Genomic DNA, 55,871 nt, shown 5'->3' with positions numbered 1-55,871 from the left:
CAGACCCGCCTCGACGAGGAGATCCTCGAAGTATTGGGACGACTTCGGGCAGATCGAGGCCTGCTTCATGATGATCGCGTTGCCGACCATGAGGTTGGGCAGCACGAAGCGCGCGATCTGGTTGTAGGGGAAGTTCCACGGCATGATGCCCAGGAGCACGCCCAACGGCTGGTGGCGGACGTAGCTGCTGGCCGCACCCGCGGCGGCCAGGTGGGTGGGGGCCAGGTTGGCGGCGGCGTTGTCGGCCATCCACCGAGCGGTGCGAGCGACCTTGTCGACCTCGCCGAGGCCCTGCTTCTTGATCTTGCCCATCTCACGACCGATGATGTCGGTCATCTCTTCGGCGTTGGCATCGACGAGGTCGGCGAACTTCCGCAGGATCGCCGCGCGCTCATGCAGCGGGGTCTCCTTCCACGCAAGGTGGGCCTCATGGGCACGATCGATGTAACCGGGGATCTCTTCCTTGGGGACGGAGGCGAACTCCTCTTCCACTTCACCGGTGTTGGCGTTGGTCACTGCAAACTTGCTCATAGAACGTCCTTTCGTCCATCGTCTCTGCATCTAACACGGTAGAGGGGAGTCCCTATTCCTGGCAGGCGTGTCCATAATGGCACGTTCGGCGGCCGGCTGAGACATCGGCCGTCGCCGAGGTGGGTCGAGGGTGGGTCCTAAGCGTCCGCCTCGGCGGGGATCGGCTTGCGCTTCCGACCTCCGCGGTCGCGTCGCACCACAATCGAAAGCACGGCGGCGACCGCGCACATCACCGCTCCTCCCCACCAGGCATAGGTGTATTCGCCGAAGACGTCGCGGATGACCCCGGCGCCGAGGGCGGCCCCTGCCGCGCCGATCTGATGGGCCGCGAACACCCAGCCGAAGACGATCGTGCCCTGCTCACCGAAGACCTCGCGGCACAGGGCCGCCGTCGGCGGGACGGTGGCGACCCAGTCGAGCCCGTAGATGACGATGAACAGGACCATGCTCGGATGGACCGTGTCGGAGAGCAGCCACGGGAGCAGGAGCAGTCCGACGCCGCGGAATGTGTAATAGGCGACGAGGAGGATGCGGGGATCGAACCTGTCGGTCAGCCAGCCGGAGAAGACCGTGCCGAGGATGTCGAAGACGCCGACGACGGCGAGCAGTCCGGCCGCCGTGGTGGCGGGCATCCCATGGTCGTGGGCGGAGGGGATGAAATGGATGCCGATGAGACCGTTGGTCGTCGCCCCGCAGATGGCGAAGGCGATGGCCAGAGCCCAGAACGAACGATGCCGCGCCGCGAAGAAGAGGCCTCCGAAGGCCTGACGCGCGGCATTGGCGGGCCGACGCGGTGCGGCGGCGTCCGCCTCGGCGTCGGAGGAAGGGGCCGGGGTGGGCCCGGCCGTCGCAGCAGGCTGTGCGCCATAGGGAAGGACGCCCCGGTCCGAGGGATGGTCGCGGAGGACGAACCAGACGACGGGGACGGCGAGGAGCGCGGCAGCCGCGATGAGCAGTGAGGCCGGGCGCCAACCGGTCGACTCGGCGATCGCGGCGACGGGTGGGAGGAAGATCAGCTGACCCGTCGCCGAGCCCGCGGTGAGGATGCCCATGACGAGTCCGCGGCGGGCGACGAACCACCGGTTGGCGATCGTCGCGGCGAAGACCAGGGCCATCGAACCCGTGCCGAGGCCGATGAGCACGCCCCAGAAGATCAGCAGCTGCCACGAGGCGGTCATGACGATGCTGCCGCCGGCGCCGAGGGCGACGAGGGCGAGAGCGAGGGCGACGACCTGGCGGATGCCGAAGCGATCCATGAGTGCGGCGGCGAAGGGAGCGGTGAGACCGTAGAGGAGGAGGTTGACGCTCACGGCCAGCGACATGGAGCTCGTCGACCAGCCGAATTCGTGGTGGAGCGGGACCATGAGCGCCCCGGGGGCGGCGCGGAACCCCGAGGCGGCGAGCAGCGCGAGGAAGGCGACGGCAGCGACCCACCAGGCGGGATGGATGCGGCGGCGCCGGACGGTTTCGACAGAAGTGGTCGACATCGAAGACTCTGACTTTCTTCAAAGAAGTTATACAATAGGCAATATAAGCAGATCGTGACGAAGAAGGGAACCAGTCGTGCCGCTTCGATCAGATTGGTCCGAGGAGTTCTGCCCGATCAGACGCTCGCTGGACGTGCTCGGGGACCCCTGGGTGCTGCTCATTGTGCGCGACGTCCTGCACGGTCACGGTCGCTTCGACGAACTCCGCAGGAACCTCGGCATCTCCGAGGCCGTGCTCAGTCGCCGCCTGCAGTCGATGGTCGAGGCAGACCTGCTTGAGACGACCGACTACCGTGACGGCGGACGAGTCCGACGGGGCTATGTGGCCACCGAGGCGGCTGCCGAACTCCTGCCGATCCTGCAGCAGCTCGCCGTATGGGGAGAGAGGCACACGGCGATGCCGACCGGCGGCGAGCACATGGCGATGATCCATGAGGCCTGCGGACAGGAGACGACCCGGGGCGAATCCTGCAGCTTCTGCGGGGAACGACTGGTGCCCGAGGAGATGACCTGGGTCAAACCCTGGAAGGGGACGAGCGATCATCTGCAGGGGGCTGGGACTCTCCTCTGAGTACGCGACTTCGAGGCGCTGGCGGGCTTAATGTAGGTCCATGGAGAGAGTGAGCGGAATCGGCGGGTACTTCCTACGAGCGCAGGATCCTGAGTCCCTGTTGGCCTGGTACCGGGACGTTCTCGGCATCGACCTCGGTGCACACGGCCTGTGGAATCAGCCGGAGGGCCCCACGGTGATCGCGACCTTCGATGCCGACACCGACTACTTCGGGTCCCGTTCCGAAGGCTTCGGACAGCAGCAGACCATGCTCAACTTCCGGGTCCCCGATCTCGATAGGATGCTGGCTCAGGTCCGGGAGTCCGGCGCCGAGGTGGATCCCGAGACCCAGGAAATGGCCGGGGTCGGACGCTTCGGCTGGGTCCATGACCGCGAAGGCAATCGGATCGAACTCTGGCAGCCGCCCAGCGATGCACGTCAGGGGCAGCGATGACGGCGGATGGGCGCACGCTCACCTATTTCGTCGCAATGTCCCTCGACGGCTTCATCGCCGGACCCGATGGAGGCGATCCGAGCAGCTGGTGGCCGATCTCCGAGGACTATGTCTCCTTCCTCCGCGAGGAGTATCCGGAGACACTGCCGGGACCGGCCAGAGAAGCGATGGGACTGACTGCAGCGGGAAGACATTTCGACACCGTGGTCGAAGGGCGGCGGTCCTTCGAGGTCGGATTGGCTGCCGGCCTCTCGGACGCCTACCCGCATCTGCGACATCTCGTCGTCTCGAACTCTCTGACCGCGAAACCCGACTCCGCCGTGGAGATCGTCGGCGAGGACCCGGTGGGACGGATCCGTGAGCTCAAGGCCGAACCCGGCCTCGGGATCTGGCTCGTCGGCGGCGGTGCGGTGGCCGCGAGCCTGCGGTCCGAGATCGACGAGCTGATCATCAAGCTCGCTCCCATCAGCCTCGGCGCAGGAATTCCACTGTGGGGTTCCGATACCGGCTTCGACAGCACTCACTGGGAGCGCAGAGATGTGCGGACCTTTCCCGGCGGGATGACTCTGCTCCGCTTCGCACGCTCATCCGCACTCAGTTCAGATGCGCCAATGCGGTGATGATTCTGTTCTCGATCCCTTCGGGGCCGGGAAAGACGCGTGTGGCAGAGCGCTGATGGGCGACGCCGTGGAGGCCGAGCCAGAGCGCGATCGCATCGGCATCGGGATCCCGACTGGTCGAGACTCCCGCCTCGACGCAGCGCTGCAGGAGGGTCTTGAGCATTCCCATCGCCGTTGCGCCGAGTTCGCGCAGAGCCTCTTCGGTGATGGTCTCATCCAATTCGGGGATCCAGACGCCGCCGAACATCGCCCGGTAGGGCCCAGGATGCTCGGTGGCGAAGCGGAGATACGCGTGGCATGTGGCCAGCAGCTGATCCCGTGGTTCCTCACCCGCGGCCTCGACCGCCGAGCGCAGTTCTGACTCCAGTTCGGAGAACGCCTTCTCCACCACGGCGAACATGATCGCCGCGTGGCTGTCGAAGTGCCGGTAGATCGATGGTGCGGCGATGCCCAACGACCGGGCGATGGCACGAAGGGTGACGGCACCGGACTCGCCGCTCTGGTCGAGGAGTGCGGCTGCGCTGGCAACGATGTCTTCCCGCAGCCGGCCCCCTTCTCCTCGAGGATTGCGACGGCGCTGTGGATCGGACCCTGAACTCATGGCTGTGAGTATACAGGTGTTAGGTCTTGTGAGAGTTAAGTAACGACTGTAAGATTACAGGTGTTAGCTCACTGGGAGAGTCACCTCTCGAAAGGACTATCATGACCAGCGCAACCCCGATCTCGAACACAGAATCTCCCTCGATCCGACCGAATCGGCTCGGACGAATCCTTGCCCGCACAGCCATCATCTCTGCCTATATCGCCACGATCCTCGTTCCCACCGGCTTCGCGAAGATCGCCATCGCCCCGGTGATACTCGTCCTCGCAGCCACACTCGCAGGCCCGAGTGTGCGACGGCTCTGGTGGGCGGCAGCGGCCCTGTTCATCGTCTATGCGATCCCGTTCATCCAGTACGCCGGGAACCCGAACCGGGAGCAGAGCCTGTCGAAGGACATGGACCCGGTGTGGTGGGTGATCATCCCTCTCGTAGGCATCGTCTACATCGCTGCCTACCATGTGGGGCGGGCCCGGCGACGTCAGCGCGGACAGCACCCGGTCGGATGACTCTGCTCCGCCTCAAGAGGGCAGATGCGTGTTTCACAAGCTCAGATGCCGGTTGGGAAGACTCACGAGCCGTCGGCAGCGATGTGCACCGTGAACGGTCGAGTCGCGGAGTCGAAGGCAGCTGTCGTCCCGGTGGCCCCCATCCCACTGGTGCGGGCCGGCTCGTAGGTCCGCACTCCGCCACCTCCCTGCCACTGATTGATCCAGACGACGCCGGCAGGGATGTCGGCAGCCAGTTCGATGTGCTCGGCATTGCGGGAGTACACCGTGGCGGCCAGTCCGAAGGACGAGTCCGCGGCCCGGTCGAGCGCCTCGGCGAATGAGGACACGACCGCTACCGGCGCGATCGGACCGAAGGTCTCCTCGGTCATAGCCGACATCGAAGCGTCGACATGGGTGATGACGGTCGCCGGATAGAAGAATCCCGGACCGTCGGGGACCTCGCCTCCTGTTCGCACCGTCGCCCCTTTCGCCACAGCATCGCTCACCTGTGCAGCGACGATGCGCCGCTGTCTCTCGTCGACCAGAGGCCCCATCATCACGTTCGGCTGCATCCCGTCGCCGAAGGCGTAGGCTTCAGCGGCACTGACCAGCTCGGCGATGAAGTCCTCGGCGATCGCCTCATGCACAAAGATGCGCTCCATCGATGTGCAGATCTGTCCGGTATTGACGAACGAGCCGAAGGCCACCGCCTGCGCGGTCGCCGGGACATCGACGTCCTCGTCGACGATGACCGGATCCTTTCCGCCCGGCTCGAGAACCGCACGGTGCAGAGCCTGTCCCGATGCCGCACCGACCTGCCGCCCGGCGGACACCGAACCGGTGAAGTGAACGAGGTCGATATCGTCATGGCCGGCCAGCGGCGCACCCGCGTGGACGTCGCCGAGCACGAGGTTGAGGACGCCGTCGGGAAGGTCGAGAAGCTCGAACAGGCGCACCGTCGACAGAGGTGAGCGCTCCGAAGGCTTGACCACCACGGTGTTTCCGGCCGCAAGCAGGGGACCGAGGGCACCGAGCACCATGGTGACGGGGAAGTTCCACGGAGTCACGACGGCGGCCACGCCCACCGGCCGGCGGATGACCCGAGTCCAACCTCCGTCGGGATCGTCGGTGGAGATCTCGAACGTGTAGGACAGCGCCTCCTGCGCAGCGGCCTTGAGCCCGGCCACCCCGGCCGCGATGAAGTTGCGGCCGATGCCCACCGGTTTGCCCATCTCACGGCATTCGAGTTCAGCGAGTTCGTCCGTGTGCTCGTCGATCCGGTCTGCCCATCGGATCAGCCGGGTCACACGGTCCTCGACCGTCAGCGCTGCCCACGTGGATTGGGCTGCCATCGCCGAGGCGACTGCCAGGTCGACGTCGGCCGCCGATCCCTGCGGGAATTCGGCCACGGCCTCCTCGGTCGAGGGATTGACCACGGTCAATCGGTTCGGGTCCTGCGAGTTGGTCCAGGTGCCGTCGATGTAGTTCTGCAGTGTCTTCACGATTGTCGCGTCTCCTCAGGAGATGGGAAATGAGCAGTGCCGGGGTCAGGGCACGTGGGAGTGCCGGAGTCGGTCTGCGGCCAGGTCAGTCGAGGCGGTCGGCCATGAGCTCGCCGACCATGATCGACGCCAGATTGGTGTTCGCTCGGGGGACCGAAGGGAAGATGGATGCGTCGATGACATGGAGGCCCTCGAACCCGTGCACGCGGCAGCGGGAATCGACGACGGACGTGGGATCATCGGCGCCGCCCATACGGCAGGTGCTCGTTCCGTGCTGTGCGTCGGCGACGGTGGCCAGAAGATGCGCATCGAGCGCCTCATCATCGTCGATGACTGCGAACAGCTCCGGGTTACACTCCTCGAGCGACCCGCCGAGGATGGACTGCGTTGCGTCCTGATCGAGCAGTTCCACGAGACTTCTGACCCCGAGCCGCAGCCGAGCGCGGTCACCGTCATCGGAGAGCATCCGCTCGGCGACGACAGGTTGGGCGTGCGGGTCAGCGGAGGAGAGTTCGACGGTGCCGCGCGAGTCCGTCTGGTTGAGCCAGACTCCGAACGCACCGTACTCGGCCCCGGTGTTCGCTGTCGCCATGGAGATCACGCTCTGATTCATCGAGACGAACATCAGATCGTTGTATCTCTCCTCCGGGTCGCTCGACCAGCGGACACACACGTTCGTGTGACGGTCATGCGGAGACGAGATGCCTGAGGCGTCATTGAGCGGAAGGGTGATCGAGGCCATCGCATGATCCTGGAGACCGCGTCCCACCGGGAGATCGGCACGAGTGTCGATACTCATGGCCGTCAGGTGCTCACGAGGGCCGATGCCGGATCGCATGAGGATGGCCGGTGAATGGATGACTCCGGCGCTGAGGACGATCGCATCGCCGTAGCGGACCTCCGGGGTGCCGTCGATGAGGATGCGAACACCGATGGCACGGTTGCCCTCGAAGACGATTCTGTCTGCGCCCGCCTCACCGAGGATGGTGAGGTTCGGCAGCCCGCGTGCACCTTCGAGGTAGGCATCGTTGACGCTGACTCGGCGGGAATCACGGGAATTGATGGGGTAGGGAGAGACACCGGTTGCGTGCGGGGCGTTGACGTCGGCCGCCCAGGGGTGGCCTGCGGCCAAGGCCGAATCGGCCAGTGCCGTATCCACTGCACCCCATTTCTCGCGGGGAGCGCGGAAGATGGGTGTGGGTCCGGAGTCTCCATGCCATTCGGCGGCGCCGAACTCCTCGTCGGTCTCCAACTTGGCGAAGTAGGGCAGAACCTCCTCACCGGACCATCCCTCGCATCCGGACTTCGCCCATTCGTCGAAATCCTCCAGCGGCGGTCGAATCGCGATCTGCCCGTTGACCGAGGAGCTTCCTCCCACCCCCTTTCCACGCCAGTACGGTGCGGGCTCCTGTACGTCGGTGCGAGTTGCATTGAGATCGGGCCACATCATGCCGTCGATGGCGTCGGGCTCCATGATTGCGACCGCCGGGTTGGGCGACCGCCAGGCCTCGTGCATCTCTGCCGACCGATAGTCTCGACCTGCTTCGATGAGGAGGACGCGTCTGCCCTTCTCCGCCGAGCGGACTGCAAATGCCGCCCCGGCTGAGCCGGCGCCGACGACGATGATGTCCCAGTTGTCTTCTTCCACGTCACATCTTCCTTGAGAACGAGTACTTTGGGAGGCAACGGCGGACCGTTCTTCCGCATTTCCACTAGAATGGCGTAGATCACATTGTTCAGTCAATAGTGAATATTCAATTCTGAGTGAATTTCTACGAAGGGAATCGGGTTGGACGCGCTCGCAGACAGAGACGATCGTGAGCTGAGGCTTTCGCTGGTTGAGAGCTTCGGCTCTCAGATCGGCGACGCCATGGGCTGGCCACCGATGGCCGGTCGGGCGGCGGGCGTTCTCATGCTCAGTGATTCAACGCTGACCATGGCGCAGCTCCAAGACGCTCTCGACGCGAGCAAGGGCTCGGTGTCCGAGACCACCCGACTGCTCATCGACAACGGCGTGATCGAACGGTTCAAGGAACCCGGGCAGCGACAGTACGTCTACCGGTGGAGACACGATGCTTGGGTCGGGTGTCTGGAACATCAGCTCCGCGCGACCGCACAGCTTCTCGACTTCGCGGAATCGGTGCGGGCACAGGGACAGAAGCTCCCTCGAACCCAGCGTCAGCGAGTCGAACAGATGGGCGAGTACTACAGGTTCATGACGGACCGGCTCCAGGGGCTGCTCGAGGACTACACCCGAATAGCTGGGGCAGACGGCGAGGAGTGAACGAGGTTTCCGGAGTGATCAGGCGGGTCCGGAGCCGCAGTCGGCAGTTATCGTCTGCGTCTCCCCGCTGCCGTTGCCGGCGCGGCCACTTCCCGAGCTGTGCCAGGAACGCTCGACGCGAAGGGCCACCCAGACGAGCGCCAGGGCGGCCAGGGCGAGAACGATCGCCACGAGAACCGGGGCTCTGAAGCCCCACCCGAGGGCGATGACCGCCCCGCCGAGTGCGGGCCCCGCGGCATTGCCGACGTTGAAGGCGGAGGTGTTGACGCTCGCCGCGAGGGTCGGCGCCTGAGTGGCGATCTGGAAGACGCGGGCATTGAGCGCTCCGGCGATCGAGAAACCGCTGGCACCGACGAGGACGATCATGACGATCGTGGCCCAGCCGTTGTCGGCGACGAGCCACAGGGCGAGCAGGCTGAGAGCCAGGGCCGCGAGGCTGCCGATGATATTGCCGAAGATGCTGCGGTCGGCGAGCCTGCCGCCGACCACCACGCCGATGAACGAGCCGATCCCGAAGGCCGCGAGAACACCGGGGACCAGAGCCGGGGAGAGTCCGGCGACCTGAGTGAGCAGCGGCGAGAAGTAGGAAAATGCGGCGAACACCGAGGCCTGGAACAGTGCGGTAGTGCCCAGGGCCAACCAGATCCGCGGGCCTCTGAAGGCCACGAGCTCGGCCCTGAGCAGGGTCGGCAGGTGCAGCTCCGCCTCGGCGCGCTCTTCCTTCGTCGACCTGGTGGTCACGGCGATGAGGACCGCAGCGAGCGCGGTGACGACGGCGACGGCCCAGAAGGTCGCGCGCCACCCGTACTGCGTGCCCACCCAGGTGCCCAGCGGGACGCCGACGAGGTTCGACACCGTGAGTCCGCCGACGAGCCCGGCCAGGGCGCGACCGTGCACCTCGCGCGGGGCGATCCTGGTCGTGTGCACGGCGGCGACCGCCCAGAACCCTCCGCAGGCGATGGCCGAGAGGACGCGGCTGAGCATGAGCAGCGAGTAGCTCGGGGCGAGTGCGGCGAGGATGTGCAGGGCGGAGAAGGCGATGATCGTGATGATCATCGTGGCCTTCCGCGGAAGCTTGAGGGTGAGCAGCGCCATTGCGGGGGCACCGACGATCATGCCGACGGCGAATCCGGTGATGAGCAGCCCGGCCTGCGGGATGCTGATGTCCAGATCGGCGCTGATGGGTTCGAGGATGCCGGCGATCATGAATTCGCTGGTGCCGAGGCAGAAGATCACGGCGGCCAGCAGGTAGACCTGGGCGGGCACGCGGATCCGGGACGCTGCGCTCGTCTCAGTGGATGAGGTCGTCATGACTGGGGACTGCTTTCTGTCGGAGTGGGAGCGTCGAGGGCTGCTCGACCCGCCGGGGTGCACAGGTTTTCGACGAAGGCTCTGGCCTGGGCGAGCACCGTCTCGGCCGGGAGGACTCGAGCGCCGATTCGCAGGCCCGCAAGCACGCTTTGGACGAGTTCTCCATGGACGTTCGCGTCGATGGCCGGCCGGATGTGCCCGGCCGCCTGCCCGCGTTCGATGAGCGTCCGGTAGGCGGCCACCCAGGCATCGCGGTCGGGATCGAGGATCGAGCTGACCGCATCGACCTCGCGGCCGAGTTCGGCCGCGGTGTTCGCGGAGAGGCAGCCCGTGCGGTTCTCGTCCGCGCACTGCTTGGTCAGCTCCGCGCCGAGGCGGTGCATGAGGAGCGCGGGTGCCGGTCGGGAGCTGGTCAGCAGCTCCTCACGGGCGGGAATCCCGGTCGCGGTGTAGTCGCGCAGTGCGCGGAGGAACACCGCGTCGAGGCTGTCGAAGGTGTTGTAGAAGCTCGACCGGCCGATGTCGGCACGTTCGCAGACGAGTCCGACGTCGGTTCCGGCGTAGCCGTGTTCGCTGAACACGGCGATGGCTGCGTCGATCACCGCCTGCTCGTCGAAGGTCTTCTTCCTGCCCATGAGGCGAGCGTAATGCATTTTGGACAGAGGTGTCCAATAAAATCTTCATGGAGCTCTGCGGGCTCGGAGAAGCGGTGCTCAGGCCCTGCGAGAGGACAGGATGCAGAACTCATTGCCTTCGGGGTCGGCAAGGACGACCCAGGATTCGTCGCCCGTCTGGCCGATCTCCACGCGCTTCGCGCCGAGGGAGAGGAAACGGGCCACCTCGGCGGCCTGGTCGTCGGGACGGAAATCGAGATGCATCCGGTTCTTCACGGTCTTCGGATCATCATCGATGCCGAAGATCAGCCCGGGCAGACGCTCAGGGGTTTCGCGGATCTCGATTTCGGTCTCGTTCTCATCGACGATCACCCACCCGAGCGCCTCGGCCCACCATCGCCCGAGGGCATGCGGATCGCGGGCGTCGATGATGGACTGTTCCCACACAAGTGCCATGGACTCAGGTTAGATGGTCGCCAGCCACTTCTGAACAGCGCTGCCCCGGGCGAGGCGGTGGACGCACGGCCGCCGGAGATCACAACAGGTGTACCGTGACGGCAGGGCACCATGATGCGTACTGACCCGCAACGATGGCTGCTGACCCGCACTGATGCCTACGTACCCGCACACCGATCCCGAGGAGGCAGTCCACGATGAGTCCGACCGACAGGGAAGTCAGGAAGCAGCTGCGTGAGAACGCAGCGAACTGGAAGCTCGGCCTGTTCTACTTCTGTCCGCGTGATCCGGCGTTCCTCGTCCCGAAACGCGTCGGCATCGGATGGACGGTCAACTTCGGCAGTCCGTGGTCGCTGCTCTTCGTCGCGGCTGTCGTGGGGGCCGTGGTGTGGGGCATCTTCTCCTGAGCGGAGCCCCGAGGATCAGGCACCCACATCCTGGAGGTGGTGCTTGACCTCGTGGAGACCGTACCTGGTCAGCGAGGTGATCGTGAACTCGTGACCATCGGCCCGGTATCCCTTCCGATTCCATTCGTCGTTGGCGACGTCAGCGAGCTGCGCCGAATAGCCCTGGGCGGCAGAGCGGAGGCCGGCGAACACCTCGGCGGGGTCGGCATGGGCGTAGTCGGATTCGAGGGCGACCGAATCTCCGTCGAAGTTCGGCAGGGTGGGCCCCTCCTCGGCGATCATCAGCCGGGTGCGCTCGCGGAAGAGGTCGAGGACGTCGCGCATATGCGCCCCGTATTCGAGAGCCGACCACCGTTGAGGGTCCGAACGCTGGCCCGCATCGGCGCGACTGAGCACCGCTTCCCAAGCCTGGGCGGCGGAGAGGATCTTGTCCGGGGCGGTGCTGCCGTCCTCGACTCCGGTGAAGCCGCATTCGGCGCATCCGCCGTCGATGACCTCGGCCCAGTCACGCGTATCCGGGGTGATCTCGTCCATGGTCGTGTCCTTCCATGGTCGTGTCCTTCCTGGAAGCTCGGATTCCCACCGGCGCCGAGGTGGCTCCCACCTCGGCGCGGTGTCATCCGCCGTTGATGATCGTCGCGAGCACCCTCGCCTGGCTGATGTCATCGCGCTTCGCGGCCGTGAGCAGGGTCAGCGTGCCCCTCTTCGCGTATCCCCGCAGGCTCTCGAGCGCCTCGGCGGGTTCCTCGGCCTTGAGCTCCTCTCGGTATCGACGTGAGAATTCCTCGAACTTCTCCGGGTCGTGGGAGTACCACTTGCGCAGTTCGGTCGATGGGGCGACGGCCTTCGCCCAGTCGTCGAGCTCGGCCTTGTCCTTGCTGACTCCGCGCGGCCAGACCCGGTCGACGAGGACGCGGGTGCCGTCGGAGTTCTCCGGGCCATCGTAGATGCGGCGGACCCGGGCGCTGTTCTGTGCGGCCATCAGCGACCTCCGTTCTGTGGTCGTCTTCAGTCTATGACGCGTCTCCGGCGATGCAAGGAGCGGACAGAAGCGCAGGTCAGCACCGGTGAGAAGAAGCAAGTTCGATGGTCATTCCATGTTCGCGCTCGAAGCGTATACTGGCGAGCCAAGCGCCGTTGTGATGATGCAGGGCACGTCGACGGCGAACTCACTTCGCGAGGAGATGATGCAGTGACGGTCATGACCGAGGCTTTTCCGAACGGAAAGACGCCGCAGCATGTGCTGGGTCCGCCGGCTCCGGCCGCCGTGTTCCTCGTCCTCACCGTGAGATCCGGCGCCGAGGCGGAGGCCAAGGACTTCCTCGGCGACATTGCGGGGGTGGTCAGGTCCGTGGGCTTCCGCGCTCGCGAGGATCACCTCAGCTGTGTGACCGGAATCGGCGCCGAGCTCTGGGACCGGATGTTCGACGCCCCGCGCCCGGCCGGGCTGCACCCCTTCATCGAACAGCGCGGAGACGTCCACACCGCGCCGTCGACCCCCGGTGATCTGCTCTTCCACATCAGGGCCCGGCGCATGGACCTCTGCTTCGAACTCGCCCGCCAGCTCGTCGGCGAACTCGGTGACGCCGTGTCCGTCGTCGACGAGGTGCACGGCTTCCGCTACTTCGACGAACGCGACATCATGGGCTTCGTCGACGGCACCGAGAACCCCGAGGACCAGGAGGCCGTGGACTCGGTATTCACGCCGGCCGGCGGAGACGACCCGGCGAGCAGCACCTATGTGATCGTGCAGAAGTACACCCACGACATGGCCGCATGGGAGGCGCTGAGCGTCGAGGACCAGGAGGCGGCCTTCGGTCGGCACAAACTCTCCGATATGGAGTTCCCCGACGAGGACAAGGCGCCGAACTCCCATCTCATCCTCAACACGATCGAGGACGAAGACGGGACCGAGCACAAGATTGTGCGTGACAATATGGTCTTCGGATCGGTCGAGTCCGGCGAGTTCGGGACCTACTTCATCGGCTACGCCGCCGACGTCAGCGTGACCGAACAGATGCTCGAGAACATGTTCATCGGCAACCCCCGCGGCACCTACGATCGGATCCTCGACTTCTCGACCGCGCAGACCGGCGGCCTCTTCTTCGTCCCCTCCCAGGAATTCCTCGACGATCCCGACGGAGAGCTCGCCGCCGCCGAGCCATCCGATGCGCAGAACGACGACCCGGCCTCCGCCTCGGCGAGGGTCGAGGAAACAGACCCACCCAATCCCGCATCAGCCGACGACCCCGCACCGGCCGACGACAGCCTCGGCATCGGCAGCCTGAGAAGGAGAGACCAGTGAATAACCTCTATCGCGAGCTTGCCCCCATCCCCGGCCCGGCCTGGGCGGAGATCGAGGAGGAGGCTCGGCGAACATTCAAACGCAATATCGCCGGCCGCCGGATCGTCGATGTCGAAGGGCCCACGGGCTTCGAGACCTCCGCGGTGACCACCGGCCACATCCGGGACGTCCAGTCGGAGACGAGCGGACTGCAGGTCAAGCAGCGCATCGTGCAGGAATACATCGAGCTGCGGACTCCGTTCACCGTGACTCGGCAGGCCATCGATGACGTGGCCCGCGGGTCCGGTGACTCGGACTGGCAGCCCGTCAAGGATGCGGCCACGACGATCGCGATGGCTGAAGATCGGGCCATTCTCCACGGGCTCGATGCGGCCGGGATCGGCGGAATCGTTCCCGGCAGCTCGAATGCCGCAGTGGCCATCCCCGACGCCGTCGAGGACTTCGCGGACGCCGTCGCCCAGGCGCTGAGTGTGCTGCGCACGGTGGGAGTCGACGGGCCCTACAGCCTGTTGCTCTCCTCCGCGGAGTACACCAAGGTCTCCGAGTCCACCGACCACGGCTACCCGATCCGCGAGCACCTCTCCCGGCAGCTCGGCGCCGGAGAGATCATCTGGGCGCCCGCCCTCGAGGGAGCGCTGCTCGTCTCCACGCGCGGGGGTGACTACGAGCTCCACCTCGGCCAGGACCTGTCGATCGGGTACCACAGCCACGACAGCGAGACCGTCGAACTCTATCTGCAGGAGACCTTCGGATTCCTCGCGCTGACCGACGAATCCAGTGTGCCTTTGAGCCTCTGATGAGCGGCTGATGAGCGTCTGAGGTGGGGCGGGCAGGTCTTGCCCAATGGCAAAAGGTGCGTAAGTGACCCGGAGACGGTCGTGTGACCGCGGCCGGGCGCTCGCCCATGCCACAATGACCGCATGGGACGATTCGGACGCCGCGGATTCTTTGCCGCCTCACTCGGAGTCGCGGGCATCGCCCTCTCCGGATGCTTTCGGCAGGCCCAGACCGACCCGGCCGCGGTCGCCGATGCCCTCCGTTCCGCGGTCACAGCCATGCCGGAGCATCTGGACGGCGAGGTGCAGTTCCAGGACAGCTTCTCCGCCGGGACCACGATCGGCGGGGTGCTCACGCTCGCCGGCAGCAGCTCCTACGAGGTGGCTGACTCCCTGCATGCGGTCCTGGAGACGATCATCCGAACCTATGTGGACCAGCCCGGAACGGACACGGCGTTCGTCCGGGTCGAAGGGCATCCGAGCGGCGATGCCGCGACACGTGTCCTTGCCGCCGACATCATTCCCGCGGCGAGCGGTGCCAATGCCACCACCGACGACCTCGCCGAGTTCTACGGCATCTGAGTGCGCCGCCTCGTGGCCTCGGTCCGTCTGGCTCTCGGATCGACGGACCGCCTGGCCGGCGGCGCGAGCGGATGCACTGGGACCCGGATGCAGAGGCTGATGGCAATCAATCGCGGCAATTCCCCGTCCAGGGGGTCGAAGCGGTGTAAGAATGGAGCGTGCACGAGCGCCACACGTGTGTCGGTCAACAGGGTCGACGCGCTCACCATGACAGGACGACGATGCCCGAATCCCCCGCCACCCGACCCCGCACCGCCGAAGGAGCCGAGATCGGTGCCCTGATCGGAGGGGCATTCGGACTGCTGTTCCTCATCATCAACAGCTCATCGTTCTCCTCGCTGGGCCGGACGCTGGTCATGGCCACGGGAATCATCGCGTTCGGAACCATTGCGGTTGTCGCGGTGCGATCCCTCTTGCGTCTCCGGGCCGAACACAGGCAGACGATGTCAGCGGAGGACCGTGAGCCAGGGCGCCGTCGCGAGCCGCCGTTCGGCCGAGCGTACTGGATCATCGTCCTCATCGAGGCGATCGCACTCTTCGCCGGGGCCCGGGTGCTCTCGAGCCTCGGCCACCCCGAACTCGGCGTGGCCTGGGTGGCCTTCGTCGTCGGCACCCACTTCTATGCGCTGGGATATGTGTTCAAGCTGAACCGATTCCATGTCCTCGCGACCGTCGTCACCCTCTGCGGCATCGCCGGATTCATCGCCTTCTTCGCCTCGATCCCGGCGTTCATCCCGATCTTCAGCGGGGTCATCTCCGGCTTCGTGCTGCTGGCCTTCGGCCTGTGGGCATTGGTGCCGGTCGAGCAGAAGAGCTGAGGGCGAAGCCGGCAGCTGAAGGCGAAGCCGGCCAGGCCGGCCGCGTTCACCCTGTCGTATCGGATTGCTGTGCTGGGGATGACAAGGTTCGTCCTGCCTCGGCGATGAGGAGCTCGAGCAGTCCGGGAAAACGTTCTTCCAGATCACCGCGCCGAAGTCGGACCTTGCGGCTGTTGCCGCGATCGACCTGACATACGAGGCCTGACTCCCGCAGAATCCGAAAATGGTGTGTTCGAGTCGACTTGGAGACCCCGAGATCGAAGCTCACACACGTGCGTTCGGTGCCCTCAGGTTCGCGCAACAGGGTGGTGACGACCTGTCGGCGCAGAGGGTCAGCCAGCGCCGTGAGCACAGCGGGTAGGTTCAACTCGCCGAACTCCGGATGCCCTTCTGCATCGGCCACCATCGTCCTCCTTCGTTCCACGGCTGCGATCCCGCATTCGTATCGATCCGGGACCGGTTCCACGTGTAGGTACGCTTGACATCGTACCATTGGTGCGATCACTGTAGGTATGACATCCATCGAACCTATGGAGGATCATGTCTGCCACCACCGTTCCCGGAATCACCCGCCCTTCACGATTGGCCCTACCGTTGATCCTGGCGGCGCAGCTCGTCATTCCCCTGTCGATCGCCGGCACCGCCGTCTCCCTCCCCGCGATCGCTCACGAACTCGGCAATGCCCCCGTCGCGCTGCAGTGGGTGGTCAACGGTTTCAACGTCTCCTTCGCACTGATGACGATCGTCTGGGGCCGGCTCGCCGACAGGATCGGCCACGACCGCGTCTTCCGTACCGGAGCGAGCGTCTTCCTGCTCGCCTCGCTCGCGAGTGTGGCGGCACCGGGCCTGGTCGTCCTCGACCTCGCGCGCATCCTGGCCGGCGTCGGCGCGGCGGCCGTACTCACCTCGGCGACGGCGATGCTCTCTCTGGCATGGGAGGGCCCGGCGAGGACACGGGCGTTCGCCCTGTTCGGCACCGTCAACGGCCTGGGCCTGGCACTGGGTCCGGTGATCTGCGGGGCCATCGCCCAGCTCCTCGGGTGGAGGGCCACCTTCGGATTTCCCGCAGCCGTGCTGCTTGTTGTTCTGCTCGCCTCACGCGCCGTGCCCCGAGTCCGTGTCGACAGCATGAGCTCCGGTCCGCTGCTCGATATCTCGCTCCTGCGCAATCGCGGCTTCCTGGCGATGGTGCTCGTCCCGGTCGCCGGAGCCATCGGCTTCGTCACCTTCCTCACCTACCTGCCCGCAGCCTTCTCGGCCGTCTACGGCTGGAGCGCGGGCACCGCCGGAACCATGATGCTCATCGCCACCCTCCCGGTCATCGTCTCCCCGGGTCTCGTGGGTGCGGCGATGCGCAGAACCTCCCTGAGCGCGGGCGGTGTGGTCATGGCCGCGCTCGCCTGCCTGGTCCTGGGCGCGGTGGGGATGTTGCTGCTTTCGCCAGCGCTTTCCCCACTCGCCGTGGTCCCGGCGCTACTGTTCATCGGCTTCGGGTTCGGCCTGCCGCTCGGACTCGTCGACGGGGAGGCCCTCGCCCAGGTCTCCGCCGAGGTGAGCGGCAGTGCCGCGGGACTGCTCAACTTCGTGCGCATCGGCTCCGAGGCGGCCGCCGTGGCCATCTACTCCGCAGCATTGGCACTCGTCATCGGCCTGCGCATGGACGATGCCGATGTTGCTGACCGAGTCGCCGCCGGAGGGGCAGGCGGAGCCGAGGCCTACGCCGCCTCTCTGCATACAATCGCGCTCGTGATTGCGGGAGTCGTGGTGGTGCTGATGGTGCTCATCGCGGTCCTGCGACGTCGGCCGCGACTGGCTCGGTCATGAGCAGGGGCTCAGGTGGACGCTCTGGTCCGATTCCCGGCGGCAGGACGGGACCAAAACGTCCACCGACGGGGACTGGAGCGTCCACCTCAGCCCTCTGCCGCCTGTCAGACCCCCGGGCCGTCCGGGTCGGCTGCGTCGGGCTCTCCGAAAGCGTGCTCCTGGGTCCGCGGCGGCGCCTGCACCCGCGGGGCCGGGAACTCCGGCGGCTGTGCGGTCGGTGCCGAGGCCAGGCCGGCGAGCACCTCGGCGATGGCCCGATCGAGCTGAGGATCCTCGTCGGCGAAGAGCTGCGAGGGATCGTGCTCGACCTCGATATCGGGATCGACACCGTGGTTCTCCACATCCCAGCCCTTGCCCTCGAGCCAGAAGGCGTACCGCGGCTGGGTCACACCGGTGCCGTCGACGAGCTCATAGCGACCGTCGATGCCGACCACACCGCCCCAGGTGCGCACGCCGATGACCGGGCCGATGCCTTTGGCCTGGACGCGGGCGTTGATGATGTCGCCGTCGGAGCCGGAGAACTCATTGGCCACGAAGGCCACCGGCCCGCGCCGGGCATCCTCGGGATCAGGGACCATCGAGTCATAGCTGCGGGCGGCGTTCCAGGCGATCACCCGATCGGCGAGGCGTTCGGCGACCAGGGTGCTGGTGTGACCGCCGCGGTTGAAGCGGACATCGGCGACGATGCCCTCACAGGACATGGCCTGCCGGATATCGCGGTGGAGCTGCGCCCATCCGCCGGCCATCATGTCGGGCACGTGGACGTAGCCGATGCGACCGCCCGACTTCTTGGCCACATACTCCCGGCGGGAGCGGACCCAGTCCTGATAGCGCAGCTTCTCCTCGCCGGGCAGCGGAACGATCGTCACCACCCGATCCTTGCGACCGCGCCGCAGGGTCAGCTCGACGATCGAGTCCGCGGCCCCCTGCAGGTGGGCGGCCGGGCCCCGGGCCTCGTCGACGGCCTGTCCGTTCACGGCGGTGATGATGTCCCCGGCCTGGGCTCCGACCCCGGCCTGCCTCAGAGGTGATCTGGCTCCGGGCTCACTGCTCTCACCGGGAAGGATGCGAGCGATCGTCCAGCCCTGAGGCGTGCGTTCGAGATCGGCGCCGAGGAAGCCGAGCTTCTTCGACTTATCGCCGGGCGCCGAGGCCGGAGTCACATAGGCGTGCGAGGTGTTGAGCTCGCCCACGGTCTCCCACAGGATGTCGACGATGTCGTCGTGGGTCAGCGCCTTCGCAGCCACCCGACGCCACCGCAGGGTCACACCCTCCCAGTCGACGCCGTTCATGTCCGCGCGCCAGTAGTGATCGCGCATGATCCGGGAGTTCTCCTCGAACATCTGCAGCCACTCGGCCCGCCGATCGAGTTCGAAGCGCAGGCGGGACAGATCCACGGACACGGAATCGTCGTCGTCACCCTCGACCTTCCGGTTCGCCGGGACCACGGAGTACTCGCCGTCAGTGCCGACGACGATGAGCTTGCCGTTTCCGGAGACCGCATACTCATCGGCCTTGTCGACGATAGTGAGCACCTTGCGCTTGGCGAAGTCGAAGTACTGGATCACCTCGGCGGCCTTCTCACCGGCATCCCAGGCGTGCTTGTCCCCGATCTCACCGTCCTCGGCATCACCGGTGCGCAGCCACAGCACACCGCCCTCGCACGCTTCGAGATCCCGGAAGACACCGGAGGAGACGGGGAACGGAACGATCCTCTCCTCCGCGCCCTCAAGATCCACCTCGGCGGTGGTGACCCCGGACTTCTCGGCCTTGGCCTTCTCGCTCTTCGCCTTCTCCGAGTCCTCGGTGAGATCGCTGATCGCCCAGCCGGCGGCGCTCGGGCCGAACGGCGCGGGCTCGGTCGCGGTCAGCGGCAGCAGCCACGGACGGGTCACACCGTTGAACGAGAGATCGAAGGAATGCTGGTTGTACGAAGGGTCGAAGGTGCGGTCGGAAAGGAACACGAGGTACTTGCCGTCGCGGGTGAACGCGGGCGAGAAGTCGTTGTACTTCCCGGCCGTCAGCGCCTGCCCCTCCCGATCGGACTTCACATCGGCGATCATCAGCCGCCCCAGCTGCTCCTCGCCCTGGGTCGGCTGCGACCACACGAGATAGCGTCCGTCCGGAGAGAACCGCGCCGAGGTGGCCTCACCGAATCCCGAATGCCCGACCAACCGGGTCCGACCGTTGCCGACCTCGGTCAGCCGGATGCTGCCGTCGTGGGAGATCGTGGCCAGGGTTCTGCCGGCAGGATCCGCGCTCATGGCGAGGACCCGACCGAGGGCGCCCGCCCCGATCCGCCGAGGCGGCTTGCCCCCGGTCAGGGACGCGACCTCGATACCGTCCTCGCCCTCGACATCGGTGATGTACGCGGCCTGTCCGGTCTGCCCCAGCACCACGGGTTCGCGGGTGCGGATCGCCGAATCCGCGCACAGAGCGCGGGCCGGTCCCTCCCGGTGAGCGAGCCAGAAGGTCTTGCCGCGCCATTCGATAACCGAGGCGTTGCCCCCGTGATCGGGAGCGACGCTGCCGATGCCGGACGTGGGATCGAGCGCCAGCGGCTGCACCTGGGTGCCGGGCAGCTGCACGTCGAGGGTCCGAACGGCGGCGTCGAGGCTGTTGAGGATCTTGATCTCACCGTGGCTGTGCCAGACGATGCGGGTGCCGTCGCTCGTGGCATCGCGGACGTAGCCTTCGGCGGCGGTCTGGAAAGTCAACTGGCGAGGTTCGCCGGCGGGTTCGGCCGTCGGGGAGCCGGGCTGTGCGGCCAGGCCGTCCCAGATCCACACGTTGGCCTGCTCGTCGGCATTCTGCGGGAACGTCGCGGCCTTATCGGAGGTGAAGACCAGGGAGTCGCCGACCCACAGCGGATCGGTCAGCGAGGCCTCCTCGTCGCAGAGCAGGCGCCGCCAGTTCAAGGCTGTGCCCGCCGAGGTGGCAGTGTCCGCCGAGGTGGCAGCGGCACCGACCGGGTCAGCGCCGGCCCCGTCGGCTGCCGCGTGACCCAGCCACAGCCTCGGCGCGGTGCCTCCGCGGTAGCGCTTCCAGTGCGCGGGCGGACGGGAGAACGGGGTCGACAGGGCGGTCAGGCCCGAATGGTGACGGGCCAGCCCCGAGGCGCGGCCGAGGCGGAGTCGTTCGACGCTGCCGTCGAGGCCGATGGACTTCACGACATGGTTGCGGACCTCGAACTCCCCGGCGTTCGAGCCGACGAGGATGTGCCTGTCATCGGCCCAGCCGAGCATGGTCATCGCCGAACCACCCAGCCAGGACAGCCTGCGCAGGGAACCGGAGGCCACCTCGGCGAGGAACAGCTCAGGATGGCCGTCGCGGAAGGACACGAACGCGACATGGGCGGCGTCGGGGGAGATCCGCGGTGAGCGGACCGGAACGTGATCCGAGGTCAGACGCCATGCCCTCCCACCTGAGGAGGATGCGAGCCAGACGTCGTCGTCGGCCGTGAAGGTGAGGAGGTCGCCATTGATGTGGGGGTACCGAAGATAAGTCACGTGACCCACATTACAAGCTGTGTCGCCCGCGGCCCACGGCGGTGAGATGATGCCCAGGCAACTTGCACCGAGCCATAGAATAGGAGCATGCCGACACTGACTTCACTGCTTCACGATCGTTTCTCCGCCGCCCTCTCGCAGGCCTTCGGTGAGGACTTCGCGCGTCGCGATCCCGTGATCAGAAGCAGTCAGTTCGCCGACTTCCAGGCCAACCTCGCCCTGCCCCTGGCCAAGGAGCTGGGATCGAAGCCGCGCGACATCGCCCAGGCCATCGTCGACCACCTCGACCTCATCGACATTTGCGAGCCCCCGGAGATCTCCGGACCCGGGTTCATCAACCTGCGCTTCACCTCCGACTTCCTCGCCGCTCAGCTGGCGGAAGGCACGGCCGCCGAGGCGGAGGTCAACGAGGACCCGCAGCGGATCGTCATCGACTACTCGGCCCCGAACGTCGCCAAGGAGATGCACGTCGGCCACCTGCGGACCACCGTCGTCGGCGACGCCCTGGCCCGGACCCACGAATTCCTCGGCAACACCGTCGTGCGCCAGAACCACATCGGCGACTGGGGCACCCCCTTCGGCATGCTCATCGAGCACCTCCTCGACGTCGGCGTCGACTCCGAAGCCGCGCAGGAGGTCGCCGACAACCCCAACGCCTTCTACCAGGCGGCACGGGTGAAGTTCGACTCCGACGAAGCCTTCGCCACCCGCGCCCGGGCACGGGTCGTCAAGCTGCAGGGCGGGGACGAGGACACCCTGGCGCTGTGGAACACGCTGTTCGGGTACTCCCGGACCTACTTCAACCGCATCTACACGATGCTCGACGTCACCCTCGAGGACAAGGACCTCGCCGGTGAGAGCATCTACAACGACGTCCTCGGCGAGGTCTGCGACGAGCTCGAGGCCACAGGCCTGGCCCGGATCAGCGACGGCGCCCTGTGCGTCTTCCCCGAAGGCTTCACCGGCCGCGAGGGCGAACCGCTGCCGCTGATCATCCGCAAGTCCGACGGCGGCTACGGCTACGCCACGACCGACCTCGCGGCCATCCGCAACCGGGCCCGCAACCTGCAAGCCGACCGCGTCCTCTACGTCGTCGGCACCCCGCAGGCCATGCACTTCGAGATGGTCTTCAGCGTCGCCCGCGCCGCCGGCTGGCTGCCCGAGACCGTGAGCGCCGAACACGTGAAGATCGGCAACGTCCTCGGCTCCGACGGCAAGATCCTGCGCACCCGTTCCGGGGCGCCCCTGCGTCTGGCCGAACTGCTCGAGGAGGCCGTGGCCCGGGCGAAGACGACCCTGGAGGACTCGACGGTCGACTTCACCGCAGAGGAGGCCGCCGAGGTCGCCCGCATCGTCGGCATCGGCGCGGTCAAGTACGCCGACCTCTCGGTCGCCCACGACACCTCGTACACCTTCGACCTCGACCGGATGCTCGCCCCGATCGGCAACACCGCCCCCTACCTCCAGTACGCGGGCGCCCGGATCCGCTCGATCCTGCGCAAGGCCGAAGCGGAGGGCGTGGCCGCGGATGCGCACACGAGCGCGGACATCCGCCTCGGCGAGGCCGCAGAACGTGAACTCGCCCTGGCGATCCTCGGATTCTCCGATGTCCTCGCCGAGGTGGCCGCCGGGTCCGCGCCGCACCGGCTGTGCACCTACCTGTTCGATCTCGCGCAGTCGTTCACGAGCTTCTACGAGCAGTGCCCGGTGCTCATCGCCGAGACCGCAGAGCTGCGTGATTCGCGTCTGCGGCTGTCCTCGATCGTCCTCGAGGTGCTCGAGGCTGGGCTCGGTGTGCTCGGAATCCGCGTTCCCGAGCGCATGTGAGCCGCGCCGGCCGTACCCCCACCCGGGGCATGCTGCCGTGGGTCATCCTCGGCATCGTCATCCTCGCGCTCAACCTCCGCACCCCGATCATCGCCCCGACCGCCGTCCTCGGCGACATCGGTGAGGACACGGGGCTGAGCAGTGCCGGCCTCGGCCTGCTCACCGGGCTGCCGGTGCTGCTCTTCGCCGTGGCCACCCCGCTGGCCGGGAAGCTCATCCCGCGCATCGGCGCCGAAGCCACCGTTCTGTCCTGCCTGTCGGGAGTTCTGCTCGGCACCGTGCTGCGTTCGGTCGGGCCGCCCTGGCTGGTGCTCGTGGGCACCGGCATCATCGGCCTGGCGATCACGCTGGGCAACATCGTCGTTCCCGTCATCATCCGCCGCGAGGTCTCGTGGAATCAGGTCGGCATGGCCACGGGCCTGTACTCGGCGATGATGAACATCGGTTCGATGGCCACGCTCATCGGCACGCCCCCGATGGCCGCGGCCTTCGGCTGGCGCTGGGCCGTGGCGATCTGGGGCGTGCTCGCGGTCATCGGTTTCGTCTTCTGGCTGCTCGTCGTCCGTGCCCGCGTACGTCGCAGAGGCGGTGCAGGGGATCCGAGTGCTGCGGATTCCGGCGCCGAGGCGGGAGCTGAGGCCGGGACGGTCGATCCGTCCGCGCAGGCGGCGTCCGATGCGTCCGCGCGGGCCGCCGCCAAACGGCCCTGGCGGGAGGCGCCCGTCGAGTTCCGTCGGGTCATCGCGCTGTTGGTGATCACCTTCAGCGGGCAGTCGATCGCCTACTACACGACGACGACCTGGCTGCCCTCATACCTGGCCGACACGATCGGACTCGATGCCTCGTCCGCGGGTGGGACCGCCTCGCTGTTCCAGATCTCAGCGATCGTCGGCGCCTTCGGGGTGCCGCTGCTCGCGGTCAAGGCCAAACCCTGGATGCCCGTGGCGATCGTCGCCGCACTCTGGCTCTCACTGCCCATCGGCCTGCTGCTGGCCCCGGGCTCCTATGCGCTGTGGGCAATCACCGGCGGCATCGCCCAGGGCGGAGGATTCACCGCGATCTTCTCGATCATCGCCCGCAGCGCCGGCAGCGACCGGGAGACCGCGTCCGCCTCGGCGAGGGTGCAGGGCGGCGGCTACCTGGCTGCCACGCTCGCCCCGCCGTTCGCCGGCTGGCTGAACGCGACGACGCAGGGGTGGACCGCACCGATCCTGCTCATCCTCGCAGCGACCCTGGCATTCACGATCACGGGCCTGATCGCGGCCCGCATCTCCGGCCGCTTCCCACGCGGAGGCCCGGGCGCCCGCGAGGTGCTCTGAGACGCGACCCAACCACGAGAAACGCCGAGGCGGTCCACCCTGTCGGGGGACCGCCTCGGCGATTTCACTGTCCTCGGCTGGGAAGCCGAGGGTCATGCTCAGTGCTTGGCGTCCGTGTTGTCGGCGCCTTCGGGAGCAGTGGACTCAGCGGGCTTGACGGCCGGCTTCGGAGCGGGAGTCGCGGACTCGTCGCCGGCCTTGGTCTCCGGGACCGCGGTCCGCGAGACCTCGGGGGCGGTGCCCTGACGCGAAGCAGGAGTCGAACCGACCGGACGCGCATCGGCGGGACGGTTGTTCGGCAGCGGGGTCGACCAGGGATCCTCGACCGGCTGGGCCTTCTTCCACACGTAGTAGCCGATTCCGGCGGCCGAGCCGATGACCAGGGTCCACACGAGTGCGGCCTTGCCGCCGGACTTCTGCGCGGTGTCCTTCTGGATCCGCTTGCCGGCCTTGCCGAGGGCCTTGCGGGCCTTCTTCATGGCCTTCTTGTCGCCGGTCAGACGCACGGCGAGGTCATCGATGAGCTGCGGGGTCTCGATCGCGGCGAGGGAGTTCGCAGCGTTCGACGCGAACTTGCCGGCCCGCTCAGTGGCCTCGGGGCGGTAGGACTCGAGCTTGTCGGCCCAGGCGTGAACCTGATCGTTGGCCTTCTCGGCCAGTGCCTCGACCTGGGGACGAGCGCGATCGGCGAACTCTTCGGCCTTGTCGGCCAGGGCCTCGACCTGCGGACGGGCCTTCTCAGCGAAGGCCTCGACCTGGGGGCGTGCCTTGTCAGCGGCATCACGCAGTTTGGGGGCTGCGGCCTCGCTGGCATCGGCCAGGACTCGGAGTGACGTCTTCTTCGCGGAATCGAGCTTCGAAGCGAACGGATCTCGAGCTGACTTCTTCGACATAAACATTCCCAATCCTTCGGTGTCGGGGTGTACTGATCACTTCTCAGTCTACGGCCTCACGGCAAGCCGCCGGGCACCGGGCCGTCATGAAATTGTCTGCAGATACGCTGACAGACTCAGCAATCGTCCACCGGAGACTCGGCAACGAAGGGCACGCCGTGGAAGAATGAGGTCATGACTACAGCTTCTACGCATACAGCAGTCCTGCACACCAACCACGGTGACATCACCATCAACCTCTTCGGCAACCACGCCCCGAAGACCGTGGCCAACTTCGTCGAACTGGCCAAGGGCGAGCGGGAGTTCACCGATCCCTCGACCGGCGAGCCGGTCAAGCGCCCGTTCTACGACGGCCTCGGATTCCACCGCATCATCTCGAACTTCATGATTCAGGGCGGCTGCCCGCTGGGCACCGGCACCGGCGGACCAGGCTACACGTTCGACGACGAGATCCACCCGGAGCTCCAGTTCGACCGCAAGTACCTGCTCGCCATGGCCAACGCCGGCAAGCAGATGGGACGCGGCACCAACGGCTCGCAGTTCTTCATCACCACCGCTGAGACCCCGTGGCTCAACGGCAAGCACACCATCTTCGGTGAGGTCGCCGACGAAGCCAGCCAGAAGGTCGTCGACGAGATCGACGGCGTGCGCACCGCGGCCATGGACAAGCCGGTCGAGCCGGTCATCCTCGAAAAGGTCGACATCAGCGAATGATCACGGCTGACTGATGAGCACCGCTGATCAGTGAGTACGATGGTGTGATGGACACACCGGAGAAGGGCTCGGCACGGGAAACCGGCCGGGCCCCTTCTGTCTCCCCGCCCCTGGTCACCCGCACGATCATGATCGTCACGGTCGTGGCCTTCCTCGCCGAGCTGCTCCCGGCTCTCGACCTGCTCCACCGCTTCAGCTTCGTTCCGGCGCTCACCCTCGACCAGCCCTGGCGGGTGCTCACCGTCGCCCTCGTCCACGATGAGCCCTCACCGGTGCACCTGCTGGCGAACATGATCGGACTCTTCTTCTTCGGCTCCTTCGTCGAACGGGCGCTGGGGCATTGGCGCTTCCTCGTCGTCTATCTGCTGGGGACGGCCGGCGGTTCGGCGATGGTGCTGGTCCTGGCCGACCCCTCCAGCCGAGACTGGGTGACGAACAACATCGGCGCTTCGGGCGCGGTGTTCGCGATCGTCGGTGTCCTGCTGGTCCCGACGAGGCGGCTCGACCGGAACATCACCGGCGTCGTCCTCTTCGTCGTCCTCAACTTCGGCTATGGCTTCCTCGTCGCCGGCGTCTCCTGGCAGGCGCACCTCGGCGGTCTCATCGCCGGGTTCGTGCTCGGCTGTGCGGCGCTGCTGGTGCCGAAGAAGTGGTCCCTGCCGGTGTTCTCTGCGGTCGCCGCAGCATTAGTGCTGGTGATGGCCATCGTCGGCATGGGTCGCGTGGCCGGCGCAGGGATGTAGGCGCGAGGAACCACTGCTTCAGGCGCGAGGAATCGCTTACCAGATTTGGGTCGAAAAGTGGGGCCAGCGGCAGTGGAAATTAGTTGTCCACAGGTGTTATCCACATGGTGGATAACTTACAGTGATGTGTTTCCGCAGGTCAGGGCCGCAAAATAAGTTTTCCACAAGCGACGCTCCCGGCTTGGGTATAACTTCCCACTTGTGGAAACCCGTTCTGCGGTGGGTTGAATGCGGATTGCTCGGCCACTTCCGAACAGATCTGGGCCTGTATCTGCACGGAAGTGGCCGAGCAATCGCGGTGGAGCATTCGAACGCTGACTTCGAGGCGTGGAAGTGGCGCGTTGCGTGACCTCGGGGTCGGCTATCGCCAGCGCGTGGACATGATCAGCCCCGCGACGAAGAAGGCGAAGCCGATGAGGATGTTCCAGTTGCCCCAGGCCTCGACCGGGAAGGCTCCCTGGGAGACGTAGAAGGCGACGAGCCAGATCAGACCGATGAGCAGGAGGCCGATGAGAACCGGCAGGAACCAGCGCGGGTTCGGCTTGATCGTCTGCTGCCCGGTCTGCGAGGTGTAGCTCGCGGTCTTGCGGCCCTGCGGACGCTTGGCCGGGTTGCCCGAGCGCGAGGTGCGCTTGGCCGAAGCCGACTTGGCCGAGTCCTTCTTGGAAGCGGAGTCCTTCTTGGCAGAAGAGTCCTTCGCGGAGGTCTCTTTGTCGGAGGACTCCTTCGCCGCAGACTTGGAGGCCTTCGACTTTGCGGACGAGTCTTCGTCAGCTGAGTCGTCGTCAGCCGAATCCTCGGAGGAGGACTTCTTCGCCTTCGCGCTCGTGGCCTTCTCATCGGCGGAGTCGGAAGCGACGTCGTCATCGGAGTCGACGGCACCGGCGGACTTCGACGTCTTCGCCTTGGCGCCGGCCTCAGTCGTGGACGTGGACTTCACAGTCTCGGACCTCTCAACTTCGGTGCCCGCAGCCTCGGACCCCTCAACCTCGGTGCTCTCGACGGTCTCGAGGTCGTCGACCGAATCAGCCTGCTGATCGAGCTTGGCCTTCGACGTATTGCGAGACGTGCGCTGGGTGCGCTGGGTCCGTCCATTGGACTTGGCCACGAGTACTCCTTTTACGGCCGGCCGCCGAGGCCACCGTGTGCATGGATAGGGGACAATCGGCACCAGTCTACTCGGGACGCGGGCCAGTTTTAAAAACTCCAACTACCCTGAGAGGACCCCATCAGGCGGTCCTCGTACGATAAAGTGCATAAGGGTGTCCCCGCTTGTCCCTTGGCCAAGCCCCGGATTTGAAGTGACAGTCACGGAGTAGAAGTGGTGAATAGTTCCTCCTCGGGTAACGATCCAGGCGCGAATCCGCCGTCGCGACCCACTATTCGTCCTGCTCAGAGGCGTGACACCCGTTATTCCGGGGACTCCGGACAGCAACAGCACAATCCCGGCGCCGAGGCGGGCCCCGCCACCGAGCGGATGAACGCCGCCGACGCCGGCGGCTCAGGCTACGAACAACCACTTCCCAGCCGACGTGAACTTCGCCGTCGCGAGGCCGAGGCCGCAGCCGCCCACGGTGAGCCCACCGCGGTCTATTCCGATGCTCCGCCGATGTACGGAGATCAGGGCGAGGCCACCCAGGCGATGCCCGCCCAACAGACCCAGGCCATGCCCGCCCAGCAGCCGCACCAGTACCAGCAGCAGGCCCCGGCCACTCAGCAGATGGCTGCGGCCGATGACCCCCGCCTCGGCGCTGGTGGGTACGGGAACAACAACCCGCCCCTCGACGACGGTCGCCGTGGTCGGAAGCGCAAGCAGCCGGTCGAACGCGAACCCCTCGGACCGGTGCGCGGGACCATCCGCACCTTCGGAGAACTCTGCATCACCGCGGGACTCGTGCTCATCCTGTTCGTCGTCTGGCAGCTGTGGTGGACCGACATCGAGGCCAACCGCGACAACGAGAACCTCGCCGACCAGCTCACCGAGGACTGGGCGAACCAGGATCCGAACGAACTGCCCGATGACCCCGACGAGCCGATCGTCGCCGACCCGGTGGACAAGAACAGCGCCTTCGGCATCTTCTACATCCCGCGCTTCGGCGACGACTACTACCGCACCGTCGCCGAAGGCGTCGACCTCGAACCGGTGCTCAACCGGATGGGCGTGGGCCGCTACCCGAACTCGGCGATGCCGGGCGAGGTCGGCAACTTCTCGATCGCCGGCCACCGCGTCACCTACGGCAAGCCGCTCAACCAGATCGCGAAGCTCCGACCCGGCGACGAGATCATCGTCCAGACCAAGGACGGCTTCTACACCTACACCTTCCGCAACTTCGACATCATCCTCCCCGATGCCGTCGAGGTCCTCTCACCCGTGCCGGGCGAACCGGACTACAAGGGCAAGGACCGGATCCTGACGATGACGGCGTGCAATCCGATGTTCTCGGCCCGGGAACGTTACGTCGCCTACGCCGAACTCACCGACTGGACCCCCGCGAGCGACGGCGCTCCGGACAACATCAAGGACTCGAAGGCCTACGACAAGGTCAGCAAGAACGGTGGTGCCTGATATGTATGCGTTCATCTGGCGGATCCTGCCGGGCAACTGGTTCGTCAAGCTCATCTTCGCGCTCATCCTCATCGCCGCGGTCGTGCTCCTGCTCATGCAGTACGTCTTCCCGGTCATCGCCCCCTACATGCCCTTCAACAACGCAACCGTGACAGATGGTGGCCAATGACCAAGATCCTCGTCATCGACAACTACGACAGCTTCGTCTACACCCTCGTGGCCTACGTCCGCGAGCTCGGGGCCGAAGTCGATGTCATCCGCAATGACGACATCCCCGCCGAGGCGGTCCCTGAGACGGCAGGCGACTACGACGGGATCCTGCTGTCCCCGGGTCCTGGGGTGCCCGCCGAGTCCGGAGTGTGCCCGGCGCTGATCTCCTGGGCCGAAACCGCAGGCAAACCTGTCTTCGGTGTCTGCCTGGGCCATCAGGCTCTCGGCGAGGTGTTCGGAGCCACGGTCTCGCATTCCCCGGTGCTCATGCACGGCAAGACCTCGGTTATCACCCACGACGGGGAGGGCATCTTCTTCGGCTGCCCGAATCCGCTGACCGTAACCCGCTATCACTCCTTGGCGATCGTCGACGAGACCCTCGACCTCGAGAAGTTCACTATCACCGCCCGGACCGAGGACGGCATCGTCATGGCCATCGAACACCGAGAGCAGCCGCTCTTCGGCGTCCAGTTCCACCCGGAGTCCGTGCTCACCGAATCCGGCTACCTCGTGCTCGGCAACTGGCTCGAGGTCTGCGGGCTCGCAGGAGCCGCCGAGCTCGCGGCAAAGATGTCACCCCTGGCGACCGCGATCTCCTGAGGATCTCAGCAATCGGTCGAGCGCCGAGGGTGTTCGCCGAGGCGGATGCTCGTTAGACTCGGCGTCACCGGCAAAGCACCACGTTCACAGCAAGGTCAGCACCAAGTTCACAGCAGGTCGAAGACTCACAGCAGAGCGATCGGGAGGACCCGAAATGTCAGAACCGAGCTACACCCGGACCGAGCCCTACACCGAACTGACCGTCATCGAAGTGCCGGCGATGCCCGCCGCCGTGGTCGAGGCGCGCGGAGTCGCCATCGATGACCTGCCGGCGTTCTACGACAACACCTTCTCCGGTCTCTTCCCGGCCATCGCCGAGGCCGAAGTTGAACCCGTGGGACCGGCCTTCGCCCTCTACACCAAGCAGCCGAGCGAGACCGTCGACCTGCAGGTGGGGATCCCGATCTCCGCGGGGCTGACGCAGTCCCTGCCGATCGGCAACGATCTCATCGTCATCCCCTCGGAGCTGCCGGCGGGATCGATGGCCGCGTTCAGCCACCTCGGCGGGTATGACGGGCTCGGTGAGGCCTGGGCCGGATTCGTCAACGAGGCGGTCGCGGCCGGGCATCACCCAGGGCTGCCGTTCATCGAAATCTACGTCACCGAGCCGAACCCCGAGATGGATCCGGCCACCCTGCGCACGGATCTGTTCATCAGCCTGAGCTGAGAATCAGGTCGAGCCGAGCTGAGAATCAGGCCAGGCCGAGTCGAGCTGCCCCACAGAGGGGTTCCCCTCTTCTTCGGAAGGGAGGGACCGCCTCGGTAAGAATCAGTTGCTGCCGCGTCCTCCGCCGGCGTCGGCGAAGCCGTCGAACCAGCTGTCGCCGCCGCCGATGGCCTCGTTGTCGTCGCCGTTGTCCCCGTCATTTCCGCCGTCGGAGTCTCCGCCGTCGTCATCGTCTGACGGTGCGGTGGGAATGCCGCCGGGCACGGACGGGATGGACGGTGAGGGCTCCGGCGGCTTCTTGGCCACCTTGACGGTGATCTCGGAGCCCTGCTTGACCTCGCTGCCACCGGATGAGGACTGTTCGAAGACCTTGTTCTCGTCCTCGTCGGCGGTCTCGACCTCTTCGGTCTTGCACTTGAGTTGGTAATCATCGCCCTCGAGGGTCTTGCAGGCCTCGTCGGCGGACTGACCGGTGACATCGGGGACCTCGACCATGCCGGAGGAGACGACGAGGTCGACATTGGAATCGACGTCGACTTCCTTGCCGTCACCGGGTTTGGTCTCGATGACCACGCCCTTCTCCACATCCGGAGAGTTCTCCGAGATGTGGGTGCCGGCCTGAAGCTTCGCGTCATTGAGGATCTTGCGGGCATCCTCCTCCGACTTCCCGGAGACATCGGGGACCTTCACGGACTCGGGGCCGGTGGAGACGAGCAGCTTGACCACGCTGTCCTTCTCCACGCTCTGACCCCCGGGAGGATCGGTCTCGATGGCCTTGCCCTCGTCGACGTCCTCGCTGTACTCCTCGTCGCGGTCGACGCGCAGCCCCTGTTGGATGAGCGCGGACTCCGCCTCGTCGGCATCCATCCCGGCCACATCGGTGACCTGGACCTGGATGATCTCCGGTGGCTTGTTGATCTCGTAGACCCACAGGGCGATCGCGGCCAGGGCGAGGAGGACGAAGATCGAACCGATCCAGATCCACGCCTTGGACCGCTTCTGCGGAGGCTTCTCCTCCTGTGCGGTCATGATCGCCGACACCGGTCCGGTCTCCGGAGCCGGCTCGACCTCGGTCGGGTACGGTGTCGGAGCCATCATCGGGGCCGCCGCCATCGGGTACGCCTGGGTGGCGTCGGCATCGTCCTCGAAGCTCATCGGACGGCCGTCGCGGGCGGCCAGGACGTCCTCACGGAAGGAGTAGGCGTCCTGGTAGCGCTCGTCACGGTCCTTGAGCAGGGCGTGGAGGACGAGACGATCCACTGCCGGTGGGATGTTCTGGTTGTAGAAGCTCGGCGGCTGCGGAGTCTCACCGACGTGCTGATAGGCCACGGCCAGCTGCGAATCCCCGACGAACGGAGGACGTCCGGCCAGCAGCTCGTAGAGCAGGCAGGCGGTCGAGTAGAGGTCCGAACGGGCATCGACGACCTCGCCGCGGGCCTGCTCGGGGGAGAGGTACTGAGCGGTGCCGACCACGGACTGGGTCTGCGTCAGCCCGGAGTTGTCCTTGAGCGCGCGGGCGATGCCGAAGTCCATCACCTTGATGTCGCCCTCGGGAGTGAGCATGACGTTCGCGGGCTTGATGTCGCGGTGGACGATGCCGTTGCGGTGTGAGTATTCGAGCGGGGCGAGGACGCCGGCGATGACGTTGAGCGCCTCGTCGACGGTCAGGGTGCCGTGCTCGTTGAGGACCTCGCGCAGCGTCTGACCTTCGACGTACTCCATGACGATGAAGGGCACGGACACACTCGAGCCGCCCGATTCGACGAACTCCTCTTCACCGGAGTCGTAGACGGCGACGATGCCGGGATGGTTGAGACCGGCGGCGGACTGGGCCTCGCGCTTGAGACGGGTGTGGAACGAGGGGTCGCGGGCGAGATCGGACCGCAGAAGCTTGATGGCGACGCGCCGACCCAGTCGGTTGTCGACGCCCTCGTGCACTTCTGCCATGCCCCCACGGCCGAGGAGCGCACGAACTTCGTAACGCCCCGACAGCACCTTGGGCTCAGTCATTGATGTCCTCCGCTTGGTTCACCCGCTGCTTGGGTCTTGGTCACACCCACAGTGGGCTTCTGCTCACCCGCGTCCGGGTTCACGTCTCTCAGTATTTCAAACTCTCGGTGTTCTCCGAGAATCCGGGGTTCGTTCAGTTGCCATTCTCTCCGTTCCCGCCGTTGTCAGGGTTCGACGTGCTAGCAGCGTCGGGATCTGAATCCGAACCGTTATTCTGGCCGTCCTGGTCGGCGGACTGGCCGCCGTCCTGTTCGTCGTTCGCCGAACCCGAATCGCTGTCGGTCCCGTTCTCGGAGCCGTCGTCATCGGAGCTGCTCGTCGAATCCTGGTTCGAGTTCGAGCCCTGACCGTTGTCGTCATCGTTCGAGCCTTGGGAATTCGAGTTCGAATCGTTGCCCAGGGTCGGCGAACTCGTCGGTTCGTTCGTCGGCTCCGGCTGCTGAGGGGCCTCGTCGGGTCCGTCGGAGATGTAGAGGGTGACGGTGTCGCCCTCTTCGAAGGTGTAGCCGTTCTCGCCCTCGCCGACATCGGCGACCGTGCCCTTGGCCCGATCGGAGTCGATGGTCTGCGTTTCGGCCTTGAGCCCCTCGTTCTCGAGGTTCTGCGTCGCCGAGGATTCGGAGAGTCCGATGTAGTCGGCTTTGTCGATCTCGACGGTCTTCTTCGCCTCCGAGGTGGTCGCCTCCGAGGTGCTCGGCTCAGGATCGGGTTCGCCGCCGTTGCCGCCGAGGAAGTACCACAGCAGTCCGCCCACGGCCAGCAGCGCGATGATCGCGAGGATCCAGATCAGCGCCCGCCCCTTCTTCGAGGCCTTCTCATCGGCGAGTTCGGAATCCGGGTCGAGTTCACCGTCCTCGGCCGCGGCGAGCCCGTTCGCCGAGGTGTTCGCCTGGTTCCCGTTCCATCCCTGGTTCGCGGGATAGACCTGGGTGGCGTCATTGGCGGCCGTGACCGGCATCGCCTTCGTCGTCGGCACCGGGTCGGGGTTGTTGAAGACCTGGGTCAGCGCCTCGGAGGCCGCATTGCCGTGACGCATCTGCGGCAGGATCTCCTCGGCTCCGGCGATGTCGCCGGCGGCCAGGGCATCCGATGCCTGGGAGACCTGCACGGCGTCACCGGGCCTGCGGTCCGGCTTCTTCTCCAGCAGGCAGTCGACGAAGCGGCGCACCGGTTCGGAGACCGTGTCCGGCAGCGGCGGATGCTGCTGGTTGACCTGCGCGATGGCGATCGCGACCTGCGAATCACCGGTGAAGGGCCGCTGACCGGCCAGCGCCTCGTAGGCGATGATGCCCAGGGAGTAGAGGTCGGAGCCGGGGCCCGAGCCCTTGCCGGTGGCCTGCTCCGGGGCGAGGTACTGGGCGGTGCCCATGACCTGTCCGGTCTTCGTCAGCGGTGCCTGGTCGGTGACCCGGGCGATGCCGAAGTCGGTGATCTTGACCCGGAAGTCCGGGGTCATGAGGATGTTGCCGGGCTTGATGTCGCGGTGGATGACCCCGACCTTGTGAGCGGCGCCGAGGGCCTGCGCGGCCTGGGAGACGATGCTCAGCGTGTCCGCTTCGGACAGGGGGGCGCTGCGTTCGATGATCGCCGAGAGCGCCTCACCGGGCACGTACTCCATCACCAGGTAGGGCGAACCGTCCTCGTCGCCGTAGTCGTAGACGCCGGCGATTCCGGGGTCGGAGACGCGACCCATGTTCTGCGCCTCGGCGCGGAAGCGGGCGAGGAAGGTCGAATCCGAGAGGTATTCGTCCTTGAGGATCTTCGCCGCGACCTCACGGCCGAGCACCGAGTCGACGCCCTTCCAGACCTCTCCCATGCCGCCTACGGCGATGCGGGAGGTGAGCTTGTACCGGTTGCCCAGCAGGGTTCCTTCGACGGGCCTCATTCTTCGACCACCGCTTCCATCATGTTCTTGGCGATCGGTCCTGCGACCGTCGCTCCATAAGCTTCGTTGCCCGCGTTTCCGCCGTTCTCCACGACGACCGCGACCGCGATCTTCGGATCATCGGCGGGTGCGAACGAGATGAACCAGGCGTGGGGCGCCGCACCCGAGGCGTGCTGGGCGGTGCCGGTCTTCGCGGCGACCTTCGTATCGCCCATCTTCGCCACCGAGGCGGTGCCGTCGGTGACGACGCCTTCCATCATCGAGGTCAGTTCATCGGCGGTGTCGCCGGAGATCGGACGCGACTTCTCCTTCGGACGGGTCTCCGAGATCGGTTCGAGGGTGTTCGCGTTGAGCACCCGGTCGACGAGCTGGGGCTGCATCATCTTCCCGCCGTTGGCGATGCCCGCGGTCATCATCGCCATCTGCATCGGCGTGGACCGGACCTCGAACTGACCGAGGGAGGACTGCGCCAGCTGCGGCGGGTTGAGGTCATCGGGGAACGAGGACGGGGTGACCTTGAGCGGGACCTCGAGGTCCTGGCCGAAGCCGAACTTCTCAGCCTGCTCACGGATTGCATCCTCACCGAGGTCCATGCCCAGCGAGGCGAAGGAGGTGTTGCAGGATTCGGCCAGGGACTGTGCCAGGCTCGGCTTGCCGCCATTGCGGCAGGCACCCGGGTGGGAATTGCCGATCGTCGACGTGGTCTGCGGCAGATCGAGGCTGGCGGGTCCGTTGAGCCTCGAATCGGGCGTGTAGTCTCCGGATTCGAGTGCGGCGGCCGCGACGAGGACCTTGAAGGTCGAGCCGGGCGGGTAGAGATTGCCGCCGATCGCGCGGTTGTAGGCGGGTTTGCCCTCGGCGCTTTCGAGGGTGTCGAAGGCGCTGCGTGCCTTTTCCGAATCATGGCTGGCCAGGGCGTTGGGATCCCAGCCGGGTGTGGAGGCCATGGCGAGGATCTTGCCGGTCTTCGGTTCGATCGCCACGGCGGCGCCGTTCTGATCGCCGAGTCCGTCCCAGGCGGCCTTCTGCACCTTCGGGTCCACGGTCAGCTCGACGGCGGCTCCCCGCGGCTGTTCGCCCGTGAAGAGGCTGCCGACCTTGTCGTAGAACAGGGCATCGGAGTCACCGGAGAGGTACTCACCGCTGGCCCGTTCCATCCCCGAGGCTCCGGAGACCACCGAGTAGTATCCGGTGATCGCCGCATAGGCACGCGGATCGAGGCCTTCGGAACCGTACTTGCGCTGGAACTTGTACTTGTCGTCGACGGGTTCCGAATAGGCGATCGGGGTGCCGTCGACGAGGATCGGACCGCGATCGCGGGCGAGCTGATCGAGGATCCGTCGGTTGTTCAGCTGGTTGTTGTTCAGCGAATCCGCGGTGACGAACTGGACCCAGCTCGTCGACCCGAACAGGAGCGCGAACATGACGAATCCGACGATCGTGATGTGTGTCAGCGGTTTCTTCATCGTTCACCTCCCGTGGTGCCCAGATTGGTCGTCGGTGTCTCGTCGGAGTCGGCGGCGCCGTTGCGAGTGGCCGCGAAGTTCGTCGTCGGCGCATCCTCGTCCTCGATGCGCGCGGTGTCGTTGCGGTTCCCGGAATCCCGCGCCGAGGCGGTCCGTTCCTCCGGGTCCTCCGTGACCCGCAGGACGCCGGTGTGGAAGTCCTCGACCGGCCGTCTGGCATTGTCCGAGATCCGCAGCAGCAGCCCGATGATCATCCAGTTCGCCACCAGGGACGAACCGCCCTGGGCGAGGAACGGCGTGGTCAGACCCGTGAGCGGGATGAGGCGGGTGACCCCGCCGACGACCACGAAGACCTGCAGGGCGATCGTGAAGGACAGGCCGGTGGCCAGCAGGGTGCCGAAGCCGTCACGGAGCTGCTGGGCGGTGCGGATGCCGCGCTGGAAGATGATGAGGTAGCAGAGCAGGATGACGAAGAGACCGGCCATGCCGATCTCCTCGCCGAAGCTGGCGTAAATGAAGTCGGATTCGGCATACGGGACCATGTTCGGGCGGCCCTCGCCGAAGCCGGTGCCGATGAGACCGCCGTTGGACATGCCGAAGAGCCCCTGCACCAGCTGGTAGGAGCCGCCGGGGGTCTTGTTGTACTCCTCGGCGGTCAGGGCGCCCAGCCAGCCGGAGACGCGCTGGTTGACGTGGGAGAACAGGAAGGTCGCCGCGACCGCGCCGACGGAGAAGAAGCCGAGGCCGAGGATGATCCATGAGACCTTGCTGGTGGCGACGTAGAGCATCGCCACGAACAGGCCGAAGAAGAGCAGCGAGGTGCCGAGGTCCTTCTCGAAGACGAGAATGCCGACGCTGGCGACCCAGGCGATGATGATCGGACCGAAGTCGCGCAGACGCGGGAACCTGATGCCGAGGATCTTCGGTCCGGCCGCGACGAGCTGATCGCGGTAGGACACGAGGTAGCCGGCGAAGAAGATCGCGAGCAGGATCTTCGCGATCTCACCCGGCTGGAAGGACATCGAGCCGATGCCGATCCAGATGCGGGCGCCGTTGATAGTCTTGCCCAGGCCCGGGATGAGCGGCAGCAGCAAGAACAGCAGGGCCGCGAACCCGGAGACGAAGGTGTAGCGGCGCAGCCAGCGGTGATCTCTGACCACGAGGATGACGGCAACGGCCAAGCCGACGCCCAGCGTCATCCAGATCAGCTGCGTCAGGGAGCTGTTGAGGTATTCGGACCGACCGAGGTCGACCCGGTAGATCATCGCCAGGCCGAGGCCGTTGAGCAGCACCGCGATCGGCACGAGGACCGGGTCGGCGTACTTCGCCTTCCACCACACGACGACGTGGATGATGAGTCCGAGGACCGCCAGCCACGCACCGTACTGGTAGACATTCGCCGGGATCGTGCCTTCGACGCCGAGCCCGACGAGGGCGTAGGCGGACGTGGCCACGGCGATGGCGAGGATGAGGAGCCCGAGCTCGGCCAGGCGATAGGGTCTGGGTCGGACCACCTCGGCGACGTTGGCAGACATCACTGCGACTCCCGTGTGATGGCGTCGCTGGGGTCTGCCGAGCGCGAATCGGGAGGTGAGGGAGCGGGATCGCTCGGGCTCGTCGCGTCCTCGACATTGCCGGAGACATCGCCGGACTGGTCGGATTCCTTGCGGAGGTTGTCGATGATGCGGTCGGCCTCATCGCGCGAATCGGCCTGGATCGAACCGCGCAGGCGGTCCTGGGAGAAGCTGTTGAGCGTCCCGACTTCGATGTCTGTGGTGTCCTCGAGGCGGCTGAGCTCGATCGGTCCGAGCGTCGTGTCGAGGCCGCGGTAGAGGGTGACCTTGCCCTCGTCGCTGGTCAGGAAGTAGTGGTTGCTGATGTAGTTGTAGGCGAAGAAGCCGCCGACAGCGAGGGCGATGATGACGATGCCCGCAATGATCCACCCGAGGTAGGACCGTTTCTCGACCTCGTCGTCATCAGCGTCGAGGTCATCCTCCTCGGTGCCGAGCCTCTGCGCAGCGGACTTCGTTCGGTCGGATTCGGAGGCGGCGGACTCAGCAGAGGAATCCGCATCGGTGCGCTGGGAGGGAGGGACCACCTCGGCGGTGGGTTCCTGGGCATCCCCGGACACAGCCTGCATCGGCACGGTGTCGGTGGGGATGTCGCCGTCGCCGTAGATCGGCTGGGTCTCTGCCGGGATCTGGCCGTCGGGGTTCGTCCCGATCGTCGCGTACTGGGGGTTGACCTGCACGGAGCCGACGGGAGTGCCCGAGGGCGCATCGACGGTGCCTTCGAGGACGTCGCCGATGACGACGGTGACATTGTCCGCGCCGCCCCCGGCCAGGGCCAGGTCGATGAGTTGGCGGCAGCATTCGTCGGGGTCGGGGACCTCGGCGAGGACGCGGGCGATCTCGTCGATGTCGGCGAATCCGGTCAGCCCGTCCGAGCACAGCATCCAGCGGTCGCCGACATGGGCTTCGCGCAGGGACAGGTCGAGATCGGGGGAGGCCCCGACGTCGCCGAGGACCTTCATGACTACAGAGCGCTGAGGGTGGGTCTCGGCTTCGTCGGCGGTGATCCGGCCTTCGTCGACGAGCATCTGGACGAAGGTGTGGTCGTGGGTGGCGGGCTGGAGTTCGCCGTCGCGGAGAACATAGCCGCGGGAATCGCCGATGTGGGCGAGGGCGAAGCGGTTGCCCGGTGCTCGGAGCAGGGCGGTCACGGTGGTGCCCATGCCGGCGAGCTCGGGCTGTTCGGCCACACCGCGGACGATGCGGTCATTGGCTTCGAGGATCGAGGTGCGCAGGAGCTCGAGAGCGTCTTCGCCGCTGGGCTCGCTGTCGAGTTCGGCGAGGCGGGAGACGGTGATCGCCGAGGCGACGTCTCCGCCGGCATGACCGCCCATACCGTCGGCGATGAGGAGGAAGTTCGGACCCGCATAGCCGGAGTCCTGATTGTTCTTGCGCACCAGCCCGGTGTGGGACCGGGCTGCCGAACGGAGGGTGATCGTACCGTCGGTCGTCACGATTGGGTCTCCAACGTCGTATGGCCGATGGTGATCTCGGTGCCGATGCGCAGTCGCACGGGCGAGTCGATGCGCCGGCCATCGACGATGGTGCCGTTCGTGGAACCGAGGTCCTCGAGCACCCAGGCGCCGTTCTGCGCGGAGATCCTGGCATGGTGGCTCGAGGCGAAGTCATCGCTGATGACGATCGTATTGTCCGGGGCGCGACCGAAGGTCACGGGAGCTCCGGAGAGCATGAGCGAGGTGCCGGCCAGCGGACCGGCGATGACGCGGATCGCACCCGGGTGGGCCTGCGATCTGCCGCCTCCCGGCGGTGCGGCCGCCGGCGGGGGCGGACTCTGCCGTGGTGCGGCAGCCGGGGAGGGCACCGGTGCGGCCGAGCGCTTCGACCGACCTCGGCGGGATTTCCTGCTGCCCCGGCGGGCTCCGAAGATGTCGCGGCGGAGCACTCCGGCGACACCCAGGACGAAGAGCCAGAGGATGATGAAGAAGGCAAACCGGAAGACGGTGACGGTGAACTCGCTCACAGGGCGTCCTGCTCGGTGTAGCGGACCTCGGCATCTCCGGCCGTGAGGATGTCACCGTTGGAGAGGTTCGCCGAGGTAAGCTTGCGTCCGTGCAGGAGCGTGCCGTTGGTCGAACCGAGGTCGTTGGCCACGGCATGGTCGCCGTCGAGGATGATCTCGAAGTGGCGGCGGGAGACGCCGGGGTCGTCGATGACGAAGTCGGAGCTCGATGAGGAGCGGCCGAAGGTGTTCGTGCCCTGACGCAGCTGCAGGGTGCGGCCGCCCACGACCACGCTGGCTTCGATGGCACGGGGCCGTGCGGGTGCTGCCTGACGGACCGGTGTGGCCGGGCGCGGCTGCGCCTGGGCGGCCGGACGTGACTGGGAGGCCTGTCGCACCGGGGCCGGCTGCCGAGGCTGGGGTGCCGAGCGGGGGCCGGAGCTCGCGGCGGAGTCGCCGACGATCGGGTTCGCGCGGGAGACGGGATCGTAGCCGCCGCGGTTGGCCGGCTGGGCGGCCGGTGAGCCGTCGGGGCGTTGAGTGCTCGAGACGACGCGGTACATTCCGGTGTCGAGGTCATCGGCCTCGGTGAATTCCACGGACACGGGACCGACGAAGCTGTAGGCCTGTTCGACCGCATGATCGCCGATGACCTGGCGCAGATCGGAGCGGAGTTCGCTCTCGAGTCCGGAGAGGCGCTCGAAGTCAGTGGGCGAGAGTTCGATGGTGTAGTGATTGGCGGTCAGGGTGCGACCGCGGGAGACCACTGCCGCTTTGTTGTCGGCCTCGCGGCGCAGGGCCCCGGCGAGTTCGACGGGTTCGACCTGGGAGCGGAACGCCTTGGCGAAGGCACCATTGACGACGTTCTCCAACCCCTTCTCGAAGCGATCGAGAATCCCCATGGCACCTCCTTCACAGGTGTCGCTGTTCGTGGACGAACGGTTCGCCACGCGCCCAGACCGTACTCTCTGGGCCTGTGGCCCCATGGTCCGAGCATATTCGTGCTGGTGCGCCCGGTGCTCACTCCCGGCCCGGCGGGTCGGGAAGGATGCTCCGAGACGGGCACATCAACACCCAATCCTAACGCGGTGAGGCTCTCAACTCACGTTCGCAGTGTTCGCGGGGCACAGCTGTGTCCGGATTCCCGGTGAGCGTTCAGATTCGTCGGCCGGTCGTGGGGTCGGTCCTGAGCCTGGTCCTGGGCTTGGTCCTGGGAGGGGTGTGCGGCGGTGGTCGCTGGCCTCCGCGGCCCTTCCCTCCGCGGGCGAATGTGAAGGTCGACACGTTTTCGGCCTTTTCGGGCCGATCGCTCGGTTCCGGTTTCATGATTCGGCGACGTCGATGCTAGAGTTTTCTCTTGTTCGCGCGAGTGGCGGAATTGGTAGACGCGCTGGCTTCAGGTGCCAGTGATCGCAAGGTCGTGGGGGTTCAAGTCCCCCCTCGCGCACCAGCGGACAACAGCCCCTCACCAGAGACCTTCGGGTCCGGTGAGGGGCTGTTTCGTATCTGAAACGGTGGTGCGGAGCACCGAAGTTCGGGCTCGCCGCACCCACGTCAGGGCTCGTTGCAACGCTCCGCCTGAAAAAGTCGTCGTGGGTGACGTTGTTTTCGAGCGGAGCGTTGCATCTCGCGGGCGGTCCCGGGCGTGCAGGGTGTTCCCGGGCGCGCAGGGCGCAGGGTGGCGTTCGGCTGAGGGCCGCGGCCGTGCCTCGCGACCGAGGAGCCTCAGCTGCGTTCGTAGACGCGGGCGCGGCCTGTGACCCCGGCGAAGCGGAACGGCGCCGAGGTGGTCCGCGGGGTCTGCGAGTCCTCCGCGCTCGAGAGCTCGGCGGAGTGCAGCTCACGGTAGTCGGCGACGCTCAGCGGCACACGGGCGTCGAGAGCGGCGGTGACCTCGGCACGGCGGGAGTGCTCGGCGTAGCCGGGCTTCACGAGGCCGGTGATGAATTCGCCGACGCTGCCCGAGCCGTAGCTGAAGAGACCGATGCGCCGACCGGCCAGATCCTCGTCATGGTCGAGCAGGGAGCACAGCCCGGCCCACAGCGAAGCCGTGTAGGAGTTGCCGAGGCGACGGTTGTACAGCGTCGAGGTGGCCAGGCCGGTGTCGCGTGGGCCGGGTGTCGCCGAGGCAGTCGCACCGGTGTCGGCTGAGGCTGGGGCCCCGGGCTGCTCCGCGGTGTCGGTCGAGGCTGAGGCCCCGACCCCACCGGCACCGACCCCGGCAGCCGCTTCCACGCCGAGTTCCGTGCTCAGCGCCGCTCCGGTGATCCCGGCGAGGTGCACTTGGGCCTTCTTCGCCATCTTCGTGAACGGCTGGTGGTAGAGGATCCGGTCGATCTCGGCGATCCCGGCTCCGCCCCGGTCCTGCAGATCGTTCCACGCCCCGGTCAGCGAATCGAGGTAGGCGGTGACCGAGAGGGCGCCGTCGACGATCGCGGTCGTCGAATCGTTCGGACGCCAGAAGTCATCGACATCGGCAGAATGGATTCCGGAAGCCGGTTCGATCTCGATCAGAGACGGATCGGCGGAGACGAGCATCGCAACGGCTCCGGCACCCTGCGTCGGCTCCCCGGGGGAGTCGAGCTCGTAGCGGGCGACATCGCTGGCGATGACGAGCACACGGTCGCCGGGATTGCGGGAGACGAGTCCGATCGCCGCCTGCAGGCCGGCGGTGCCCGAATAGCAGGCTTCCTTGAACTCGATGACGCGGACCTGGGAAGGCAGATCGAGGAGACGGTGGATCGCCAGACCGGCGGCCTTCGACTGATCGGTGCCCGATTCGGTGGCGACGATGAGGGTGCGGATGCCCTCGGTGCCGCCGCGCTGGATGAGCGGCAGCGCCGCCGTGGCCCCCATGGTCACGATGTCCTCGTCGGGGGCGGGGAAGCTGAACTCGTCCTGGCCGAGTCCGAGACGGAACTTGGCCGGATCGGTCCCGGTCGCCTCGGCGAGGGTGCCCAGGTCGAGGACGTGATGGGCGGTGGCGAGCTCGATGTCGTCGATGCCGATCGCCGGTGCGCTCCCGATCGCCGGTGCGCCGCCGTTCGCGGTGGTGCTGTCGTTCGCTGTGCTCTCGTGCGTGCTCATTCCTGACCGGCCTCCCTGCGTTCCATCTCCATGTGTGTGGCCATCAGCTCTCCCGGATTCGTCTGCGCGGCGAGCAGCGAGAGCTCGCCGCAGAGGACGGTCGCGGCCATCAGTGCGGCCAGGCGGCCGGCGTTGGCGCCGGGTTCGCGGTCCTCGCGGCAGCCGAGCCGTGTCAGGGCCTCGTCGACGTGGGGCAGGTGCTTGCCGTTGCCCACGGTGCCGACGATGAGGTGGGGAAGGGTGGTCGAGAAGTACAGGCCTTCGTCCCGGTTCTCCGCATAGGTGATGCCCTGCGAGCCCTCGACGATGTTCGCCGCATCCTGGCCCGTGGCCAGGTAGAAGGCGAGGAGCATGTTCGCGTAGTGGGCGTTGGCCGAGCGCAGGGCTCCGGCGATCGTCGAGCCGACGAGGTTCTTGCGTACGACGATGTCGGTCATCTTCGCGGCCGTGGACCGCAGGCGACGCTCGACCACCTCGTGGGGCAGGAGGATCTCGGCGACGACATTGCGACCGCGGCCGCGGATCCCGTTGACGGCGGTGGCCTTCTTGTCCGAGCAGAAGTTGCCCGACACCGAGCCGTAGCCCAAGCCCAGGTCCCAGGACAGGATCCGCTCCATCAGCGCATCGGAGGCAGCGGTGACCATATTGTGCCCGGAGGCGTCGTTCGTGCGGAAGGCGAAGCGGACGAAGAGGAGATTGCCGACGACCTCGGGGTGGATCTCGATCAGCCGGGCGTGCTTGCTGCCGGCTTCGACCACGGCCTCGAGTTCGGCCAGGCGGTGCCGGATCCCCTGCGCGGCCGCCTCGGCGGTGATGGCGCTGTCGGCGACGAACAGGGTCGATCGGGTCATCCGCTCGTCGACGATGACGGTCCGGATGCCGCCCTCGATCTCCCGTGAGATCGAGGCGCCGCGGCCCACCGAGGGCCACAGCGGGGTTTCGTAGGTGGCCAGGGGCACGGCCACCTCGGTGTGGGTGCCGACCGGGGCGAGGGCGGCGCCGCTGACCCGCAGCGGGCCGACCCAGGTGGTCGGGATCGCCGTGACGGTCTCACGGCTGCCTGCTGGTTGGTTCACTGGTTCCTCCTCGAATCATGGTGCGTTCCGCGGACCTCTGGTCCTCCGAACACGGCGACGTGCCTGATCAACGATGCAGCTCGGAGCGCCGCGACAGGGCGGTGACGTCGATTCCGCGCAGACGACAGAACTCGCCGAGGCGACCGCGGGTGAGCAGGTCGGTGCCGGTGAGCTGTTCGGGCCGGTCGGCTCCGAGCAGGGCGAGCAGTGCTGTCGTCTGATTCTGCCAGGTGCGCACGAGCTCGACGAGACGCTCGGGTCCGCCGTCGAGCACGGCCTGCAGGAAGGTGCCGGCGACGCCGACGGCCCGCGCCCCGCAGGACAGCGCCTTGACCACATCATAGGGGTTGCGGACTCCGCCCGAGGCCAACAGGGTCGGTCCGTCCGCGGGGGCGTCGAGCAGGCAGGCCAGTGCGGACTGCCCGAATCCGGTGAGCATCGAGAAATCCTCGGCGGCCGTGCTGCGGGCGTTCTCGATGGCGAGGAAATCGGTGCCGCCGGCCCCGCTGACATCGGCGAAGCGGACCCCGATCGAGTCGAGTCGCTCCAGAGTGCGGCGGCTCAGTCCGAAGCCGACCTCCTTGACGATGACGGGCACGGGACAGGCCGCGACGACCTCTTCGAGCACGCGGGCCCAGTCGGAGAAGTCGCGGGTGCCCTCGGGCATCGCGGTCTCCTGCACGGGGTTGATGTGGATCTGCAGGGCATCGGCGCCGAGCAGCTCGACGGCGCGGCGGGCATCCTCGGGGCCGCGACCGGCGCCGAGGTTGGCCATGACGAATCCGTTCGGGTTCTCCTCGCGGATGACGGTGAAGCCCTTCGCGGCCTCGGCATCGTCGAGGGCCACGCTCATCGACCCGCAGGCCATCGGCAGGCCGGTCTCGTGCGCGGCGATCGCCAAGTCCCGGTTGATCCGGCCGGTGGTTTCGGTGCCCCCGGTCATCCCGTTGACGTAGAAGGGCGTGGCCCAGGTCCAGTCGCCCACGGTGACGGAGATGTCGACGCTCTCGGGGTTCGTGCCGGACAGCGCGTGATGGACGAACTCGAGATCGTCGTAGTCGGTGTGCGGCTCACGCGCTGCGCGCTGCTCGGTGGCGAGCCGGACGTGGTCGTCCTTGCGCGAGGCACGGGAGGTGTCGGTGTTCGGGGCGTCGGTGCCCGGGTCGGGGCCGGTGCCGGGGTGCTCAGAAGTCATCGATGTCTCCCTCTGCCGCGTGCGGGGACAGGCTGAGGCGGCGGATGCCGTGCCTCTCCCATTCGCGGAGGATGTCGATCGTCGGCAGTTCGGCGTCCGAGAGCGCGATTCCGCAGTCCCCGCCGCCGGCACCGGAGGGCTTGGCCGCGGCCCCGTAGCTCTCGGCGATATCGCACAGGTTGCGCAGCTGCTCGGTCTCGATCTGGCTGCCCGAGGAGGCGCCGAGGCGCTGCAGCAGTCGGCGGGCCTGGCGGATGCATTCGAGGGCGCGGCCGTCAGCGGCGGCGAAGGAAGTCACGAGGGCGTCGACGCAGGCGCGGCTGTCGGAGGTGAAGGTCTCGTAGGGCTGCTGGGCCTCGGCGCCGGGCAGGCGCACCCGTTCGACGAGGCGTTCGGTCGAGGCCGGGGAACCGGTCCAGCCGACGAGGAGCTGCAGGGTTTCGGGCGGGGTGAGGCGGGCGGCCCCGGAGCCGGCCCATTCCGAGCAGGACAGCGCCGAGGCGACCCCGTGCTTCTCGCGGTGTGCGCGCAGGGCCTGCCGGTCGGGGGAGGTGAAGCGGATCCAGCCGCCGAAGGTGCTTGCCGCGAGGTCTCCGCCCGAGGCCGTCGGTGCGACGGCGATGGTCGCGAGCAGGGCGAGCTTGAAGCGTTCGGTGCGGGTCAGGCCCAGGGCGTAGAACTCGTCGAGGGCGGCGATCGTCGCCACGGTCACCGCGCCCGAGGAGCCGAGGCCGAACTTCCGGCCGTTCGCATCGTCGAGTTCGCTGGAGATGTCGAGGTCGAAGTAGCGCGGGGCGGTGCCGATCTCCGAACGCAGCTCTTCAACAGCGGTGATCGCCGAGAGCACATAGTCTGCGGGGCGGTGCTCGAGGACGATGCTCTGGTTGTCGGCCTCGCGGTGCCAGACCAGCGGCGCCTGCCCGTATTCGCTCGAATGGATCCGACCGACATCGCGGCTCTCGTTCAGCTGCACGGTGATGTAGCGGTCGACGGCGACGAGCACGGCGGGTTCGCCGGGTTCGACGACCGCGTACTCACCGGCGACGTAGAGCTTGCCCGGCGCACGCGTCTCGATCATGCGCTCACCTCGGCGGCGGGCACCTCGGCGTCTGCGCTCAGCAGTTCGGCACCGGGCCCGGGGGCGACGACGCGGACCTCACCGAATTCGGTCAGCTGGGCGGCCAGCCGCTCGGCGTCGGCGGGACGGACGATGACCGCGACGTTCGGTCCGGCGTCGGCCGTGGAATAGGCTTCGAGCCCCTGTTCGCGGAGTTCGGCGACGGCATCGAAGATCGCCACGCTGCGCGGGCGCAGATAGCGGATCGGGGGCAGGGTGGAGGCGATGACCGCGTGCATGCGCAGGGCATGGGATTCGGTGAGCTCGCCGACGGTCGTGAAGTCGTCGGCCCGGCAGGCCGCGATCATCTTCTCGAGGCTGTCCTCGGTCGAGGACACCCAGGCGTCGTAGAACGGGGAGGTCTGCGCGGTCAGGCGCATCGCGGTGCGGCTCGAGACCGCTTTGCGGCCCCGGTCGACGGTGACGATGACCATCCGCATGTCGGGGGCGTCCACGGGTTCGGCGAAGGAGGTCTCGTCATCCCCGGAGTGCCACACGGCCATGCCGGGCACCACGGAGCGGCAGGCGGAACCGGAGCCGAGGCGGGCCAGCCGACTGAGATCGCGGGTGTCGAGATCGAGTTCGAAGGCGTTCGCGGCGGCTGTGGCCAGCGCCGCGAAGCCCGACGCCGAGGAGGCCAGTCCGGCCCCGGTGGGCACGGAGTTGCGGGAGCGGACGAGGACTCTGTCCGTGGAGCCGGCGAGGGTCCGGACATGGTCGAGGAACGTGGTGATGCGGCTGGTGGCGTCGGCATCGGCGAAGGTGCCGTCGAGTTCGAGGACATCAGCATCGACCTCGGGAGCGGGAACGACCGTGGTCGTGGTCTCGAAGTCATCGAGGGTCATAGACAGGCTGCCGGCGGCCGGCAGGATGCGGGCCTCGTCGGCCTTGCCCCAGTACTTGACGAGGGCGATGTTGGGATACGCCCGGGCCGTGCTCGTCCTCATGTCCTCGATACCTCCGTGGTCCAGGTGCGGGGTGCTCCGGCCGCGCGCAGCGCATCCGCGAGCTCTTCGGCCTGCTCGGCCGAATCGGCCAGTGCGAGCACGCAGCCGCCGAGCCCTCCGCCGGTGAGCTTGGCTCCCCGGGCTCCGGCGGCGGTCGCCGCGTCGACGAGGGAGCCCAGCGTCGGAGTGCTCACGCCGAGCTCGGTGAGGAGTCGGTGCGCCTCGAGCATACGCCCACCGATGGCATCGCGGTCACCGCGACGGACGTCGTCGATCGCGGATTCGGTCAGCTCGGCCAGGCGGGCGATCATCGGGTCGATCGTCGTCGGCGCGGAATCGCGGAGCGCACGGACCCCGGCGACCGCCTCGGCGGTGGATCCGTGATGGCCGGAATCGGCGAGCACGAAGGTCAGCGGTCTGCCGACCTCGATCGTGGTGGCCCGTCCGCCCTGGAAGCGGATGGGGGCGGGGGTGGCGACGGCCCAGGCGTCGATGCCGCTGGGCCGGCCGTGGGCGACGGTCTCGGCCTTCTGCACGATCTCGTGGAGGGCGAACTCGTCGAAAGTGTGTTCGCGCAGCCCGGCCACGGCGCGGGCCACAGCCGTGGCGACGGCGGCCGAGGAACCCAAGCCACGACCGTGGGGGATCGCGCTGCGGATGGTCAGCTCCACCTCGGCGATGCCCTCACCGGTCGCCTCGAGGGCGGCGCGCAGCCCGGCGACGACGGGACCCATGGGTTCGGGGGCGGCGAGCACGGTGCCGGCGAACAGCTGGCTCTCGATGCGCGTCTCCCTGCCCGGGGAGTACCGGATGTCGGCCTGGGCGGCGAGCCCGTGCAGGGGCACGGCGAAGGCGGGGGACCCGTAGACCACGGCGTGCTCTCCGAAGAGGATCGCCTTCGCATGGGCAAGGCCCTGCGCGGTATCCGCCGATGCCTCGCCGCGGGTGTGCGCGGTCGAACTCGGGTCGGTCAGTGAGGAATTGTGCATGCAGGTGGGTTTCGGGGTCCGTGGAATGATGCCACCATCATATGCCGAACCCCGGGTCATCCCGAAGACGAGGTGACTCCGGTCTCAGTGGCGTGTCCTTGCCGATCAGTCCGGGTTGGGGGCTCCGAGCTTCCAATCGGCCGCCGCGTCCTGCTCGCTCCAGAAGTGGGCGAAGCGTCCGTTCGCGGCCAGCAGCTGCTCGATCGAACCGTCCTCGACCACGCCGCCGTCCGCGAGGAAGATCACACGATCGGCGGTGCGGATGCTCTCCAGGCGGTGGGCGACGAGGATGCGCGTGCGCGGGGTCGCGTCCTCGGTCAGGGCGGTGACGATCGCGGTCTCGTTCTCCGTGTCCAGGGCGCTCGTCGCCTCATCGACGAGGAGGATCGGCGCGGGCTTGAGGATGGCGCGGGCGATCGAGACCCGTTGGCGCTCGCCGCCGGACAGCGCCGTGCCGCCCTCGCCGACCTCGGCCTCCCAGCCGCCGGACAGCCGGGTGGTCAGTTCGTCGACCCTGGCCAGGCGGGCGACGGTGTCGAGGTGGTGGGCTGCGTCGGTAGTGCTGTCGGTGGCGCCGGTGGTGCCCGGGCTGCCCATGGCGCCGGCGAGGATGTTCTCGCGGATGCTGCCTTCGAACAGATAGGGATGCTGGAAGACGACGCTGGCCGCGCGCCGGCGGGTCTCGGCGTCCCAGTCGCGCGGATCCTGGCCGTCGATGAGCACCCGGCCCGAGCTCGGCTCCTGCAGGCCCGCCACGAGGGACAGGATCGTCGACTTGCCCGAGCCGGAGGGCCCGACGATCGCCGTCGTCGTTCCGGGTTCGAAGCTGATGTCGAGCTCATGGAGCACCTCGGCGGCGTTTTGGCCGCCGTCGGCGTGACCGTAGCGGAAGGAGACCTGCTGGAACTCGATCCGGGGCGGCGCGGCGAACTCGGCCGACGTCGTTCCACCCGAGGTGGTCGGGGCCTCGAGGACTGCGCGGATGGTGCGCAGCACCCCGGTGGTCGTCTCGATCGCGGGGGCGAGCTCGGCCAGGGAAGTGAAGGGCTCGAGGTAGCGGATGATGACGACGATGAGGGCGATCGCCTCGGCCACACCGAGGCGGCCCGACACGGTCAGATAGGCGGTGGTCCCAGCGAGGATGAGCAGCGCCAGCTGGCTGGCGAGTCCGAAGAGCAGCTGACCCGGGATCTGGAGGAGCATGAGCTTCATCGTCGCCCCGTGCTGCCGGGCCAGGGCGGATCCGACGAGGCTGCGCGCCGGTGCCGAGCGGCGGGCGGCGCGCAGGGCCTGCTGGGTGCGGGCGAATTCGACGACGCGTTCGGTCAGCTCGGTGTTCGACTCGGCCGCGGCACGGTCGGCTCGTCGTCCGATGCGCGCCCCGCCGAAGAAGGCCGCGAGCAGGATCGGAACCCCGATGAGGGCGGCGATGCCCAACGGCACCGAGATCGGCAGCAGGGCGAGGGCGATCGCGACCGGCAGGGTGATCCCGGCCAGCAGCGGGGTGAGCAGGTAGACGATGATGCCGACGAGGTCGGGTCCGCCGGAGGCGATGGCCTCCCGCGCGGTGGCCGTGTTGGCAGCGGTGAACCAGCTCAGCCTGATCCGGGCCAGCCGGTCGGCCACCCCGTGCTGAGCGTTGTCCAGCAGGGCGAAGCCGAGGTCGATGCCGATCCGTGAGATCACGGCGTCGATGGCCCATCCGGCGGCGGTGACCAGGGCGAGCAGTCCCACCCAGGGCCAGGCGCGGGCCGGATCGGGGCCGAAGAGGGCCGCGATGAGAGGCACGAGGAGGACCGCGCCGAGGGCCCGGAGGATGACGCTGAGCAGGGTCAGCCCCACGTGCAGGAACGCCTTCCGGTGACGGTCCGCGGGAAGGAGGGCGAAGAGCGTGCGGATCATCGGGCGGCTCCTTCGGAGGCGGAAGCGGCGGCGCTGGTGGAAGCGGCGACGTTCGTGGAAGCGGCGGCGCTCGCCGAGGTGGGGGTGGTCTCCCGTGCGTCCCACAGCCGACGGTAGCGTCCGCCCGAGGCGAGGAGTTCGGCATGGGTTCCGGTCTCGGCGATCCGCCCGCCGTCGAGGACGACGATGGAATCGACCTCGGTGATCGTGTGGAGACGGTGGGCGATGACGAGCACGGTCCGCCCCGCCGAGAGCCGGCCGAGGGCCTGCTGCACGAGGTGTTCGGATTCGGGATCGGCGAAAGCCGTGGCTTCGTCGAGGACGAGGACCGGGGTGTCGGCGAGGATCGCCCGGGCGATGCTCAGCCGCTGCCGTTCGCCGCCGGAGAGCGCGGCGTCGGGGCCGAGCACGGTGTCGTAGCCGGCCGGCAGCGCCTCGATGCGCTCGTGGATCTGGGCCTGCTTCGCGGCGTCGACGATCCGCTGCCGGTCCGCCTCGGGCACCGCGAGAGCGATGTTCTCGGCCACCGTCCCGTGGATGAGCTGGGTGTCCTGGAAGACGAATCCGACCCGCGTGTAGAGCTCATCGGTCTCGAGCTCGCGCAGGTCCGTTCCGCCGATGCGCACGGCTCCGGCATCGACGTCGTGGAACCGGGCGAGCAGGGCCGCGAGCGTCGATTTTCCTGAGCCCGAGGGCCCGACGAGGGCCGTGACGGTCCCCGGCCGCAGCCTCACGCTGACATCGTCGATGACGGGCACGCCGGGTCGGTAGGAGAAGCCGACGTGGTCGAATTCGACGAGGCCGGCGGGGACTGCCGCACCGGTGGGGGAGGTGGAGTCTCCCGCCGAGGTGGGGGCCGCCTCGACGGGAGGCACATGGGAGTCGCCGGGCGCGCGGACCGTGAGCTCCTCCTCGTCGAGGACGTTGCGGATCCGCCGTGCCGCGAGCAGCCCGGTGCTCAGTCCCGAGATGCCGTAGCCGATGCCGAGCAGGCGGGATCCGAAGGTCGTGCCGAGGAAGAGGAAGGGGAGCAGATCGATCGGATCCATCGACCCGGTGACTGTGAGCAGGGTGCCCAGGGCGATGATGAGCAGGAGGAACGTGCCGGGGCGGTTCGCGAGGTCCATCACCGTCTTGTACTTCGTGAAGGGTCGCTGCCAGTCCGAGAGGAAGCGGATGTATTCGTCGAGGCGGGTGCGGAACCGGGAGGCCGCCGCGCCGCCGAAGACGCGGACCACGGGCTGCCCGGCCAGGTACCCGCCGGCCTCGACGTTGAGGGTCTCCTTCCAGGTCAGGGCCTGTTTCGGCTTCGACCCGGACTGGATGAGCATGATGTACATCGCGATGATGTAGACGAGCACGGGCACGAGCAGGACGAGCCCGATGCGCCAGTCGACGATGAACAGGTAGACGAGCACCGCGATGGGAGCCACCGCTGCCTGCACGGCATCGGAGACCGCATGGGTGACGAGGTAGTGCAGGGACAGGGTGTCGTCCTGGACGATCTGCTTGATCCGGCCCGAACCGCGATCGACGAACCACCCGAGCGACAGCCGCGAGAGCTTGTCGAGAAGCCTCTGCCGCAGGCTCCTCTCGAATCGGGCGTCGACGAGGTGGAGCCAGAACATCAGCGCCGCCGACAGCAGGATGCCGGTGGCCATGAGGATCAGAGCCCAGATGCCTGTGGTCCAGAGTCGCTCGGCGTTTGCGCCGGAGAGCAGCTGGCGGGAGAGTTCGACGAGGAGGACGTAGGGGGCGAGCTCGACGAGGGTGACGATGCCCTGGAGGATGCCCGCGATCCACAGCGTCGGCTTGAGTTCGGCGATGAGACGCCTCCCGGCATCGGCCTTCCACGAGCCCTTCGGTGCAGGGGTAGGAGTCGCGGAGGCCGGGCTCGCCGAGGTGGGGACGGCGGGTGCTGCGAGGGTTTCGGGCGTCTCCGGGGTAGTCGCCTGTTGCGGCTCCTCCTTCTTTCCGCCGCGCATCGACCCGAAGGCGCGTCCCGAGTACCAGTACGCACGTGCGGTGATCACGGACTTCGGGAAGCCGAACTCGTCCTTCAGCCGGGACCGCAGCTGTTTGAGCGAGCCGGACTCCGGAGCCGTCCACACGTGCCAATCCGACCAATCTCGGGACTCCAGGGCCGCCGCCAGGGAGGAGTCGCCTCGGCGAGGGACCCAGTGGAGGTTCAGCCGGGGGTGATCGGCCAGGGGGATGAGGCGGTCGGTCTCCTCATGCTCTTCGAGGTAGGCCTCGACGGGGACGTCGGCGGGCAGGGCTGAGAGGATGCCGTTGATCGCGGGGATCGAGGCCGAGTCGCCGATGAGCAGATACCCGGCCGGGAGCTCCTCGGGGATGGCGAACACGCTCGAGCCCATCGAGGCGACCTCGACGCGCATGCCGGGGCGCGCGGATTCGGCCCACGCCGAGGCGGGACCGGCGGGTTCGTGGAGGACGAAGTCGACGGCGAAGGTTCCGGACTCGGGGTCCGCCTCGGTGATGGTATACCCGCGCTGATGTTCGGTCTCGGGGTCCTCGGGATCGGGGAACCAGAAGCGCAGCCAGGCGGTGGGCCCGACCTCCGCGTCGGCGAAGATGCTGGGCGAGTGCATGCGCACGCGCAGGAACTTCGGGGCGAGTCGTTCGACATCGGTGACGAGCGCCTCGTGGTCGCGCAGACCGAAGGCGCCCATGATCGCGCCGTTGAAACCGCGTTTGGCCATCAGAGGTCCTTCGCTGGGGTGAGTGAGGAAGGTGTGTGGGACGTGGAGGTTGTCCGGGACGTGGCGACGTCGCGACTCGGGGGTTCGCTGGCCGCGACCAGCGATTCGAGTTCGTCGAAGACCTCGCCGACGTCCCGGTCGGGTGGGAGGATGTCGACGATCGCGCGCACGGTGGCGGCGAGCATGAGACGGGTGTAGCGGGGCATGCTCAGCTGCGGCAGTCGGTGGTGGGCTTCGTGGAGTCGACCGATGTCGCGCATGCCTTCGACCGCCTCGGCGCGTCGGGCCTCCCAGCCTTCTGCCCGGGCGCGCTGGGCGTCCTCGGCGGCGGCGTGGCCGATGGCCTGGGTGGCCACCGCGCTGCACAGGACGATCGCCGCATCGGTCGAGTAGCCTCGGCGCTCGATCGCGGCGGTCTCCTCGGACAGCAGCCGACGACCGGCCTCACCGCGGGGGAACAGGGTCTGCACGTAGGAGGCGAGACCGGGGTGTTCGACGACGAAGTCGAAGAGTGCGATCCCGAAGGTCAGCAGCTGGGTGGGCACGTCGGCGGCGGGGTCGTCGGGCAGCTCCAGATCGGACAGGAGACTTTCGCCGACGAGCTGTTCGAGGCCCCAGCGATTCTCTACGTGACGGTAGAGGGCCGCAGAGGAGACGCCGAGGCGGGAGGCGACGCCGCCGAGGCTGAGCTCGCGCAGTCCGATGTCGCGACCTGCGGCGACGATGTCGTCGATCCCGATCTGCCGCGGTCGTCCGCCGATGCGCATGTGGTGGTCCTGTCCTCAAAGTTAATGCCGATAACTAAGGATAGGCTAAGCAGATGATCTGGGCAATCGGATGAGGTAGCCGCGTTCGGCCGGGTCGGTGGTCAGTTCGATCGCGCGGTGGAGGGCCGCGCTCGCCTCATCGCGGCGGTCAAGGCGGGCGAGCAGGTGGGCGCGCAGGACCCACGCAGGTTGGAAGCCGGTCAGGCGACGGTCGTCGGAGTCGAGGGCCTCGAGTGCCGCCAGCGCGACTGCCGGCCCGTCCGCCTCGGCGAGGACCGCCACGCGAGCAACGGACCCGCCGAGGCTCGGAGCGATCCGGTCCAGGTCGTCGTGGAGACGCAGCAGCATCGGCCAGTCCGTCTCACCTCGTCGGACGCCGGTCATCTGGAGGATCTGGATCGCCGCCTCGAGGCCGAAGCGCCCGACATGACCGCAGCGATGGACCTCGCGGAGGTGATGCTCGCCCGCCGTGACGAGACTCGTGTTCCAGGCCTCGGGGTCCTGCTCGGCCAAGGGCACGAAGGCCCCGCCCTCACCTCGGCGGGCGGGAAAACGAGCGGCCGAGAGGTGGACGAGGGCCGCCAGACCGTGGGATTCCCCGTCGCCTGGGCACATGCGGGCGAGCAGACCCGAGAGGAAGATGGCCTCGCCGATCATCCCCTCCCTCGGCTGGGAGGCGGAATGGACCCAATCGATGGCGAAGGCCCCGTAGATCGCCTCGCGCACATCGGGCAGCCGGGCCGCCACGGTGGCCGCGGGCAATGTCATCGCCGAGGCGATCTGCCGTCCCGTCAGCCCCATCACCGCGGAGAGCATGAGCAGCGGTCGGATGCCGGGGTCGATGTCCGGATGGGCGCAGGCGGTGAGGAGCTCGAGGCGCCGGTCGGGCAGGGCTTCGGGGTCGGCCTCGGCCGGGTTCTCGTGCCCGGTCTCGTCGTGGACCTCGGGATCGAAGGCCACCGATGTGCGGGCGGCCGCGGACTTCCACACGTCCCGTCGTGCGTTCAGCGCCACCCGGTAGAGCCAGCCTTCGGGGTTGCGCGGCACACCCGACTCCCGCCAGGCCCTCAGGCCCCGATCGACGGGATCGGCCCGGTCGGTCATCGGCGTGCGATGCTCGAACCCGACGTCACGGCCTGGTCCAGGCGCCGTCGACGAACGAGGTCGCCGCCGGGCGCACCTCGATGGTGCCGTAGCTCGTGCCCGGGAACTTCTCCGCCCAGGCCAGGGCCGCATCCCGGTCGCTCACGTCGATGACGACGACCCCGGCCAGGGCCTCCTTCGTCGTAGCGAAGGGACCGTCCTCGATGACCACGGAACCGCCTCGGCGAGTGACTGTGGTCGTCGACGACTGGGGAGCGAGCATCTCCCAGGCGACGAAGACGCCGGCCGAGGCGAGCGCCTGGCCGTAGTCGTCCATGAGCCGCATCATCTCCTCGATGTCGTCCTGCGAGGGTGCTGGGCCCTCGGCTCCGGGCTCGGGTGCGTGGAAGATCAGTGAGTAGCGCATTGGTCTGGCTCCGTTCCTGTGCGGCGGCCGCATCTCGGTCGCTCACCGAGAAGACGATCGGATCATCCTCGATTCGACAGCTGGTGCCGATTATCGTCGAAATTTCTCCGGTTGGCACGGAATCGGACCCGCTGAACGCTGTCGTTCCAGGTCATCGGCCGGAAGGCTCAGCTCTAGCCGTTCAGCGAGGTCACCGCGGTGACGGCCGAGCGCACGAGATCGCGGTCGGGGGCGACCCCGCCGAGGTGGTGGTGGATCGTCCAGCCCTCGATGAGCGCATCCACGGCCCGCGCCGAGGCGGGGGTGAAGTGCTCGGTGAGTGCGGAATGGCTGATGTCCATCCATGAGGAGGCGATCTCGGCCGAGTCCCGGGAGCACCGACCGTAGGAGTAGAGCTCGAAGATGCCGGCCATCTCGCGCGGGGTGATGAATTCGTCCCCGCAGATGATCTCGACGATCGACTCGCGCGCTTCGGCCAGGGTCTTCGAGGCGTGGAGGCCGTCCTTGTAGCGACCCGACAGGCGGGAGACGAGCAGTCTGAAGGCCTCGGTGATGATCTCGTCGAGACCACTGAAGTGGTAGGTCATCGAACCCAGGGGAACGCCCGCGCGGGCGGCGACCACACGGTGGGAGGCCGCCGCGACGCCCTCGTCGAGGATGAGCTCGAGAGCGGCCTGAATGATCCGCTCGCGGCGGCCGGGGTCGTTCGGGACCCCGCTGCGTGCGCTCATGCCGCACCCCTCCTGTTCCTGTGCCTTGCGTGTTCTCGGTCTTTCGCCTGCGGTTCCCTGTCTTTGGGTTCCGCGTCTTTCGTCACCGTGTGTTCGCTCGGTCTTCCGGTGCCGTCCGTGGCGGTCGTCCTGCACAGAGTGTACATTTGTACACGCACCGGGAGTGTGTACGACTGTACCAATCGCGCGGGCGGACCGTGGACCCGGGAGACACCGAAAGACAAGATCCGAGAAGGAGATGAGCCGATGCGCACCGAAGCACAGCACCATGAGACCG

The 55,871-nt window shown here is 67.4% G+C and carries 53 protein-coding genes and 1 tRNA gene (2 of these 54 cut by a window edge); 21 read left to right on the top strand and 33 right to left on the bottom strand.

The features are described from left to right. Positions 1–561, bottom strand: partial view of an aldehyde dehydrogenase family protein gene (locus ACH82I_RS11220; RefSeq protein ID WP_413332643.1) — the beginning only. 843 nt of this gene lie to the left of the window's left edge; only the first 561 of its 1,404 coding nucleotides appear in the window; the start codon lies at positions 559–561; the stop codon falls past the left edge of the window. Between the two features lie 107 nt (positions 562–668). After that, positions 669–2,018, bottom strand: a complete 1,350-nt coding sequence (locus ACH82I_RS11215; protein WP_413332641.1) for an MFS transporter — start codon at positions 2,016–2,018, stop codon at positions 669–671. A 76-nt stretch (positions 2,019–2,094) separates the two neighbouring features. Here ACH82I_RS11215 and ACH82I_RS11210 point away from each other — a divergent pair, with 76 nt between their 5' ends. The 3 genes from ACH82I_RS11210 to ACH82I_RS11200 are packed head-to-tail and all read left to right on the top strand — an operon-like array spanning position 2,095 to position 3,642. Next, the gene (locus ACH82I_RS11210; protein WP_413332639.1) at positions 2,095–2,589 is read left to right on the top strand and encodes a winged helix-turn-helix transcriptional regulator; all 495 of its coding nucleotides are present in this window, start codon (positions 2,095–2,097) and stop codon (positions 2,587–2,589) included. A 40-nt stretch (positions 2,590–2,629) separates the two neighbouring features. Beyond that, positions 2,630–3,022 carry a VOC family protein gene (locus ACH82I_RS11205; protein WP_413332637.1) on the top strand — a complete coding sequence of 131 codons (393 nt, stop codon included), beginning with the start codon at positions 2,630–2,632 and terminating at the stop codon, positions 3,020–3,022. Continuing rightward, positions 3,019–3,642 (top strand): dihydrofolate reductase family protein, encoded by a 624-nt coding sequence (locus ACH82I_RS11200; protein WP_413332635.1) that lies wholly within the window; start codon positions 3,019–3,021, stop codon positions 3,640–3,642. The genes ACH82I_RS11205 and ACH82I_RS11200 overlap by 4 nt, the downstream gene beginning before the upstream one ends. Here ACH82I_RS11200 and ACH82I_RS11195 read toward each other — a convergent pair. Next, positions 3,617–4,243, bottom strand: coding sequence for a TetR/AcrR family transcriptional regulator (locus ACH82I_RS11195; protein ID WP_413332633.1), 627 nt, complete (start codon positions 4,241–4,243; stop codon positions 3,617–3,619). The two genes, ACH82I_RS11200 and ACH82I_RS11195, sit on opposite strands and share 26 nt — an antisense overlap. A gap of 101 nt (positions 4,244–4,344) precedes the next feature. On the opposite strand from ACH82I_RS11195, the gene ACH82I_RS11190 reads away from it, so the two are divergent. Then, entirely contained in the window at positions 4,345–4,749 is a 405-nt protein-coding gene (locus ACH82I_RS11190) for a hypothetical protein (protein ID WP_413332631.1), read from the top strand. A 62-nt stretch (positions 4,750–4,811) separates the two neighbouring features. On the opposite strand, the gene ACH82I_RS11185 is transcribed toward ACH82I_RS11190, so the two are convergent. Next, complete coding sequence (locus ACH82I_RS11185; RefSeq protein WP_413332629.1) at positions 4,812–6,233, bottom strand: aldehyde dehydrogenase family protein; 1,422 nt, start codon at positions 6,231–6,233, stop codon at positions 4,812–4,814. Between the two features lie 85 nt (positions 6,234–6,318). Beyond that, complete coding sequence (locus ACH82I_RS11180; protein WP_413332627.1) at positions 6,319–7,881, bottom strand: GMC family oxidoreductase; 1,563 nt, start codon at positions 7,879–7,881, stop codon at positions 6,319–6,321. 141 nt (positions 7,882–8,022) lie between these two features. On the opposite strand from ACH82I_RS11180, the gene ACH82I_RS11175 reads away from it, so the two are divergent. After that, complete coding sequence (locus ACH82I_RS11175; protein ID WP_413332625.1) at positions 8,023–8,517, top strand: GbsR/MarR family transcriptional regulator; 495 nt, start codon at positions 8,023–8,025, stop codon at positions 8,515–8,517. 18 nt (positions 8,518–8,535) lie between these two features. Here the strand turns inward: ACH82I_RS11175 and ACH82I_RS11170 are convergent, their stop codons facing one another. The 3 genes from ACH82I_RS11170 to ACH82I_RS11160 all read right to left on the bottom strand — a co-directional run bounded on the left by ACH82I_RS11170 (position 8,536) and on the right by ACH82I_RS11160 (position 10,898). Further along, the gene (locus ACH82I_RS11170) at positions 8,536–9,828 is read right to left on the bottom strand and encodes a Cmx/CmrA family chloramphenicol efflux MFS transporter (RefSeq protein ID WP_413332623.1); all 1,293 of its coding nucleotides are present in this window, start codon (positions 9,826–9,828) and stop codon (positions 8,536–8,538) included. Continuing rightward, entirely contained in the window at positions 9,825–10,463 is a 639-nt protein-coding gene (locus ACH82I_RS11165; RefSeq protein WP_413332621.1) for a TetR/AcrR family transcriptional regulator, read from the bottom strand. The genes ACH82I_RS11170 and ACH82I_RS11165 overlap by 4 nt, the downstream gene beginning before the upstream one ends. A 78-nt stretch (positions 10,464–10,541) precedes the next feature. Beyond that, on the bottom strand, positions 10,542–10,898 hold the full coding sequence (locus ACH82I_RS11160; RefSeq protein ID WP_413332619.1) for a VOC family protein: 357 nt from the start codon (positions 10,896–10,898) through the stop codon (positions 10,542–10,544). Positions 10,899–11,095: 197 nt separating this feature from the next. Here ACH82I_RS11160 and ACH82I_RS11155 point away from each other — a divergent pair, with 197 nt between their 5' ends. Then, positions 11,096–11,305 (top strand): DUF5808 domain-containing protein, encoded by a 210-nt coding sequence (locus tag ACH82I_RS11155; protein WP_230745680.1) that lies wholly within the window; start codon positions 11,096–11,098, stop codon positions 11,303–11,305. Positions 11,306–11,320: 15 nt separating this feature from the next. Here the strand turns inward: ACH82I_RS11155 and ACH82I_RS11150 are convergent, their stop codons facing one another. Then, positions 11,321–11,839, bottom strand: a complete 519-nt coding sequence (locus tag ACH82I_RS11150) for a DinB family protein (RefSeq protein WP_413332617.1) — start codon at positions 11,837–11,839, stop codon at positions 11,321–11,323. A gap of 82 nt (positions 11,840–11,921) precedes the next feature. Next, entirely contained in the window at positions 11,922–12,287 is a 366-nt protein-coding gene (locus tag ACH82I_RS11145; protein ID WP_413332615.1) for a DUF488 domain-containing protein, read from the bottom strand. A gap of 219 nt (positions 12,288–12,506) precedes the next feature. Between ACH82I_RS11145 and ACH82I_RS11140 the strand changes: the two genes are divergently transcribed. From ACH82I_RS11140 to ACH82I_RS11125, 4 genes are all read left to right on the top strand, one after another. Continuing rightward, positions 12,507–13,610, top strand: coding sequence for a Dyp-type peroxidase (locus tag ACH82I_RS11140; protein ID WP_413332614.1), 1,104 nt, complete (start codon positions 12,507–12,509; stop codon positions 13,608–13,610). After that, complete coding sequence (locus ACH82I_RS11135; protein ID WP_230745677.1) at positions 13,607–14,407, top strand: family 1 encapsulin nanocompartment shell protein; 801 nt, start codon at positions 13,607–13,609, stop codon at positions 14,405–14,407. The genes ACH82I_RS11140 and ACH82I_RS11135 overlap by 4 nt, the downstream gene beginning before the upstream one ends. 123 nt (positions 14,408–14,530) lie before the next feature. Next, positions 14,531–14,968 carry a hypothetical protein gene (locus tag ACH82I_RS11130; RefSeq protein ID WP_413332611.1) on the top strand — a complete coding sequence of 146 codons (438 nt, stop codon included), beginning with the start codon at positions 14,531–14,533 and terminating at the stop codon, positions 14,966–14,968. Between the two features lie 221 nt (positions 14,969–15,189). Beyond that, positions 15,190–15,786, top strand: coding sequence for a hypothetical protein (locus ACH82I_RS11125; RefSeq protein WP_230745673.1), 597 nt, complete (start codon positions 15,190–15,192; stop codon positions 15,784–15,786). Between the two features lie 46 nt (positions 15,787–15,832). Here the strand turns inward: ACH82I_RS11125 and ACH82I_RS11120 are convergent, their stop codons facing one another. Beyond that, entirely contained in the window at positions 15,833–16,192 is a 360-nt protein-coding gene (locus ACH82I_RS11120; protein ID WP_413332609.1) for an ArsR/SmtB family transcription factor, read from the bottom strand. A gap of 134 nt (positions 16,193–16,326) precedes the next feature. On the opposite strand from ACH82I_RS11120, the gene ACH82I_RS11115 reads away from it, so the two are divergent. Further along, positions 16,327–17,610 (top strand): MFS transporter, encoded by a 1,284-nt coding sequence (locus tag ACH82I_RS11115; RefSeq protein WP_413332607.1) that lies wholly within the window; start codon positions 16,327–16,329, stop codon positions 17,608–17,610. Between the two features lie 104 nt (positions 17,611–17,714). Here the strand turns inward: ACH82I_RS11115 and ACH82I_RS11110 are convergent, their stop codons facing one another. Further along, on the bottom strand, positions 17,715–21,119 hold the full coding sequence (locus ACH82I_RS11110; RefSeq protein WP_413332605.1) for a S41 family peptidase: 3,405 nt from the start codon (positions 21,117–21,119) through the stop codon (positions 17,715–17,717). A gap of 87 nt (positions 21,120–21,206) precedes the next feature. Here ACH82I_RS11110 and argS point away from each other — a divergent pair, with 87 nt between their 5' ends. Next, positions 21,207–22,946, top strand: coding sequence for an arginine--tRNA ligase (argS, locus tag ACH82I_RS11105; RefSeq protein ID WP_413332603.1), 1,740 nt, complete (start codon positions 21,207–21,209; stop codon positions 22,944–22,946). Further along, positions 22,943–24,265: a CynX/NimT family MFS transporter gene (locus ACH82I_RS11100; RefSeq protein WP_413332601.1), complete on the top strand. Its 1,323-nt coding sequence runs from the start codon at positions 22,943–22,945 to the stop codon at positions 24,263–24,265. The genes argS and ACH82I_RS11100 overlap by 4 nt, the downstream gene beginning before the upstream one ends. Before the next feature lie 98 nt (positions 24,266–24,363). Here ACH82I_RS11100 and ACH82I_RS11095 read toward each other — a convergent pair whose 3' ends face one another. Next, on the bottom strand, positions 24,364–25,158 hold the full coding sequence (locus ACH82I_RS11095) for a hypothetical protein (protein WP_413332599.1): 795 nt from the start codon (positions 25,156–25,158) through the stop codon (positions 24,364–24,366). A 174-nt stretch (positions 25,159–25,332) separates the two neighbouring features. Between ACH82I_RS11095 and ACH82I_RS11090 the strand changes: the two genes are divergently transcribed. Then, positions 25,333–25,872, top strand: a complete 540-nt coding sequence (locus ACH82I_RS11090) for a peptidylprolyl isomerase (RefSeq protein ID WP_230745668.1) — start codon at positions 25,333–25,335, stop codon at positions 25,870–25,872. A 47-nt stretch (positions 25,873–25,919) separates the two neighbouring features. Then, complete coding sequence (locus tag ACH82I_RS11085; protein ID WP_413332597.1) at positions 25,920–26,615, top strand: rhomboid family intramembrane serine protease; 696 nt, start codon at positions 25,920–25,922, stop codon at positions 26,613–26,615. Positions 26,616–26,976: 361 nt separating this feature from the next. On the opposite strand, the gene ACH82I_RS11080 is transcribed toward ACH82I_RS11085, so the two are convergent. Next, positions 26,977–27,723 (bottom strand): cell division protein CrgA, encoded by a 747-nt coding sequence (locus ACH82I_RS11080; protein WP_413332596.1) that lies wholly within the window; start codon positions 27,721–27,723, stop codon positions 26,977–26,979. A gap of 213 nt (positions 27,724–27,936) precedes the next feature. Between ACH82I_RS11080 and ACH82I_RS11075 the strand changes: the two genes are divergently transcribed. The 4 genes from ACH82I_RS11075 to ACH82I_RS11060 all read left to right on the top strand — a co-directional run bounded on the left by ACH82I_RS11075 (position 27,937) and on the right by ACH82I_RS11060 (position 30,658). Next, the gene (locus ACH82I_RS11075) at positions 27,937–29,181 is read left to right on the top strand and encodes a class E sortase (RefSeq protein WP_413332594.1); all 1,245 of its coding nucleotides are present in this window, start codon (positions 27,937–27,939) and stop codon (positions 29,179–29,181) included. A 1-nt stretch (position 29,182) separates the two neighbouring features. After that, entirely contained in the window at positions 29,183–29,350 is a 168-nt protein-coding gene (locus ACH82I_RS11070; protein ID WP_230745664.1) for a hypothetical protein, read from the top strand. Next, positions 29,347–29,991, top strand: a complete 645-nt coding sequence (locus ACH82I_RS11065) for an anthranilate synthase component II (protein WP_413332592.1) — start codon at positions 29,347–29,349, stop codon at positions 29,989–29,991. The genes ACH82I_RS11070 and ACH82I_RS11065 overlap by 4 nt, the downstream gene beginning before the upstream one ends. A 154-nt stretch (positions 29,992–30,145) precedes the next feature. After that, positions 30,146–30,658, top strand: a complete 513-nt coding sequence (locus tag ACH82I_RS11060; RefSeq protein ID WP_230745661.1) for a GyrI-like domain-containing protein — start codon at positions 30,146–30,148, stop codon at positions 30,656–30,658. Between the two features lie 102 nt (positions 30,659–30,760). On the opposite strand, the gene pknB is transcribed toward ACH82I_RS11060, so the two are convergent. From pknB to ACH82I_RS11025, 7 genes are all read right to left on the bottom strand, one after another. Further along, positions 30,761–32,668 (bottom strand): Stk1 family PASTA domain-containing Ser/Thr kinase, encoded by a 1,908-nt coding sequence (gene pknB, locus ACH82I_RS11055; RefSeq protein WP_413332590.1) that lies wholly within the window; start codon positions 32,666–32,668, stop codon positions 30,761–30,763. A 133-nt stretch (positions 32,669–32,801) separates the two neighbouring features. Continuing rightward, positions 32,802–34,553: a protein kinase domain-containing protein gene (locus ACH82I_RS11050; protein WP_413332588.1), complete on the bottom strand. Its 1,752-nt coding sequence runs from the start codon at positions 34,551–34,553 to the stop codon at positions 32,802–32,804. After that, on the bottom strand, positions 34,550–36,019 hold the full coding sequence (locus ACH82I_RS11045; RefSeq protein ID WP_413332586.1) for a peptidoglycan D,D-transpeptidase FtsI family protein: 1,470 nt from the start codon (positions 36,017–36,019) through the stop codon (positions 34,550–34,552). Before ACH82I_RS11045 ends, ACH82I_RS11050 begins: the two co-directional genes overlap by 4 nt. Continuing rightward, positions 36,016–37,554: an FtsW/RodA/SpoVE family cell cycle protein gene (locus ACH82I_RS11040; protein ID WP_413332584.1), complete on the bottom strand. Its 1,539-nt coding sequence runs from the start codon at positions 37,552–37,554 to the stop codon at positions 36,016–36,018. Before ACH82I_RS11040 ends, ACH82I_RS11045 begins: the two co-directional genes overlap by 4 nt. Beyond that, the gene (locus ACH82I_RS11035; protein WP_413332582.1) at positions 37,554–39,044 is read right to left on the bottom strand and encodes a PP2C family protein-serine/threonine phosphatase; all 1,491 of its coding nucleotides are present in this window, start codon (positions 39,042–39,044) and stop codon (positions 37,554–37,556) included. The genes ACH82I_RS11040 and ACH82I_RS11035 overlap by 1 nt, the downstream gene beginning before the upstream one ends. Beyond that, the gene (locus ACH82I_RS11030) at positions 39,041–39,571 is read right to left on the bottom strand and encodes an FHA domain-containing protein (protein WP_230745649.1); all 531 of its coding nucleotides are present in this window, start codon (positions 39,569–39,571) and stop codon (positions 39,041–39,043) included. Before ACH82I_RS11030 ends, ACH82I_RS11035 begins: the two co-directional genes overlap by 4 nt. Next, on the bottom strand, positions 39,568–40,452 hold the full coding sequence (locus tag ACH82I_RS11025; RefSeq protein WP_230745647.1) for a DUF3662 and FHA domain-containing protein: 885 nt from the start codon (positions 40,450–40,452) through the stop codon (positions 39,568–39,570). The genes ACH82I_RS11030 and ACH82I_RS11025 overlap by 4 nt, the downstream gene beginning before the upstream one ends. Before the next feature lie 461 nt (positions 40,453–40,913). Here ACH82I_RS11025 and ACH82I_RS11020 point away from each other — a divergent pair. After that, positions 40,914–41,000: transfer RNA gene (locus ACH82I_RS11020), tRNA-Leu, on the top strand. 275 nt (positions 41,001–41,275) lie between these two features. Here the strand turns inward: ACH82I_RS11020 and ACH82I_RS11015 are convergent. The 12 genes from ACH82I_RS11015 to ACH82I_RS10960 form a co-directional block, all read right to left on the bottom strand. Then, positions 41,276–42,637: a hydroxymethylglutaryl-CoA synthase family protein gene (locus tag ACH82I_RS11015; RefSeq protein WP_230745645.1), complete on the bottom strand. Its 1,362-nt coding sequence runs from the start codon at positions 42,635–42,637 to the stop codon at positions 41,276–41,278. Further along, positions 42,634–43,713, bottom strand: coding sequence for a hydroxymethylglutaryl-CoA reductase (locus tag ACH82I_RS11010; protein ID WP_413332579.1), 1,080 nt, complete (start codon positions 43,711–43,713; stop codon positions 42,634–42,636). The genes ACH82I_RS11015 and ACH82I_RS11010 overlap by 4 nt, the downstream gene beginning before the upstream one ends. Positions 43,714–43,780: 67 nt before the next feature. Next, on the bottom strand, positions 43,781–44,908 hold the full coding sequence (gene fni / locus ACH82I_RS11005) for a type 2 isopentenyl-diphosphate Delta-isomerase (RefSeq protein ID WP_413332577.1): 1,128 nt from the start codon (positions 44,906–44,908) through the stop codon (positions 43,781–43,783). Further along, on the bottom strand, positions 44,898–45,986 hold the full coding sequence (locus ACH82I_RS11000) for a phosphomevalonate kinase (RefSeq protein WP_413332575.1): 1,089 nt from the start codon (positions 45,984–45,986) through the stop codon (positions 44,898–44,900). Before ACH82I_RS11000 ends, fni begins: the two co-directional genes overlap by 11 nt. Continuing rightward, positions 45,983–46,972, bottom strand: a complete 990-nt coding sequence (mvaD, locus tag ACH82I_RS10995) for a diphosphomevalonate decarboxylase (protein WP_413332573.1) — start codon at positions 46,970–46,972, stop codon at positions 45,983–45,985. Before mvaD ends, ACH82I_RS11000 begins: the two co-directional genes overlap by 4 nt. Continuing rightward, the gene (gene mvk / locus ACH82I_RS10990) at positions 46,969–47,961 is read right to left on the bottom strand and encodes a mevalonate kinase (protein ID WP_230745636.1); all 993 of its coding nucleotides are present in this window, start codon (positions 47,959–47,961) and stop codon (positions 46,969–46,971) included. The genes mvaD and mvk overlap by 4 nt, the downstream gene beginning before the upstream one ends. A 105-nt stretch (positions 47,962–48,066) precedes the next feature. Continuing rightward, positions 48,067–49,863, bottom strand: coding sequence for an ABC transporter ATP-binding protein (locus tag ACH82I_RS10985; RefSeq protein WP_413332571.1), 1,797 nt, complete (start codon positions 49,861–49,863; stop codon positions 48,067–48,069). Next, the gene (locus ACH82I_RS10980) at positions 49,860–52,586 is read right to left on the bottom strand and encodes an ABC transporter ATP-binding protein/permease (RefSeq protein WP_413332569.1); all 2,727 of its coding nucleotides are present in this window, start codon (positions 52,584–52,586) and stop codon (positions 49,860–49,862) included. The genes ACH82I_RS10985 and ACH82I_RS10980 overlap by 4 nt, the downstream gene beginning before the upstream one ends. Next, complete coding sequence (locus ACH82I_RS10975; protein WP_413332568.1) at positions 52,586–53,353, bottom strand: TetR/AcrR family transcriptional regulator; 768 nt, start codon at positions 53,351–53,353, stop codon at positions 52,586–52,588. The genes ACH82I_RS10980 and ACH82I_RS10975 overlap by 1 nt, the downstream gene beginning before the upstream one ends. Positions 53,354–53,398: 45 nt before the next feature. Continuing rightward, the gene (locus ACH82I_RS10970) at positions 53,399–54,457 is read right to left on the bottom strand and encodes an RNA polymerase sigma factor (protein WP_413332566.1); all 1,059 of its coding nucleotides are present in this window, start codon (positions 54,455–54,457) and stop codon (positions 53,399–53,401) included. Between the two features lie 25 nt (positions 54,458–54,482). Continuing rightward, the gene (locus ACH82I_RS10965) at positions 54,483–54,863 is read right to left on the bottom strand and encodes a YciI family protein (protein WP_413332564.1); all 381 of its coding nucleotides are present in this window, start codon (positions 54,861–54,863) and stop codon (positions 54,483–54,485) included. Between the two features lie 173 nt (positions 54,864–55,036). Next, on the bottom strand, positions 55,037–55,594 hold the full coding sequence (locus ACH82I_RS10960; protein WP_413332562.1) for a TetR/AcrR family transcriptional regulator: 558 nt from the start codon (positions 55,592–55,594) through the stop codon (positions 55,037–55,039). A gap of 246 nt (positions 55,595–55,840) precedes the next feature. On the opposite strand from ACH82I_RS10960, the gene ACH82I_RS10955 reads away from it, so the two are divergent. After that, a protein-coding gene (locus ACH82I_RS10955) for an MFS transporter (RefSeq protein ID WP_413332560.1) crosses the window boundary here: on the top strand, positions 55,841–55,871 show its beginning. It continues 1,280 nt past the right edge of the window; the window shows 31 of its 1,311 coding nt (coding positions 1–31); the start codon lies at positions 55,841–55,843; the stop codon falls past the right edge of the window.

Source organism: Brevibacterium sp. GP-SGM9, from assembly GCF_047300845.1.
GTDB lineage: Bacteria > Actinomycetota > Actinomycetes > Actinomycetales > Brevibacteriaceae > Brevibacterium.
This window is presented reverse-complemented; position numbering and strand designations above follow the sequence as displayed.

Excerpts from the sequence above, each read along its gene's own strand:
- ACH82I_RS11215 (WP_413332641.1), bottom strand. The coding sequence starts at position 2,018 with ATGTCGACCACTTCTGTCGAAACCGTCCGGCGCCGCCGCATCCATCCC.
- ACH82I_RS11205 (WP_413332637.1), top strand. The coding sequence starts at position 2,630 with ATGGAGAGAGTGAGCGGAATCGGCGGGTACTTCCTACGAGCGCAGGAT.
- ACH82I_RS11200 (WP_413332635.1), top strand. The coding sequence starts at position 3,019 with ATGACGGCGGATGGGCGCACGCTCACCTATTTCGTCGCAATGTCCCTC.
- ACH82I_RS11195 (WP_413332633.1), bottom strand. The coding sequence starts at position 4,243 with ATGAGTTCAGGGTCCGATCCACAGCGCCGTCGCAATCCTCGAGGAGAA.
- ACH82I_RS11190 (WP_413332631.1), top strand. The coding sequence starts at position 4,345 with ATGACCAGCGCAACCCCGATCTCGAACACAGAATCTCCCTCGATCCGA.
- ACH82I_RS11170 (WP_413332623.1), bottom strand. The coding sequence starts at position 9,828 with ATGACGACCTCATCCACTGAGACGAGCGCAGCGTCCCGGATCCGCGTG.
- ACH82I_RS11165 (WP_413332621.1), bottom strand. The coding sequence starts at position 10,463 with ATGGGCAGGAAGAAGACCTTCGACGAGCAGGCGGTGATCGACGCAGCC.
- ACH82I_RS11160 (WP_413332619.1), bottom strand. The coding sequence starts at position 10,898 with ATGGCACTTGTGTGGGAACAGTCCATCATCGACGCCCGCGATCCGCAT.
- ACH82I_RS11155 (WP_230745680.1), top strand. The coding sequence starts at position 11,096 with ATGAGTCCGACCGACAGGGAAGTCAGGAAGCAGCTGCGTGAGAACGCA.
- ACH82I_RS11150 (WP_413332617.1), bottom strand. The coding sequence starts at position 11,839 with ATGGACGAGATCACCCCGGATACGCGTGACTGGGCCGAGGTCATCGAC.
- ACH82I_RS11145 (WP_413332615.1), bottom strand. The coding sequence starts at position 12,287 with ATGGCCGCACAGAACAGCGCCCGGGTCCGCCGCATCTACGATGGCCCG.
- ACH82I_RS11140 (WP_413332614.1), top strand. The coding sequence starts at position 12,507 with ATGACCGAGGCTTTTCCGAACGGAAAGACGCCGCAGCATGTGCTGGGT.
- ACH82I_RS11130 (WP_413332611.1), top strand. The coding sequence starts at position 14,531 with ATGGGACGATTCGGACGCCGCGGATTCTTTGCCGCCTCACTCGGAGTC.
- ACH82I_RS11125 (WP_230745673.1), top strand. The coding sequence starts at position 15,190 with ATGCCCGAATCCCCCGCCACCCGACCCCGCACCGCCGAAGGAGCCGAG.
- ACH82I_RS11120 (WP_413332609.1), bottom strand. The coding sequence starts at position 16,192 with ATGGTGGCCGATGCAGAAGGGCATCCGGAGTTCGGCGAGTTGAACCTA.
- ACH82I_RS11115 (WP_413332607.1), top strand. The coding sequence starts at position 16,327 with ATGTCTGCCACCACCGTTCCCGGAATCACCCGCCCTTCACGATTGGCC.
- argS (WP_413332603.1), top strand. The coding sequence starts at position 21,207 with ATGCCGACACTGACTTCACTGCTTCACGATCGTTTCTCCGCCGCCCTC.
- ACH82I_RS11095 (WP_413332599.1), bottom strand. The coding sequence starts at position 25,158 with ATGTCGAAGAAGTCAGCTCGAGATCCGTTCGCTTCGAAGCTCGATTCC.
- ACH82I_RS11090 (WP_230745668.1), top strand. The coding sequence starts at position 25,333 with ATGACTACAGCTTCTACGCATACAGCAGTCCTGCACACCAACCACGGT.
- ACH82I_RS11085 (WP_413332597.1), top strand. The coding sequence starts at position 25,920 with ATGGACACACCGGAGAAGGGCTCGGCACGGGAAACCGGCCGGGCCCCT.
- ACH82I_RS11070 (WP_230745664.1), top strand. The coding sequence starts at position 29,183 with ATGTATGCGTTCATCTGGCGGATCCTGCCGGGCAACTGGTTCGTCAAG.
- ACH82I_RS11065 (WP_413332592.1), top strand. The coding sequence starts at position 29,347 with ATGACCAAGATCCTCGTCATCGACAACTACGACAGCTTCGTCTACACC.
- ACH82I_RS11060 (WP_230745661.1), top strand. The coding sequence starts at position 30,146 with ATGTCAGAACCGAGCTACACCCGGACCGAGCCCTACACCGAACTGACC.
- pknB (WP_413332590.1), bottom strand. The coding sequence starts at position 32,668 with ATGACTGAGCCCAAGGTGCTGTCGGGGCGTTACGAAGTTCGTGCGCTC.
- ACH82I_RS11050 (WP_413332588.1), bottom strand. The coding sequence starts at position 34,553 with ATGAGGCCCGTCGAAGGAACCCTGCTGGGCAACCGGTACAAGCTCACC.
- ACH82I_RS11045 (WP_413332586.1), bottom strand. The coding sequence starts at position 36,019 with ATGAAGAAACCGCTGACACACATCACGATCGTCGGATTCGTCATGTTC.
- ACH82I_RS11040 (WP_413332584.1), bottom strand. The coding sequence starts at position 37,554 with ATGTCTGCCAACGTCGCCGAGGTGGTCCGACCCAGACCCTATCGCCTG.
- ACH82I_RS11025 (WP_230745647.1), bottom strand. The coding sequence starts at position 40,452 with ATGGGGATTCTCGATCGCTTCGAGAAGGGGTTGGAGAACGTCGTCAAT.
- ACH82I_RS11015 (WP_230745645.1), bottom strand. The coding sequence starts at position 42,637 with ATGAGCACGCACGAGAGCACAGCGAACGACAGCACCACCGCGAACGGC.
- fni (WP_413332577.1), bottom strand. The coding sequence starts at position 44,908 with ATGACTTCTGAGCACCCCGGCACCGGCCCCGACCCGGGCACCGACGCC.
- ACH82I_RS11000 (WP_413332575.1), bottom strand. The coding sequence starts at position 45,986 with ATGATCGAGACGCGTGCGCCGGGCAAGCTCTACGTCGCCGGTGAGTAC.
- mvaD (WP_413332573.1), bottom strand. The coding sequence starts at position 46,972 with ATGAGGACGAGCACGGCCCGGGCGTATCCCAACATCGCCCTCGTCAAG.
- mvk (WP_230745636.1), bottom strand. The coding sequence starts at position 47,961 with ATGCACAATTCCTCACTGACCGACCCGAGTTCGACCGCGCACACCCGC.
- ACH82I_RS10985 (WP_413332571.1), bottom strand. The coding sequence starts at position 49,863 with ATGATCCGCACGCTCTTCGCCCTCCTTCCCGCGGACCGTCACCGGAAG.
- ACH82I_RS10980 (WP_413332569.1), bottom strand. The coding sequence starts at position 52,586 with ATGGCCAAACGCGGTTTCAACGGCGCGATCATGGGCGCCTTCGGTCTG.
- ACH82I_RS10975 (WP_413332568.1), bottom strand. The coding sequence starts at position 53,353 with ATGCGCATCGGCGGACGACCGCGGCAGATCGGGATCGACGACATCGTC.
- ACH82I_RS10970 (WP_413332566.1), bottom strand. The coding sequence starts at position 54,457 with ATGACCGACCGGGCCGATCCCGTCGATCGGGGCCTGAGGGCCTGGCGG.
- ACH82I_RS10965 (WP_413332564.1), bottom strand. The coding sequence starts at position 54,863 with ATGCGCTACTCACTGATCTTCCACGCACCCGAGCCCGGAGCCGAGGGC.
- ACH82I_RS10960 (WP_413332562.1), bottom strand. The coding sequence starts at position 55,594 with ATGAGCGCACGCAGCGGGGTCCCGAACGACCCCGGCCGCCGCGAGCGG.